The 56178-nt window shown below is 70.8% G+C and carries 52 protein-coding genes, 3 tRNA genes and 1 pseudogene (1 of these 56 only partly in view); 20 read left to right on the top strand and 36 right to left on the bottom strand.

Annotation, left to right across the window (positions count from 1 at the left end; all coding sequences use genetic code 11):
* The 3 genes from AB0K08_RS14130 to AB0K08_RS14120 form a co-directional block, all read right to left on the bottom strand.
* Window positions 1-102: the 5' portion of a hypothetical protein gene (locus AB0K08_RS14130; protein WP_363355512.1), read on the bottom strand. Its footprint begins 945 nt before the window's first position; the window shows 102 of its 1047 coding nt (coding positions 1-102); the start codon lies at window positions 100-102; its stop codon lies beyond the left edge, outside the window.
* Window positions 99-1643 carry a DUF222 domain-containing protein gene (locus AB0K08_RS14125; RefSeq protein ID WP_363355510.1) on the bottom strand — a complete coding sequence of 515 codons (1545 nt, stop codon included), beginning with the start codon at window positions 1641-1643 and terminating at the stop codon, window positions 99-101. Before AB0K08_RS14125 ends, AB0K08_RS14130 begins: the two co-directional genes overlap by 4 nt.
* Window positions 1644-1721: 78 nt before the next feature.
* A complete protein-coding gene (locus tag AB0K08_RS14120) occupies window positions 1722-2432 on the bottom strand; it encodes a response regulator transcription factor (RefSeq protein ID WP_363355508.1) in 711 nt (236 codons plus the stop codon).
* A gap of 124 nt (window positions 2433-2556) precedes the next feature.
* Between AB0K08_RS14120 and AB0K08_RS14115 the strand changes: the two genes are divergently transcribed.
* From AB0K08_RS14115 to AB0K08_RS14095, 5 genes are all read left to right on the top strand, one after another.
* The gene (locus AB0K08_RS14115; RefSeq protein ID WP_363355506.1) at window positions 2557-3276 is read left to right on the top strand and encodes a sensor domain-containing protein; all 720 of its coding nucleotides are present in this window, start codon (window positions 2557-2559) and stop codon (window positions 3274-3276) included.
* A 5-nt stretch (window positions 3277-3281) separates the two neighbouring features.
* Window positions 3282-4532 (top strand): histidine kinase, encoded by a 1251-nt coding sequence (locus AB0K08_RS14110; protein ID WP_363355622.1) that lies wholly within the window; start codon window positions 3282-3284, stop codon window positions 4530-4532.
* Window positions 4533-4626: 94 nt separating this feature from the next.
* Complete coding sequence (locus AB0K08_RS14105; protein ID WP_363355504.1) at window positions 4627-5571, top strand: alpha/beta hydrolase; 945 nt, start codon at window positions 4627-4629, stop codon at window positions 5569-5571.
* On the top strand, window positions 5568-6956 hold the full coding sequence (locus AB0K08_RS14100; protein WP_363355502.1) for an alcohol acetyltransferase: 1389 nt from the start codon (window positions 5568-5570) through the stop codon (window positions 6954-6956). Before AB0K08_RS14105 ends, AB0K08_RS14100 begins: the two co-directional genes overlap by 4 nt.
* On the top strand, window positions 6953-7642 hold the full coding sequence (locus tag AB0K08_RS14095; protein ID WP_363355500.1) for a DUF6320 domain-containing protein: 690 nt from the start codon (window positions 6953-6955) through the stop codon (window positions 7640-7642). Before AB0K08_RS14100 ends, AB0K08_RS14095 begins: the two co-directional genes overlap by 4 nt.
* Here AB0K08_RS14095 and AB0K08_RS14090 read toward each other — a convergent pair.
* Window positions 7560-8561 carry a bile acid:sodium symporter gene (locus AB0K08_RS14090; protein WP_363355620.1) on the bottom strand — a complete coding sequence of 334 codons (1002 nt, stop codon included), beginning with the start codon at window positions 8559-8561 and terminating at the stop codon, window positions 7560-7562. The genes AB0K08_RS14095 and AB0K08_RS14090 overlap by 83 nt on opposite strands.
* 109 nt (window positions 8562-8670) lie before the next feature.
* Between AB0K08_RS14090 and AB0K08_RS14085 the strand changes: the two genes are divergently transcribed.
* The 3 genes from AB0K08_RS14085 to AB0K08_RS14075 all read left to right on the top strand — a co-directional run bounded on the left by AB0K08_RS14085 (window position 8671) and on the right by AB0K08_RS14075 (window position 13207).
* Window positions 8671-9258 carry a hypothetical protein gene (locus AB0K08_RS14085; RefSeq protein WP_363355498.1) on the top strand — a complete coding sequence of 196 codons (588 nt, stop codon included), beginning with the start codon at window positions 8671-8673 and terminating at the stop codon, window positions 9256-9258.
* A gap of 114 nt (window positions 9259-9372) precedes the next feature.
* Window positions 9373-11640, top strand: coding sequence for an RNA polymerase recycling motor ATPase HelR (helR, locus tag AB0K08_RS14080; protein ID WP_363355496.1), 2268 nt, complete (start codon window positions 9373-9375; stop codon window positions 11638-11640).
* Between the two features lie 43 nt (window positions 11641-11683).
* The gene (locus AB0K08_RS14075) at window positions 11684-13207 is read left to right on the top strand and encodes an asparagine synthase-related protein (protein ID WP_363355494.1); all 1524 of its coding nucleotides are present in this window, start codon (window positions 11684-11686) and stop codon (window positions 13205-13207) included.
* A 46-nt stretch (window positions 13208-13253) separates the two neighbouring features.
* Here the strand turns inward: AB0K08_RS14075 and AB0K08_RS14070 are convergent, their stop codons facing one another.
* From AB0K08_RS14070 to glsA, 5 genes are all read right to left on the bottom strand, one after another.
* Window positions 13254-14207 (bottom strand): glycine betaine ABC transporter substrate-binding protein, encoded by a 954-nt coding sequence (locus AB0K08_RS14070; RefSeq protein WP_363355492.1) that lies wholly within the window; start codon window positions 14205-14207, stop codon window positions 13254-13256.
* 89 nt (window positions 14208-14296) lie between these two features.
* Window positions 14297-15106 (bottom strand): ABC transporter permease, encoded by an 810-nt coding sequence (locus tag AB0K08_RS14065; RefSeq protein WP_363355490.1) that lies wholly within the window; start codon window positions 15104-15106, stop codon window positions 14297-14299.
* A complete protein-coding gene (locus AB0K08_RS14060; protein ID WP_363355488.1) occupies window positions 15103-16302 on the bottom strand; it encodes an ABC transporter ATP-binding protein in 1200 nt (399 codons plus the stop codon). The genes AB0K08_RS14065 and AB0K08_RS14060 overlap by 4 nt, the downstream gene beginning before the upstream one ends.
* Window positions 16299-16943: an ABC transporter permease gene (locus AB0K08_RS14055; protein WP_363355487.1), complete on the bottom strand. Its 645-nt coding sequence runs from the start codon at window positions 16941-16943 to the stop codon at window positions 16299-16301. Before AB0K08_RS14055 ends, AB0K08_RS14060 begins: the two co-directional genes overlap by 4 nt.
* A gap of 57 nt (window positions 16944-17000) precedes the next feature.
* Window positions 17001-18872: a glutaminase A gene (glsA, locus tag AB0K08_RS14050; protein WP_363355485.1), complete on the bottom strand. Its 1872-nt coding sequence runs from the start codon at window positions 18870-18872 to the stop codon at window positions 17001-17003.
* Between the two features lie 118 nt (window positions 18873-18990).
* On the opposite strand from glsA, the gene AB0K08_RS14045 reads away from it, so the two are divergent.
* Entirely contained in the window at window positions 18991-20418 is a 1428-nt protein-coding gene (locus AB0K08_RS14045; RefSeq protein ID WP_363355634.1) for a hypothetical protein, read from the top strand.
* A 103-nt stretch (window positions 20419-20521) separates the two neighbouring features.
* Here the strand turns inward: AB0K08_RS14045 and AB0K08_RS14040 are convergent.
* From AB0K08_RS14040 to AB0K08_RS13985, 12 genes are all read right to left on the bottom strand, one after another.
* Window positions 20522-20597, bottom strand: a tRNA-Ala gene (locus AB0K08_RS14040).
* Window positions 20598-20706: 109 nt separating this feature from the next.
* On the bottom strand, window positions 20707-20901 hold the full coding sequence (locus AB0K08_RS14035; protein WP_363355483.1) for a hypothetical protein: 195 nt from the start codon (window positions 20899-20901) through the stop codon (window positions 20707-20709).
* 5 nt (window positions 20902-20906) lie between these two features.
* Window positions 20907-21353: a ribosome silencing factor gene (gene rsfS, locus AB0K08_RS14030; protein ID WP_363355481.1), complete on the bottom strand. Its 447-nt coding sequence runs from the start codon at window positions 21351-21353 to the stop codon at window positions 20907-20909.
* 46 nt (window positions 21354-21399) lie between these two features.
* Window positions 21400-22425: a hypothetical protein gene (locus tag AB0K08_RS14025; RefSeq protein WP_363355479.1), complete on the bottom strand. Its 1026-nt coding sequence runs from the start codon at window positions 22423-22425 to the stop codon at window positions 21400-21402.
* Window positions 22422-23054 carry a nicotinate-nucleotide adenylyltransferase gene (nadD, locus tag AB0K08_RS14020; protein WP_363355618.1) on the bottom strand — a complete coding sequence of 211 codons (633 nt, stop codon included), beginning with the start codon at window positions 23052-23054 and terminating at the stop codon, window positions 22422-22424. Before nadD ends, AB0K08_RS14025 begins: the two co-directional genes overlap by 4 nt.
* 53 nt (window positions 23055-23107) lie before the next feature.
* Complete coding sequence (locus tag AB0K08_RS14015; protein WP_363355477.1) at window positions 23108-23335, bottom strand: hypothetical protein; 228 nt, start codon at window positions 23333-23335, stop codon at window positions 23108-23110.
* 112 nt (window positions 23336-23447) lie between these two features.
* Entirely contained in the window at window positions 23448-24767 is a 1320-nt protein-coding gene (locus AB0K08_RS14010) for a glutamate-5-semialdehyde dehydrogenase (protein ID WP_363355475.1), read from the bottom strand.
* A 9-nt stretch (window positions 24768-24776) separates the two neighbouring features.
* Entirely contained in the window at window positions 24777-25943 is a 1167-nt protein-coding gene (gene proB / locus AB0K08_RS14005; protein ID WP_363355473.1) for a glutamate 5-kinase, read from the bottom strand.
* Window positions 25936-27540: a GTPase ObgE gene (obgE, locus tag AB0K08_RS14000; protein WP_363355471.1), complete on the bottom strand. Its 1605-nt coding sequence runs from the start codon at window positions 27538-27540 to the stop codon at window positions 25936-25938. The genes proB and obgE overlap by 8 nt, the downstream gene beginning before the upstream one ends.
* Window positions 27541-27693: 153 nt before the next feature.
* The gene (rpmA, locus tag AB0K08_RS13995; RefSeq protein ID WP_363355469.1) at window positions 27694-27954 is read right to left on the bottom strand and encodes a 50S ribosomal protein L27; all 261 of its coding nucleotides are present in this window, start codon (window positions 27952-27954) and stop codon (window positions 27694-27696) included.
* Between the two features lie 75 nt (window positions 27955-28029).
* Window positions 28030-28338, bottom strand: a complete 309-nt coding sequence (gene rplU / locus AB0K08_RS13990) for a 50S ribosomal protein L21 (RefSeq protein WP_363355467.1) — start codon at window positions 28336-28338, stop codon at window positions 28030-28032.
* A gap of 231 nt (window positions 28339-28569) precedes the next feature.
* Window positions 28570-31602 carry an Rne/Rng family ribonuclease gene (locus tag AB0K08_RS13985; RefSeq protein WP_363355465.1) on the bottom strand — a complete coding sequence of 1011 codons (3033 nt, stop codon included), beginning with the start codon at window positions 31600-31602 and terminating at the stop codon, window positions 28570-28572.
* Window positions 31603-32137: 535 nt separating this feature from the next.
* On the opposite strand from AB0K08_RS13985, the gene AB0K08_RS13980 reads away from it, so the two are divergent.
* Window positions 32138-32680 carry a vitamin K epoxide reductase family protein gene (locus AB0K08_RS13980; RefSeq protein WP_363355616.1) on the top strand — a complete coding sequence of 181 codons (543 nt, stop codon included), beginning with the start codon at window positions 32138-32140 and terminating at the stop codon, window positions 32678-32680.
* 10 nt (window positions 32681-32690) lie between these two features.
* On the opposite strand, the gene AB0K08_RS13975 is transcribed toward AB0K08_RS13980, so the two are convergent.
* Complete coding sequence (locus AB0K08_RS13975; protein WP_363355463.1) at window positions 32691-33209, bottom strand: GyrI-like domain-containing protein; 519 nt, start codon at window positions 33207-33209, stop codon at window positions 32691-32693.
* A 210-nt stretch (window positions 33210-33419) separates the two neighbouring features.
* Between AB0K08_RS13975 and AB0K08_RS13970 the strand changes: the two genes are divergently transcribed.
* The gene (locus AB0K08_RS13970) at window positions 33420-34505 is read left to right on the top strand and encodes a hypothetical protein (RefSeq protein ID WP_363355461.1); all 1086 of its coding nucleotides are present in this window, start codon (window positions 33420-33422) and stop codon (window positions 34503-34505) included.
* Window positions 34506-34721: 216 nt separating this feature from the next.
* On the opposite strand, the gene ndk is transcribed toward AB0K08_RS13970, so the two are convergent.
* The 8 genes from ndk to AB0K08_RS13930 form a co-directional block, all read right to left on the bottom strand.
* Window positions 34722-35144, bottom strand: a complete 423-nt coding sequence (gene ndk, locus AB0K08_RS13965; protein ID WP_363355459.1) for a nucleoside-diphosphate kinase — start codon at window positions 35142-35144, stop codon at window positions 34722-34724.
* A gap of 81 nt (window positions 35145-35225) precedes the next feature.
* Entirely contained in the window at window positions 35226-35705 is a 480-nt protein-coding gene (locus AB0K08_RS13960; protein WP_363355457.1) for a DUF4233 domain-containing protein, read from the bottom strand.
* Window positions 35695-37230, bottom strand: coding sequence for a folylpolyglutamate synthase/dihydrofolate synthase family protein (locus tag AB0K08_RS13955; protein WP_363355455.1), 1536 nt, complete (start codon window positions 37228-37230; stop codon window positions 35695-35697). The genes AB0K08_RS13960 and AB0K08_RS13955 overlap by 11 nt, the downstream gene beginning before the upstream one ends.
* On the bottom strand, window positions 37227-40697 hold the full coding sequence (gene ileS, locus AB0K08_RS13950) for an isoleucine--tRNA ligase (protein WP_363355453.1): 3471 nt from the start codon (window positions 40695-40697) through the stop codon (window positions 37227-37229). Before ileS ends, AB0K08_RS13955 begins: the two co-directional genes overlap by 4 nt.
* Before the next feature lie 287 nt (window positions 40698-40984).
* The gene (locus AB0K08_RS13945; RefSeq protein WP_363355451.1) at window positions 40985-41446 is read right to left on the bottom strand and encodes a hypothetical protein; all 462 of its coding nucleotides are present in this window, start codon (window positions 41444-41446) and stop codon (window positions 40985-40987) included.
* Between the two features lie 2 nt (window positions 41447-41448).
* Window positions 41449-42228 (bottom strand): SDR family oxidoreductase, encoded by a 780-nt coding sequence (locus AB0K08_RS13940; protein WP_363355449.1) that lies wholly within the window; start codon window positions 42226-42228, stop codon window positions 41449-41451.
* A gap of 22 nt (window positions 42229-42250) precedes the next feature.
* A complete protein-coding gene (locus tag AB0K08_RS13935) occupies window positions 42251-43684 on the bottom strand; it encodes an FAD-linked oxidase C-terminal domain-containing protein (protein WP_363355447.1) in 1434 nt (477 codons plus the stop codon).
* On the bottom strand, window positions 43681-44094 hold the full coding sequence (locus tag AB0K08_RS13930; protein WP_363355445.1) for a DUF488 family protein: 414 nt from the start codon (window positions 44092-44094) through the stop codon (window positions 43681-43683). The genes AB0K08_RS13935 and AB0K08_RS13930 overlap by 4 nt, the downstream gene beginning before the upstream one ends.
* A gap of 68 nt (window positions 44095-44162) precedes the next feature.
* On the opposite strand from AB0K08_RS13930, the gene valS reads away from it, so the two are divergent.
* The 6 genes from valS (at window position 44163) to AB0K08_RS13900 (ending at window position 49364) form a co-directional block, all read left to right on the top strand.
* A complete protein-coding gene (gene valS, locus AB0K08_RS13925; RefSeq protein WP_363355443.1) occupies window positions 44163-46853 on the top strand; it encodes a valine--tRNA ligase in 2691 nt (896 codons plus the stop codon).
* Window positions 46854-47069: 216 nt separating this feature from the next.
* On the top strand, window positions 47070-47543 hold the full coding sequence (locus tag AB0K08_RS13920) for a response regulator (protein ID WP_363355441.1): 474 nt from the start codon (window positions 47070-47072) through the stop codon (window positions 47541-47543).
* Window positions 47488-48177, top strand: a complete 690-nt coding sequence (locus tag AB0K08_RS13915) for a SpoIIE family protein phosphatase (protein WP_363355439.1) — start codon at window positions 47488-47490, stop codon at window positions 48175-48177. Before AB0K08_RS13920 ends, AB0K08_RS13915 begins: the two co-directional genes overlap by 56 nt.
* Window positions 48178-48225: 48 nt before the next feature.
* The gene (locus AB0K08_RS13910; protein WP_363355437.1) at window positions 48226-48558 is read left to right on the top strand and encodes an STAS domain-containing protein; all 333 of its coding nucleotides are present in this window, start codon (window positions 48226-48228) and stop codon (window positions 48556-48558) included.
* A gap of 5 nt (window positions 48559-48563) precedes the next feature.
* Window positions 48564-48998 (top strand): ATP-binding protein, encoded by a 435-nt coding sequence (locus AB0K08_RS13905; protein WP_363355435.1) that lies wholly within the window; start codon window positions 48564-48566, stop codon window positions 48996-48998.
* A gap of 9 nt (window positions 48999-49007) precedes the next feature.
* Window positions 49008-49364, top strand: a complete 357-nt coding sequence (locus tag AB0K08_RS13900; protein ID WP_363355433.1) for a hypothetical protein — start codon at window positions 49008-49010, stop codon at window positions 49362-49364.
* A 31-nt stretch (window positions 49365-49395) separates the two neighbouring features.
* Here AB0K08_RS13900 and AB0K08_RS13895 read toward each other — a convergent pair whose 3' ends face one another.
* The 6 genes from AB0K08_RS13895 to AB0K08_RS13870 all read right to left on the bottom strand — a co-directional run bounded on the left by AB0K08_RS13895 (window position 49396) and on the right by AB0K08_RS13870 (window position 55116).
* Window positions 49396-50034: a DsbA family protein gene (locus AB0K08_RS13895; RefSeq protein ID WP_363355431.1), complete on the bottom strand. Its 639-nt coding sequence runs from the start codon at window positions 50032-50034 to the stop codon at window positions 49396-49398.
* 45 nt (window positions 50035-50079) lie between these two features.
* A complete protein-coding gene (gene clpX, locus AB0K08_RS13890; RefSeq protein ID WP_363355429.1) occupies window positions 50080-51393 on the bottom strand; it encodes an ATP-dependent Clp protease ATP-binding subunit ClpX in 1314 nt (437 codons plus the stop codon).
* Window positions 51394-51579: 186 nt separating this feature from the next.
* Window positions 51580-52248, bottom strand: coding sequence for an ATP-dependent Clp protease proteolytic subunit (locus tag AB0K08_RS13885; RefSeq protein WP_363355427.1), 669 nt, complete (start codon window positions 52246-52248; stop codon window positions 51580-51582).
* 67 nt (window positions 52249-52315) lie between these two features.
* A complete protein-coding gene (locus tag AB0K08_RS13880; RefSeq protein ID WP_363355614.1) occupies window positions 52316-52912 on the bottom strand; it encodes an ATP-dependent Clp protease proteolytic subunit in 597 nt (198 codons plus the stop codon).
* 324 nt (window positions 52913-53236) lie between these two features.
* Window positions 53237-54931: a trigger factor gene (gene tig / locus AB0K08_RS13875; RefSeq protein ID WP_363355425.1), complete on the bottom strand. Its 1695-nt coding sequence runs from the start codon at window positions 54929-54931 to the stop codon at window positions 53237-53239.
* Window positions 54932-55042: 111 nt separating this feature from the next.
* Window positions 55043-55116 (bottom strand) — tRNA-Pro (locus tag AB0K08_RS13870).
* A gap of 216 nt (window positions 55117-55332) precedes the next feature.
* Here AB0K08_RS13870 and AB0K08_RS13865 point away from each other — a divergent pair.
* The 3 genes and pseudogenes from AB0K08_RS13865 to AB0K08_RS13855 all read left to right on the top strand — a co-directional run.
* Window positions 55333-55406 (top strand) — tRNA-Gly (locus AB0K08_RS13865).
* A 117-nt stretch (window positions 55407-55523) separates the two neighbouring features.
* On the top strand, window positions 55524-55802 hold the full coding sequence (locus tag AB0K08_RS13860) for a hypothetical protein (protein WP_363355423.1): 279 nt from the start codon (window positions 55524-55526) through the stop codon (window positions 55800-55802).
* Window positions 55803-55852: 50 nt separating this feature from the next.
* Window positions 55853-56178 (top strand): annotated as a pseudogene (locus AB0K08_RS13855) (site-specific integrase); the annotation flags it as partial.

The following is a 56178-nucleotide window of genomic DNA, read 5'->3' as shown; positions in this document are numbered from 1 at the left end:
CCACCGTGCACGGATGTCCGCGGCGAAGGCGGGCACACGGTCGGGAGGGAAGTCCCGCGGGGTGTGCTGTCCGCGGCCGTGGATGAGCAGCAGCGTGGTCATGGCCCTCCTCGTGACGGAACCGTCGGCGTCGGCCTGGACGTCTCCGGCCCGGTGCGTGAGTCGAGGATACGCCGTGCCCCGCCCAGCCAGACGGGTTCACGCCGGTCCACCACGCTGGCCATCGCCAGGCGGGCCAGGCGGAGTGCCGGGAGGTGCTCCCGCAGGCACCGTTGCAGGCGCGCCTCGGCCACCGCGGTATCCGGAAGGGAGCGCCACCTGCGTGACCGATCCGGGTAACCGGGCGGAGGGGGTGGCTCAGGTGGATCGGCCGCAGCGGGCGGACTCGTGGATCCAGCGGTGACCGGCAGCAGCGGCACCGCGTCCCGTGGGTAACGATGGCCGGTGGGTGTGGTGACCGTCAGCCCGCCCGGATCGGCCGCATGGCTCCAGCCGGGTCGCTCCTTGGTGAAATTGCAGGCGGCGCACAAGCCCGAACCATTGTCGAAGCTGGTCGGCCCGCCGACTCGGTGGGCCAGGACATGGTCCGCATGCCGGATGGGTGCCTTGCACCAGGGGGTGCGGCAGACATCGTCCCGCAGCAGGATCATCCGGCGCAACAGCGGTGGGAAGACCCGGTTCAACGAGTCCATCGACACGAGCTGCCCGTCCTCCGGTCGGGTGTAGAGCCGCCGGAGGAACACCTCCGCCTCGGGATCGCTGAGCAGTCGCCGCGCCGTCTCGGCGGGCAGCGGACCCTGCCCCGGGATCCAGGCCGGGTCAGGGTCGGAACCCATCAGGGCGCCGTCCGTCATCACCAGGTGGACCTCCACCGGAACGGCAGCCGCCGAGACCTGCCCGGTCACCCGTTCCACCAGGAGGTCGGCGGTGATCTGGTCATGTGTCCGGGACTGCTCGTCCCCCACCCCCACGGCCGTGGCGGCATCACGTTTCAGCGAGGCCAGCGCGGCCACGGCCTGGTGCAGGGGCAACAGCGCCGACAGGTAGGCCATCCCGCCCGGGGCCGGCCGGACGGAGACGCGGCGTTCGCGGACCGATCGTTCCAGGTAGCGCGCCGCCTCCTCCTGGTCGAGGCGCTGCGCGTGGGCCTTGGCCTCGGCAGCCAACCGCCGGGTGCCCACCCTCCCCAGGCGCGCGGACATCAGGGCATCGATCTCACGGCGCAACCCGGCTGACACCCACGCCGTCTCGCGGACCATCACCGTGGCCTGGTACTCCGAGATGGTGCCCGCGGACAGGGCGCGCATGGTGTGCGGCATCTCCTGGCACAGGGCCCGGGCCAGGCCGAGGTGGCGACCACCCTGGTGGGCCGGGTCTCGGCGGGCGAGGGCGATCTCGGCGCCCAGGCCCTGACACCTCTTCTCCGCCGGCAACGCCTCAGCGGTCTCCCGGTCACGGCGTAGGCGGTCCAGCGCCATCGACTCGCGGGCCTGAGCGGCGGCACAGGCACCCTTGATCTCCTCGAGCACACGGATCCGGTCGATCGCCGCGTCCTCCGCCACAGCCGGATCCAGGGCCCCCAGGGAGTCCCGAAGCGCCCGCAGCCCCTCGACGGCCGGGTGAAGGGTGGTTGCCTGATCCATGACCCCACACTAGGAACCCCCACGGACACGATAAGGATTCACCATAAGGATTCCCTGCCGGAACCCGTGGGGAGATCCTCAGGAGCCGGCGCTGACCAGCCCCGACTCGTAGGCGGTCACCACGATCTGCGTCCGGTCCCGCAGGCCGAGTTTGGCCAGGATCCGGGACACGTGGGTCTTGATGGTCTGCTCGGACAGGAACAGCTCGGCCGCGAGCTCCGCGTTGGACCGGCCGGTGGCCACGAGCCGCATCACGTCCAGCTCCCGCTCGGTCAGGGCCCCCAGCACGCGGGTGTCCGGCGTCCGCGCGGCGGGCCGGGACACATAGTCGGCGATGAGCTTCTGGGTGATGGACGGGGCCAGCAGCGCCTCTCCCCCGGCGACCACCCGTACGGCGCCGGCCAGGTCCTCGGCGGTCGCGTCCTTGAGCAGGAATCCACTGGCCCCGGCCTGCAGGGCCGCGAAGACGTATTCGTCGGCATCGAAGGTGGTCAGCATGATCACCCGCGGATGCTGGTCTCCGGGCATCGCGAAGACGGCCCGGGTGGCGTCCAGGCCGTTGACCCTGGGCATGCGGATGTCCATCAGCACCACGTCCGGGCGGGTCGTCCGCACGAGGTCCACCACCTCGGAGCCGTCGGCCGCGCTCCCGACCACGCTCATGTCCTCCTGCGCGTCCAGCAGCGCGCCGAACCCCTGGCGCACCATGGCCTGGTCGTCCACGATCAGGATGCGGATGGGGTGGGCGGCGGAGAAGCCGGCCGTGGATACCGTCGAGGGGTTGCTCACCCGGCCAGCCTATCGCCGTCCCCCGGCAAGCCCCCGCAGGTCCCCCGCAGGTATCCAACAGCCTCCACCACGTTCACCCGCCCGGGTGACGACCTCGCGAGGACACCACCGTAGCTTCGACATCATGAAACGCACCCTCACCCGCCTCGGCCGCGACTACGCCTATGTATTGCCCGGATTCTTCATCTCCCTCTTCGCCTTCATCCTGCTCGTCCCCCTCTTCACGCTCGGGCTGGGCACCGCCGTCATCTGGATCGGTGTCTGGCTCCTGCCAATCGTCCTGCTGGTCGCGGCCGGCTTCGCCGAGCTCTCCCGCAGCCGGGTCCGCCTCTGGGGCGGGCGCCTGGAACAACCCGTGTACCGCGAGCGCGGACCAGGAGTCAACGGTGCCCTGAGGTACCTCACCGATCCGCGCCGATGGCTGGACCTGCTGTTCGAGACGCTGATCGCCTTCCCGATGCGCACCGTCGCCTTCGTCCTCTCCGTCACCTGGACTGCCGTGGCCCTCGGCGGCCTCACCTACGTCCTCTGGGGCCACTACATCCCGCGGGATGAGAACGACTTCCCGCTGGTGGGCGGCATGCTGGAGGCCCTGACCGGCGGGGGCATCGCCGACTCCCTCGCCACCAGCTACCTCGTGGAGTCCCTCGTCTACCTCGCCCTCGGGGTCCTCTTCACCCTCACCCTCCCGCTGGTCATGCGCGGGCTCGCCCTGCTGGACGCCAGCACGACGGCGGCCGCGCTGGGTGCCGCTCCCGCGTCCGGTCCCACGGTGGCCGGCTGGGGACCCACGTCCTCCGCTTCCAGCCCCACGCCCACGCCCGAGACCACCCGGGTAGCGTGAGCGCCATGCACGCCACTCCGCGCGAGACCAGCTTCTCCTCCACCGGCTGGCTGTACCTGATCACGGGCTTCGGCGCCGTGGCCCAGCTGGCCATCGGCTGGCCGATCCTGGCCGCCGTCCACGGCGTGCACGTGGTGCTGGCCATGGTCATCGCGATGCTCCTCGCCGCCTCCTTGCCCGTCAGCATCTCCCGCCCACGGCTCGGCATCCTGTTGGGGGCGGCCGGTGCCCTGCTCTCCGCCGGGTCCGTGAGCCTCGGCGTCGACCTTCCCTGGCCCTGGCCCGTCACGACCCTGATCTGGTACGTGCTCCTCGTGCTGCTCATCGCCGCCACCTCCGGCTGGCGCCTCGGCTGCGCCGCCGTGCTGACCGGGGCCGTCATCTCCGTGGTGTCGATCGTCGCCGCCCTCGGTCAGGGGTACCTCCTGGCCTCCGAGCTGGGGCCGTCGCTGGGCAACGCTTTCCTCTGCCTCGCCCTCACGGGCGCCGCCCTGGCCATCGGCACGGCGCTGCGGCAGCTGGGCAGCAGCCGGCGGCAGCTCGTGCAGGAACGGCAGCTCACCGCCGAGGAGGAGACCAAGCGGCGCGAGCTGCAGCAGCGCAACCGGATCGCCCAGGAACTGCATGACGTGGTGGCCCACTCCCTGTCCGTCATCTCCGTCCAGGCCACCACGGCCCCGTACCGGCTGCCGGGGATGGACGAGTCCACCAGCGGCGAGTTCGCCTCGATCGCCGGATCCTCCCGGCGGGCCCTGACGGAGATGCGCGGGCTGCTGGCGGTGCTGCGCGGGGACGACGCCGCGGACACCGCACCCCAGCCGACCATCGCGGACATCCCGGACCTCGTGGCCAACACCCGGTCCTCCGGGGCCACCGTGGACCTCGAGATCGATCCCGAGCTGCTTCCCCTCGGCGGCATGACCCCCACTCCGGGTGGGCCGAGCGCGGCCGGTGACTGGTCCGCCGTCGTGCCCCCGGCCACCGGGCTCACCGCCTACCGGCTGGTCCAGGAGGCGGTGAGCAACGCCCTGCGACACGCCCCCGGCGCGCCGATCCGGGTGCAGGTCACGGTGGGCGACCTGATCGGGGTCCGGGTGGTGAACGGCCCGTCCACCCGCACGCTGGCGGTCCCCGCCCCGGGAGCCGGGCTCGGGCTGAAGGGGATCCGCGAGCGCGTCACCGCCCTCGGGGGCACCGTCACGGCAGGCCCGACGCCGGACGGGGGCTTCACCGTGAAGGCCCGGCTGCCGCTGTGAGCGGCTGCGCCGCGAGGAGTCGGGCGGTCCATGCATAGGCTGGACCCATGGAACCGACCGCCGCGCCCGCTGCTCACCCTTCCGGTCCGCTGCTGTGAACCGGTTGTCCCGGGCGGTGCTCGGCCTCTTCGCCGCACCGCGGCTCAACCTGCGTGAGGACTATCCGAAGGTCCGGCGGATGCAGCAGGCTTTCTCCTCCCTGGTGGGGCCGCGGTACCGCTCCGCGTACCGGGAGACCGTGGCCGCCACGGACCACGGGGACATCCCCGTGCGGGTCTTCCAGCCGAGGCAGAGGCGGCGGCAGGACGTCCTGCTGTTCTTCCACGGCGGCGGCTGGGTCACGGGGGACATCGAGAGCTACACGCCGGCGTGTGCCACGATGGCCGAGCTCACGGGCTGCGTGGTGGCGTCCGTGGACTACCGGCTGGCCCCTGAGTACCCCTTCCCGGCCGGCCTGCAGGACTGTTTCGATGTGACCCGGCGCCTGTTGCAGGATCCGCGCCGTGCGGGCGTCCAGGAGGCCGGGCAGATCGTCCTGGTGGGCGACTCGGCCGGCGGGAACCTGGCCGCCGCCGTCTCGCTGATGCTGCGGGAGCGCGGCCTGCCCGTGGCCGGCCGGCAGATCCTGCTGTATCCGGTGACGCATTGGGACCACGACCCGCACACCTCCCCCTTCGCCTCGGTCCGCCACCACGGTGAGGACTACCGGCTCACCAACTCCGAGGTCCAGGACTACTTCGAGCTGTACGTCCCCGAGGCCCGGGAGCGCCGGAACCCGCTGGTGGCCCCGCTGATGGCCCCGGACCTGACCGGCCAGCCGGCGAGCCTGGTGATCACCGCGGAGCTGGACCTGCTGTGTGACGAGGGCGAGGAGTACGGCCGTCTCCTGCGGGCGGCCGGCAACGAGGTGCGCATCCACCGGGTGGATTCGGCGCTGCACGGCTTCATCGCCCTGCCCCGGTTCTCCCGTTCTCTGCGTGAGGCCTACGAGGTCATCAACGCGTTCCTCGACGATTTCCCCGACGAGGTCCCGGCATGACCGGGCGGACCTGGGTGCGGCTGGACAACGCCTCCAACATCTTCCTGGCGGCCCGGACCGACGCGGACCCCAAGGTCTTCCGGCTCAGCGCCGAGACGGACCACGAGGTGGACCCCGTCCTGTTGCAGCGGGCCCTGGACGACACCTACGAGCAGTACCCGTTGTATCACGCGGTGCTGCGCCGTGGCGTGTTCTGGTACTACCTGCAGGACAGCGACCTGCGCCCCCACGTCACCGGCGAAGAACTGCACACCTGTGCGCCGATCTACCGGGCGGATCGGCGCAACCTGCTGTTCCGCGTGACGCACCACCTGAGGCGGATCAACCTGGAGGTGTTCCATGCCCTCTCCGACGGCACCGGCGCGCTGTGGTTCCTCGCGGACCTGGTGACCGCCTATCACCGTCTGCGGTATCCGGACCAGCCCCACGGGCCCGACCCCATGGCTGCTGCCGCCCCCGAGCCCGCCCGCGGGTTGACGGATGACAGCTTCGCACAGTACTTCCGCCGCGATGCCGCCCCGGCCGCCCTCAGCCTGCCGGGCGTGGAGACGGACACCGCGCCGGGGCCCGCAGCGCACGCCCGACGGCACCGGGCCGCCGGCGGCCGACGCCGTCCACCGGTGTACCGGATCCACGGCACCCGCACCCCGGACCACCGCACGCGGGACGTCGAACTCACCCTGTCCGCCCGGCAGGTGCTGGAGGTGGCCCGCGCCGAGCAGGTCTCGGTGACGATGTACCTGACGGCGTTGTTCTTCGAGTCCATCCGCCGGTCCTCGGGCGGCCTCGGCCGGCACCAGACGCTCGCGGTGTCCGTGCCGGTGAACCTGCGCCAGTTCTTCCCCTCCACGTCCGCACGCAATTTCTTCGCGACCGTGCGGGTGGAGCACACCTATGGCCAGGTGGGCGGGGACGGCCGGGGCGGGGACCCGGACAGCATCGGTGCCGTGGCCCGGGCGCTCCAGGCCCAGTTCCGCCCGAAGGCCACCCCCGAGGCCCTCGAGACGAAGCTGCGGCAGTTCATCCGGTTCGAGCGGATGCCCGTGCTGCGGGTGCTGCCCCGGCCCCTCAAGGACCTGATGCTGGGCCTGGTGAACCGCATCAACAATCGCGGCCTGACCGTCGCGATCTCCAATATGGGCCGCGTCTCCCTGCCCGCACCGGCCGAGGACCATGTCGGCAGGATGTTCCTGCACGTCTCGGCGGCCCGCCCCCAGTTCTGCGTGGTCTCCCACGCCGGGCTGCTCACCGTCAGCTTCTCCTCGCCGTTCACCGAGACCGGGCACATCCGGGAGTTCGCCCGGGAGCTCACCGGCCACGGGGTCCAGGTGAGCGTCGCCTCGGCGCGTGTCACCGAGGAGGAGCTCGCCGAGGTGTCCCCGTGAGACGGTGCGCCGAGTGTGACGTGACGATCGAGGGCGTGTGGGGACGCTGCCCCCTGTGCTCGTCCCCCGTCAGCGCCCCTCCACCGGATCATGGCGGGGACGAAGAGCCGCCCAGCCCCCTGGCCTCGATTCCCCTCGTGTTCTCCCGGCGGCGCGTGCTCAGGGCCCTGTTCCTCGTCTCGATCGTCCTGATCCTGGCCTCGTTCACGGCCCAGTTGCTGTTCGGGCAGGACGTGGACGGCTTGGGGGTGCTGCGCTCCGTGTGGCTGGGGGTGAGCGCCATGTGGCTGGTGGTGCTGATGGCGGTGCGCCAGCGGCGCAACATCGCCAAGAGCACGGCCTACCTCGTGGTGCTGGTGGGGCTGGTCTGCGTGTACTGGGACTACCTCGCCGGCTGGCCCGGCTGGTCCCTGACCTATGTGGTCCCCATCCTGTGTGCCTCCTCGATCGTGGGTCTGCTGATCACGGTCCGGGTGATGCGCATCGAGGAGGGCGAGCACGTGGTCTACAGCTGGTTGACGGTGCTGCTGGGCCTGACGCCGCTGGGTTTCCTGCTCCTCGGCTGGGTCACCCACCCGGTGCCCTCCGCGATCTGCGGCGGTCTCAGCCTCCTCGCCCTGGCCCTGCTCCAGATGGCCCGCGGCGCGGCCGTCCGCCACGAGCTCGCCAAGCGCCTGCACGTGTAGTCAGCCACCGCACCAGGGCCACCATCACCACCAGTTCCACCAGGGTCTGGGTCACCACCACGAGCGGGGCCAGCCCGAACCCGGCCGGCAGGGCGAGCACCAGGGGCAGCACCACGAGCGAGTTCCGGGTCACCCCGCTGAAGACCACCGCCCGCCGGTCCTGCGCCGTCAGCCCCGCCACGCGCCCGGCCGCCGCCCCGAGGACGACCATCACCGCGGCGAACCCCACGAGCACCGGCACCACGGTGACCAGGCCGCCCAGGTGCGCGCCGACGTCGTGCATCTGGGAGGCCACCACCACCGCGAGGGTGGCCATCATCAGGGGCACCATGCCCGCCGCACCGCCCTGCTGCAGCACCCGGCCCGCCCGCCACCGGGCGGCGGCCAGCTGTGTCAGCCAGGCGGCCAGCCCCGGCAGGGCGATGAGCACCACGAAAGCCCGCACGAAGGGGCCCAGCTCGACCACGCGGGCGAACTGCTCCCCCACCATCAGGCGCAGGTACACCGGCAGCAGCAGCAGCTGCAGGAGCATCAGCAGCGGGGTGGCCGCCAGCAGCCGGTCCGCCGCACCACCGGCCAGGCGGGTGAAGACGATCACGTAGTCCACGCAGGGGGTCAGCAGCACGAACAGCACCCCGACCTCGAGCACCCGGTCCTGTGCCACGAAGCGGGAGAGTCCGAACGCCACCACCGGAACCAGCACGAAGTTGACCAGCAGGACCGTGACCAGGAATCTCGGCTCCCGGAGCGCGCCGCCCAGCTGACGGAAGGGGACGGCCAGGAACGTGGCATAGAGCAGCAGCCCGAGCACGGGAGTGACGGCCAGGCCGGCGGGTGCGGCCACCGCGGGCACCCCAAGCCCGACGCCGGCCCCGGCCAGCAGCGCGGCCAGGTACAGCGGCACCTGGTGCCGTTCCATCCATTGCACGTCCCCCAGTCTGGCAGGGCTCCGGATGCCCCGAGGGGATGAGGCGAAGTCATCCCCTCGGGTGATGTGCGGGTGGCGACGGGTCCCTAGGGTGGGGCCCATGCAGCCCGCCACGGCCCTGCCCACCTCTCCGACCCTCACCGCCGACGCGTCCCTCAGCGTGCTGGCGCTCGGCGCCCTCAACGTGGGGTCGCTGCTGCTCGGCCCGCTGGCCTTGGTCCAGCCCTTCCCCGCCCAGGAGGTGGAGCTGGCCCGGCTGGCCGGGCTGCTGCTGATCCTGACATCCCTCAATGCGGTGCTCGCGTTCGCCCACGCCGGGACCGTGGCCCGGGTGACCGCCACGGGGCTGCTGTGGGGCACCGTCGCCACCGGTCTCCACGTGGCGAGCTACACGCTGCTGGGCACGGCGGGGCGGGCCTCGCCCGCCCACGGCGCACTGATCCTGGCGTTGGGGGTGGCGGCCGCAGCCGGCTTCTGGCTCCTGCGGTCCCTGGTGAAGAACGGGCGGAGGGCCGCCGTGCTGGGCGGGATCAGCGTGGTCAATCCGCTGGCCGCCGTGGCGATGGGCACCGTCTTCCTCGGCGCCTTCGGGCAGGTCGGCTGGGCGGGCCTGGCGGGGCTGGTGATGGTGGGACTGACGGTGGCCGCGGGGGCGGGTCTGCTGGCCTGGGTCCGCACCTCACGCTGAGCCGGTGGTCGCCGGATCCCCTCCGCATTTTCAGACTATGCCCCACCGGGGGCCTTGCCGCAAGACCCCGGTGGCCTGCCAGACTCAGCGGGTCGATTCGAAAGGACGCACCCCGTGAAGCCCGCAGCAGCATCCGCCCGCACGCCCCTCCGCACCCCGCCCCGCACCACCGTGTTCGCGCTCCCCGACCGCCTGGCCGCCAAGGCCGAACCGCACCTGATCGCCGACGACGAGGCCCACTTCGCCGCCCTCGCCGCCACCCTGCGCGAGCGTCTCGCCGAGGACTCACAGCGTCTGGCGGAGCTGCGGCGTCAACCGCGCGGCAGCGGCGAGTACGCGCTGGAACGCGACGCGGGAATCCGCCGCATGTCCTCCCGCCTGACACTCCTGGACCGCTTCGGTCCGGACCTGACCCTGGGACGGATGGTCACCGTTCCGCGGGGCGCAGGTGAGTCCGGGCAGATCGTCTACATCGGCCGCATGGGGCTGACGGACGGCGCTGGCCGGCGCCTGCTCATCGACTGGCGCTCCCCCGCCGCCCGTCCGTTCTTCGCCGCCACCCACGCCCGTCCGGAGGGTCTGGCCAGCCGCCGCCGGTACCGGTGGACGCGCGGCGCCGTCACCGACTACTGGGACGAGGTCTTCACCCTTCAGGGCCTGGCCGACGCCGGCCGGCAGGCCGCCCTGGACGACCAGTCCGCGTTCATCGCCAGCCTGGGAGCCCACCGGACCGGCCGCATGCGGGATGTGCTCGGCACCATCCAGGCCGACCAGGACGCCGTCATCCGCGCCGGCTCGCGCGGCGCCCTCGTGGTCGACGGCGGCCCCGGCACCGGCAAGACGGTGGTCGCCCTGCACCGCACCGCCCAGCTGCTCTACGCCGACGAGAGGCTGCGTCGGGACCGTGGCGGCATCCTGTTCGTGGGCCCCCACCAGCCCTACCTGGCCTATGTGGCCGACGTGCTGCCCTCCCTCGGCGAGGACGGGGTGCTGACCACGACGGTGCCGGGGCTCCTCCCGGAGGGCGGCACGGTGGACGCCGAGGCGGACCCGGCCGTGGCCGTGCTCAAAGGCCGCCGCGACCTGGTGGACGCCGTGGAGCCGGCCGTCCGGTTGTACGAGGAGCCGCCCACCCGGGGCCTGCTGCTGACGACCCCCTGGACCGAGGTCTGGCTCTCCGCCGACGACTGGGCGGAGGCCTTCTCCGCCCGGGACACCACCACGCCCCACAACGAGGCACGGGGCCAGGTCTGGGCCGCACTGCTGGAGATCCTGGTGGAGAAGCACGGGGCGGAGCGCGATCCCGACACGGTCGACGCTGCCGACCCGGTCGATGCGCCGACGGCGGCGGCGCTGGTGGCCGGCTTCGAGGCGGACCCAGGACTGCGGGAGGCCTTCGCCCGGTCCTGGCCGCTGCTGCGCGCGGAGGACATCGTGGGTGACCTGTTCACGGTGCCCGCCTACCTGAGGCGGTGCGCCCCCGCCCTGGACCGGGACCAGGTCCGGGCCTTGCAGCGAGCCGAACCCCAGGCGTGGACCACCGCCGACCTGCCGATCCTGGACGCGGCCCGCCGGCGGATCGGCGACCCCTCCGCCGCCCAGCGCCAGCGCTGGCGGGACCGGGCCCGCGCGGAGGAGGCTGCGGTGATGGACCGGGTGATCGACGACCTCGTGGCCGCCGACGACTCCGACCTGCTGGAGATGACGTCCCTGCGGACGGCGGACATGAGGGACCGGTTGGTGGACCAGGGCACGTCCGTCCCCGAGGTGCAGGACCCGCTGGCCGGGCCGTTCGGCCATATCGTGGTGGACGAGGCCCAGGAGCTCACCGACGCCGCATGGCAGATGCTCCTGGCTCGGTGTCCTTCCGGGAGCTTCACGATCGTGGGCGACCGTGCCCAGGCCCGCCATGGCTTCACCGAGTCCTGGGTTGAGCGGCTGGGACGGGTCGGGCACCGCCACGTGGAGATCGCCACCCTGACGGTGAACTACCGCACGCCCCGGGAGGTCATGGCCGAGGCCGCCCCGGTGATCCGGGCGGCCCTGCCGGATGCGAACGTGCCGACCTCCATCCGGGACTCCGGCGTCCCGGTCCGGTACGGCACGGTGCCCGAGCTGGACCCGGTGGTGCGCGCCTGGCTGGACGAGAACGCGGACGGTGAGGGGGCCGCCGTCGTGATCGGGGCCCCGGGGTATGCGCCCCCTCAGGACGCGGGTGACCGCGTCCGGTCCCTCTCCCCGTCCCTGGCCAAGGGCCTCGAGTTCGACCTGGTGGTGCTGGTCGACCCGGAGCGGTTCGGCACGGGGGTCACGGGCGCGGTGGACCGGTACGTCGCGATGACCCGGGCCACCCAGCGGCTGGTGGTGCTGGGACGGGGCTAAGCTGGAGAGGACTTCAGAGTTCTCGTCACAGGGGTGGTTGTCCATGTCAGGTGTCGTCGCAGCCCACGGTCCCTTCGATCCCGGCCGGGGCCAGCGGATGCTGGACCGGCTGGCCCACCGGGGCCCGGACGGCGCGGGCAGCCGGGAGCTCGGCCCCTCCTGGATCGGCAGCAGGTACCTGTCCATCGTGGACCCGGTCGCGGGTGACCAGCCACTGTCCGGAGGGCGCACGGGAGAGCTCTGGGTGGCCGGCGACGGCATGCTCCACAACCACCGGCGGATCCGGGAACGGTTCGGTGCCGAGCGGTTCCGGACCGATTCTGACCTGGAGGCCGCCCTGGTCCTCGTGGAGGAGTTCGGTGCCCAGGGTTTCGAGCACGTGTGGGGCCCCTTCGCCCTGGTGGTGGCCGCGGCGGACGGCCGGTTCGCCGTGGCCCGGGATGTGCTCGGCCTGGCGCCCCTGTACTGGGTGCACGACGGCGGCACCGTGGTCTTCGCCTCCGAGCTCAAGGCCTTCGACGAGGAGCAGCGGCCCGCCGTGCGGCCCTTCCCGCCGGGACACTGCTGGACCCCGGACGGCGGCCTCACCCCCATCCGCCGCTTCCCCGGGACCGCGCCGGTCCTGCTGCAGAGCCGCGCCCAGGACGACGAGCCGCCGGCGTGGGTCTTCGACGCCCTCCGGGAGACGCTGATCCGTGCCGTCGACCGCAGCATGGCCGGCCGCCTCACCCCGGGGGTGTTGCTCTCCGGCGGCGTGGACTCTTCCATCATCACGGCCATCGCCGCCCGGAACCAGCAGGGCGAGGGGCAGGGGCTCAAGACCTTCGCGGTGGGGCTGGAGGGCAGCGGGGACCTCGCCGCCGCGCGGCTCGTGGCGGAGCACTGCGGCACGGACCACCACGAGCTGGTCTACACGGCCGAGGACGCCATCGACGCCGTGCCGCGCGTGGTGGCCGGCCTGGAGTCCTTCGACCCGAAACTGGTGCATTCGGCCGTCCCGAACTACTTCGTCTCGAGGCTGGCCTCCCTGCACGCCAAGATCGTCCTGGTGGGCGAGGGGGCGGATGAGCTGTTCGCCGGGTACAGCCACTACGGCCGCCATGACGACGGGGCTGAGTTGCATGCCGAGCTGTTGGCGACCCTGCGGGGCATGCACATCGGTGGCCTGCAGCGGGTGGACCGCGTGGCCGGGGCCCTCGGCGTGGAGCCGCGGCTGCCGTTCCTGGACCTGGACATGGTGGAGCTGGCCATGGCGCTGCCCCCGGAGTGGAAGCTGGTCGGGCGGGACCGCCCGGCCAAGTGGCTGCTGCGCAAGGCGTTCGACGGCTGGCTGCCGGACGAGGTGCTCTGGCGCCGCAAGGAGCAGTTCGGCGAGGGCACCGGGATGAACGACGTGTTGACCGAGCACTTCGGCCAGACGGTCGGCGAGGACGACCTGGCCGCCGAGGCGGGGGCGTTGACCCCTCCGGTGCGCACCCGGGAGGAGCTGGCCTACCTGCGGATGTTCACCGCGACCCTGCCCGGGGTGAACGCCCAGGAGACCGTCGGCCGGTTCGCCGAGGCCTGAGCCTGCGGCGAACCGACCGACGGTCCGGTCCTGGTGACGCCCGGCCTCAGCCGATGAGGCCCTGGTCCTGGAGCCACTCCTCGGCCACGTCCCGCGGGTCCTCACCGTCCGTGTCCACCCGGCCGTTGAGCTCCATCATGGTCTCGTTGGTCAGCGCCTCCGAGATCGGCGCCATGATGTCGGCGATCTCCGGGAACTCGTCCAAGGTCTCCTGGCGCAAGGTCATGGCGCCCTGGTACTCGACGAAGAAGCCCTCGTCGTCCTCAAGGATCACCATGTCGTTCGAGGCGATCCGCGCGTCGGTGGAAAACACCTCGCCGAACTCGCAGGTCTCCCCGACCTGGGTGTAGATGAGGTTCAGGTCGAGTTCGACCACCTCGGAGAACTCGAAGCCGTAAGCCTCCTCCAGACCGGGCAGGCCATCGTCCCGATTGATGAACTCGCTCGCCGCACACACCCGGGCCTGGTCCGGGTTCTCATTGATGAAGGCGGCTGCGTCGGACTGGGTCTGCAGACCGTTCTCGTCCGCGAAATCCTGCTTGACGGCGATCCGGTAGGTGTTCTCGAACGGGGCAGGCGTCAGCCAGGCGATGCCGTTCTCCGCGTCGGCATCCGCCACCGCCTGGTACAGGTCCTCGGGGACGTCCTCGGTGGTGTTGCCCAGGATGTTGACCCAGCCGGTCCCGGTGTAGTCCCAGTAGAAGTCGATCTCCTCCGTCTCCAGCGCCTCGCGGACCGTGGCGCTGCCCGAGATGCCGGTCTGGTCGTTGATCGTGGCCCCGGCGTCCTCCAACGCCAGGGACGTGATCTGGCCCAGGATGACGGACTCGGTGAACTCCTTGGAGCCTGCCGTCAGCTGTGCCCCGTCCAGGGCGCCGCCCCCGGCGCCACCCTCGCCACCTCCGCCGTCGCCGCCGCCGCAGGCGGTCAGCAGCAGGGCCGCCGCGGCCGCCAGTCCGGCGCCGCCGAGCAGGGTTGACTTCCGTGTCGTCTTCTTCATGTCCTTGCCTCCATCAGATGTACTTCGTGGTGCGTGGTGCGTGGTGCGTGGGTGGCGCTTGGGTGAGGGTCGCGTGCCGGGGGTGCCGACTATCCCCTGGCCAGGCGCAGGCCCTTGGGCCGTAGCAGGTCCTCGACGATCCCCGCGAGATAGTCGATGGTCAGGGCCAACACGGCGGTCAGGGCCGCACCCACGATCTGGACGAGCACGCGGTTGGTGGACAGACCCGCCACGATGATGTCCCCCAGCCCGCCGGCGTTGATGTAGGTCACCAGGGCGGCCGTCCCGACGTTGATCACCAGGGCCGTGCGGACTCCGGCCAGGATCACCGGCACCGCCAGGGGCACCTCGATCCGGCGCAACACCTGGAACCGGGACAGCCCCATCCCGCGCCCGGCCTCCAGGACGGAGTCGTCGACCTGTTCGAGGCCCACCATGGTGTTGAGCAGCACCGGGATGATGGCGTACAGCACGAGCCCGACGATGGCGGCGCTGAAGCCCAGGAACAGGAAGGCCGCGGCCATCAGGAAGAGGATGGAGATGGTCGGCACCGCCTGGCCCAGGGTCAGGACGGTGATCAGGTAGGGCCGGATCCGGCGGGTGAACGGCCGCGTCAGCAGCACGCCCAGGGGCACCGCGATGACGAGCGTGATGGCCGTGGACACCGCAGCGAGGAGCACGTGTTCCCAGACGGCGGTCCCCAGCGAGGCAGCGTTGAGGGAGCGAGCCTCGATGCTGTCGAGCTCCTGACGGTCGACGTAGAGGTACAGGGCCAGCAGGACGGCCGCCAGGATCGCCGGCATGGTGAGGTAGGACAGCCAGTCACGGCGTCTGGCGGGCGGCGGAGTCTGTGCGATGACGCCGGAGTCCGGCTTCTCGACAGTGGCTTCGGCCGTCATGAGTGGGCCTCCGACTCCTTGAACTCGGTCCGGGCGTCCGCGACGGCGGAGCGGCGCATCGACCGGATGGCGTCGTTGATCTGTTCGATGTCCACGACCCCCAGAAAGCGGCCGTCCTCGTCCACCACGATCGAGACCGCGTTCCGGGCGCTGATGAGCTCGTTGAGGGCATCGTTCAGGGTCGCCCGGGGTTCGATGACCGCCTGTGGCCGGGTGCCGATCTGGTCGAGTGGCTGGCCGGTCCCACGCCGCAGGTCGTCGGCGCCGACCCAGCGGGCGGGCCGGCCCTCGGTGTCCAGGACGAGCACGGAGCTACGGTCGGATTCGCGCAGCACCCGGTGTGCCTGGTCCGTGGAATCCGCGGCGGACACGGTCGGCCAGGCGGCCAGCTCGATGTCCCGGACCCGGGAGAGGCTCAACCGTTTGAGGGAGGCGCCACCGCCGATGAAGTCCCGCACGAAGTCGTTGGCCGGGGCGGTGAGGATCTTCTCCGGGGTGTCGTACTGGGCGATCCTGGAGCCCTCCTGGAGGATGGCGATCCGGTCGCCCATCTTGATGGCCTCGTCGATGTCGTGGGTGACGAACACGATCGTCTTGCGGACCTCCGCCTGCAGGCGGAGGAACTCGTTCTGCAGACGGTCGCGGGTGATCGGGTCGATGGCCCCGAACGGCTCGTCCATGAGCATGACCTCGGGATCCCCACCGAGTGCGCGGGCGACGCCGACGCGTTGCTGCTGCCCGCCCGAGAGCTGCCGGGGGAACCGGTCCCGGTACTCCTCCGGATCCATGTTGACGGTCGCGAGCAGCTCGTCCACCCGTGCGCGCACCCGGGCGGCGTCCCAGCCCAGCAGTTTCGGCACGGTGGCCACGTTCTCGCCGATGGTGATGTGGGGGAACAGCCCGATCTGCTGGATGACGTATCCGATCCGGCGGCGCAGCCGGTCCGGATTGGTGGTGGTGACGTCCTCGCCGCCCAGCACGATCCGGCCGGAGCTCGGCTCGATGATCCGGTTGATCATCTTCATGGTGGTGGTCTTGCCGCAGCCCGAGGGACCGACGAGGACGACGATCTCCCCCTTGCGGATGTCCATGGACAGGCCGTCGACGGCATTGCGCTGGGCCCCGGGGAACCGCTTCGTCAGGCCCTCGAGGCGGATCATGGTCTCGGCCTGGGCTTCAGGGGGTGACTGAGTCATCGGATACCTCTCGACGTGGACAGACGTTGGACGGCGTAGAAGAGCAGGTCGAAGAGGATGGCGAGCACGATCACGCCGAGGGTGCCCGCCAGGATCATGTTCACCGCGACGGGCGTGCCCACGCGGGCCAGTCCGGTGACGATGATCTCGCCGTAGCCGGGTCCGTTCACGAAGGCGCCGATCGCGGCGATCCCGAGGAGGATGAGGGTCGATACGCGCACGCCGGTGATGACCACCGGCCAGGCCAGGGGCAGCTCGATCCGCAGCAGGCGTTGGCGCCGGTTGAGCCCCATCCCCTTGGCGGATTCGATGATGGCCGGGTCGACCTCGCGCAGTCCGGTGATGGTGTTGCGCACCACCGGCAGCAGGCCATACATCACCAGGGCCACCAGGACGGGCTTCCAGCCGAGGCCGAAAGGGCTGAGCATCAGGATGAACAGGGCGAAGGACGGGATGGTCAGGAAGGTGCCGGTGATGGCCAGGACCATCGCCCGGGGCCGCTCCGTACGGTAGGTGGCGACCCCCAGACCGATGCCGATGACGGTGGCGATCAGCACGGCCGCCCCGACGATCGCCGCGTGGGCCAGACCCATCTCGAGCAGGTCGTCTGCCCGGTTCCCCAGGAACTCGAGAAATTCCACTGCTGACCTCCTCCGCGACGAATGATGCCTGGCCTGACTATAGTCCAGAGGCCCTGTTCAATAGGTCAGCCGGACCGCGGCCTCCCGCAGGTAACGGTCCACCAGGGTGTAGGCGTCACGCGTCAACGCGCGCCACAGCGCCAGGGCCAGGGCGGGGTCCCGCTCCTCGAGTTCCTCGATCGCCTCCGGCGTGAGGACCATCAGTTCCACGTGGCCGACGGCCTTCTCCGTGGTCTCCTGCCGGTCCGCTGTGCCCAGCGCCAGCTCCCCGAACGTCATCCCGGCGCCCAGGGTGTTCAGCCGCACCCGCTCGCCGCGTGGATCGGTCGCGATGGTGTTGATCTGTCCCGAGATGATGAAGTGGACGCCGCCGAAGCGCTGGCCCACCCGGCGGATGACGTCCCCGTCCTCGTGGAACCGCTGCTCCATGAGTGCGGCGAGCTGTTCGCGTTGCGCCTCCTCGAGCAGGTCGAGGGCCGGGGATGCGGTGACCGGGACGCGGGCGGTGGTGACCGCGGGGGTGCCGTACCGTTCCAACAGCGAGTCTTCACAGAACTCCACGGCGTCGCCGAGGCCCCGGAAGAGGGTCACCTCGGGCCCTCCCCCGCCGTCGGCGGAGCGGGCGTCCCGGGAGGTCGGGGCGCCCGAGGGATCCGGCGAGATGTCTGCGGCGTGGACCGCGGCCTCCTCGCCGACGACCAGCACCAGGTCCCGCCCCGCTGAGCGCAGCAGGCGTTCGAGGTCGGACAGCATGTGCTGTGCCAGACGTCCGGCCTCGTTGACCAGCCGGAGGTCCAGGATCACGTACCCGACCGAGTCGTCCAGTTCGCTGACGGCCCGGACCAGGGACTCGGTGCCGGCGAAGAACAGGTCGCCCGTCACCTCGATGATGCGGGCCCGGTGACCGTACCGCTCCAGCACCTCGGCCTCCTCGAGGGTGCGCCGCACCCGGGAGGGGAACTGGGAGATCTCCATGGTGTCCTTCACCGCGGACCGACCGCTGCGGGCAGCCCGCACGAAGTGCATCTCCATGTCCCGTGACAGCCGCCGGCAGGTCTCCAGCCCGCGGACGCTGTTGCCGTGACCGTCCAGGGGTGGTGAGAAGACGGCCAGGCCGGCCTGGCCGGGCAGCACCGCGAGGGTGCCGCCGCCGACCCCCGATTTGGCCGGCATGCCCACGCTGCTGACCCAGGCGCCGGCGTCGTCATACATCCCCGAGGTCATCATGACGGACAGGACCCGCTCCACGACGTCCATCTCGAAGACCTGCTCACCGTTCAGCGGCTGGGTGCCGCCGTTGGCCAGGGTGGCCGCCATCATCGCCAGATCCCGGCAGGTCACCTGCACCGCGCACTGGCGCAGGTAGTTCTCCAAAGCCAGGGTCGGGTCATGTTCGATGACCCCCATGGAGCTGAGCAGGTAGGCCAGCGAATGGTTGCGGTCGCTGTTGCGGATTTCCACGTCGAAGACGGACCGGCTGCTGGTCAGGGTCCGGCCGGCGAAGCGCGAATACGTGTCCACGATCCGGCGCACGGCGGACTTGCCGCCCCCACCGCGGATCATCCCGGACACGGCCAGGGCACCGGCGTTGACCATGGCGTTCGGCGGCCGCCCGGTGTCCGGCGCCAGCGAGATCTGGTTGAACGGATCCCCGGAGGGCTCCACATCGACCTTCTCGTCCACGGCGTCGAAGCCGTAGTCGGCCAGGGCCAGGCCGTAGCTGAACGGCTTGGAGATCGACTGGATGGAGAACTCCTGGTCCGCGACCCCGACGGAATAGACGCGCCCGTCCACCGTGGCCAGGCAGATCCCGAAGTCCTCGGGACGGGGCTCCTTCCCGCCGGGGTGGACGGAGTAGGGCGCCCCGGCGCCGAGGTGCTGGACCTCGGCGAGCAGTCTCTCGAGGTAGTGCTGGATGGGTGATTCCATGGACCCCACGGTATCCCCGACACGGCGGGCGTCCGACCGCCGACAGATCCTGTCCCCCGCGCCGGGACCGCGGACATACTGTGTCCATGACCAGCCGCGACTCCCACGGCATGCGCACATGAGCGGCCCCGACCGTGCCGTCGTGCTGGGTGCCGGGATCGCGGGTCTGGCGGCCGCCGCCGCGGTGTCCGGGCGGTTCCGCGAGGTGATCGTGGTGGACCGGGACGTGATGGACCCGGACGAGCAGGACGAGCTCGAGCCGGGCTCCGGTGCAGTCGGGCGGCGCGGGACGCCGCAGGACCGCCACCTCCACGTCCTGCTGGCCGGCGGCCAGAACGCGCTCGAGGGGCTGTTCCCCGGTGTCGGCGATGAGCTGGTCCGCCGCGGCGCCCTACAGTCGGACGCCCTGGACCACACGGTCCTGCAGGTGGGCGGGCACCGCTTCCGGGCCGGGGCCTCGGGCCTCACCCTGTTGTCCGCCGGCCGGCCGCTGATCGAGTCCGTGCTGCGCCGGCGCGTGCACGCCCTGCCGAATGTGCACCTGGTCGGCGGCCGGGCCGCCGTCGGACTGTTGTTGGACGCCTCGGCACAGCGGACGGCCGGCGTGGTGGTGGAGCGCGACGATTCCGGCGGCGGCACGGAGTCGCTGCCCGCCGGTCTCGTGGTGGTGGCCACCGGCAGCGGAACCCGCCTGAACGACTGGCTCGAGGCCAACGGCTGGCCCCCGCTCGTGCTCGACACCGTGCCGATCGACCTGACCTACACCTCAAGGCCGTTCCGGCTGCGGGAGGGCGCCTTGGGCCCGGTGGTGTCCATGGGCTCCGGTTCGACACCGAACCGCCCCCGGGGTGCTGCCCTGGGACTGGTCGAAAACGGCCGGGCCATGGTCAGCCTGATGGGTGTGCTCGGCGACCAGCCGCCGATGGAGCTGCCCGGCTTTCTGGACTTCGCGGGGGACGTGGCCCTTCCGGAGGTGGCCGAGGCCCTGCGGGGCGCCGAGACGCTCGGGCCGGCCGCCCGCTTCCGGCACCCGGTCTCGGTGCGCCGGCACTTCGAGCGAGCGCAGCTGCCCGAGGGGCTGCTGATCCTCGGCGATGCGCTGTGCACCCTCAATCCTGCCTACGGCCAGGGGATGACCGTGGCTGCCCAGCAGGCCGGGCTCCTGGCATCGGCTGGGCCGGTCCCTTCGGGAGCGGGCCGCTGGCAGACACGGGCGCTGCAGCGGCGCCTGGCGCGGGTGGCCGACGCCGCCTGGAAGCTGTCCAGAGGCCCGGACGCGGCGTTTGCCGCAGGCGCGCCCCGCCCGAGCCCTCTCGAGGTGCTGTTCGGCCGCTATCTGGCCCGCCTACAGGCGCTGGCCGCCGTGGACCCGCGCGCCGGCACCGCCTGGCTACGCGTCTCCTCCCTGGTGGATCCGCCCCGGGCGCTGCTGGAGACCGGTCTGGTCCGGGCCGTCGTCGCCGGTCCCGCCACCTACGACAACGCCTTCAGCCGGGAAGACGGCAACGGCATCCAACAGGGCTGGGGCGGACGCAACCGACCCTGACACGCCGGACCCCATACACACATTCCTGCCTATAACCCCCGGGCGCGCTGCCTAAACATCAAGCATAAAAAAACCCCTCTTCCGAAGAAGAAGGGCTTTTCTCTGGTGGAGGTAAGGGGATTCGAACCCCTGACCTTCTCCATGCCATGGAGACGCGCTACCAACTGCGCCATACCCCCAGAGTGGTGGCCGTTCCGGCGTGATGGAAACCCTTGCGGTTTTCCCTTCCGGCCGAAGCAACTCCATCAATATACACAGCACCTCGCGCCCCTCGCAAATCGAGCGGGTTCAGGCGTTGTACTCCGCGATCCTGCACTGTCCGGCGGGTTCCACAGAACCCGTGAGGACGATGGCGGCGCCGTTGCGCAACCGCTCCAGCCGCCCCATCCTCGCGGCGTCCATCCCGGTCAGCAACGTGGCGCGGGCCCGCAGCAGGAGCGAGGAGGCGGCCGGGCCGAAGGGGTGGGCCGCGAGGCGGCGCACGGAGGTCAGTCCTGGGCGGTGTGGGGCGTCCAGTCCCGTGGGCCCGCGTCCGGGTCCACGGCGGAGCCGGCCTCCTGCGGGGCCACCCCGTCCGTCAGACCGAGGTCGATCAGCGGCGCGTCCTTCCACAGGCGGTCGAGGGCGTAGAACACCCGCTCCTCCTCATGCTGGACATGCACCACGAAATGCCCGTAGTCCAGCAGCACCCATCGTCCGCCGGCCTTGCCCTCGCGGCGTAGGACATCGAGGCTCAGCTGCTGGGTCAGTACGTCCTCGATCTCGTCCACCACCGAGACGACCTGGCGTTCGGAGCTGGCGGAGGCCAGCAGGAAGGCGTCCGTCAGGCCCATCTGCTGTGCCACGTCCACGGCCACGATGTCTGTGGCCTGCTTGTCCGCAGCGGCCTGGCCGGCCAGTTTCAGGGCGTTCAGGGTGGTCTCGGGAACGGTCATGTGCACCTCAGGGCTGATGGGTTGTGGATGGGATCGTCAGTGCTCGTCAGAGCACAAGGGCGAGAATGAGCGCGATCAGCAGGGCGGCGATCACGAGGCCTGCCGCGAGGATCAGGTTGCGCTCCCGGGACGACCAGGCAGAGGCCCCCAGGGAATCGAGGCCGTGGGCGGACCGGGCTTGGACCGGTTCCTGGGCTGCGGCTGGAACGGCCGGGGCAGCCGAGGCTGCTGGAGCGGCCGAGACGCCCGGAGCGGGCGTGGAGTCGCCGGCCGGCGCAGGCGCCGGTGCGGCCACGGGCACGCGGGCGATCAGTCCGGTGTTCAGTTGCCGGGCGCGTTCGGCCAGCAGCTCCTGCTCGCGCAGCAGCACCGGGTCCACGGCGGACGGGTCTGCTCCGCCGGACTCCTCGATCCTGGCGGCCAGGGCCGCGCCCTCGGCGGCCAGGGACTCCCGCGTCGGAACCTCGGCTGAAGTAGGCCCGCCTGCGGGGGCCGGTGCGGCCGCCACGGTGCCCGGCGAGCCGGCCGGGGCCTCCGCGCGCCGCGACGAGGACTGTGGGCCGGCCGCAGCCGGCGCGGCCGGCACGTCCGAAGGCTCGGGAGCGGCGCCCTCCGGGGCCTCCTCCTGGCGCCGCTGCCATGCGCGCAACTCCCGCCGGGTCAGCGGGTGTCCGTCCGGTCCCACGGGCACGCCGTCGTGGTCCACCCTCACGGCGGGGGACGGAGAGGTTCCGGACTGGATGGCCTCACCGCGGTCGGTGCCGCCTCGGGTCGAAAACATGCCCGTGGGCAGCTGGCCCGTCAGCGGTCCCACATCCGAGGGGCTGATGGTGGTGGCCGGTAGCTCGAGGATGGCGGCCCGGGAGGCCTTCCCCGCCGGCGTGCCCGCCTCGCTGTCGGCCCGGCGATGCTGGCGCAGCGAACGCCGCGTCGGCAGGGCCGCCTCCGCCGCCTCCGCCGGTTCGGCCAGCTCGGCCGACCGGTCCGGCTGGTTCGTGGGCCGGCGCCCGCCGGTCTTGATCTGCGGCGTGCCCAGCCGTGGCGAGGGGCTCTTCGGGTGGTTCTCGCTCATACCGTGGACTCCGCGGTGGCCTGGCCGAGGGCCGGCCCGCCACCCGGCGCGGTGCCCGGGAGGTGGGCCGAGGGCAGGTACAGGTTGTGCTTGGCGATGTACTGGACCACGCCGTCCGGCACGAGGTACCAGACCGGCTTGCCGTCCTGTACCCGGGCACGGCAGTCCGTGGAGGAGATCGCCATCGCGGGGATCTCCATCAGCTTGACGCCGGTCTCCGGGCCGACCTCCACGAGCTCATGGCCGGGCCGGGTCACGCCCACGAACTGGGCCATGTCCCACAACCGGTGCACGTCCTTCCAGGTCATGATCTGCTCCAGGGCGTCCGCCCCGGTGATGAAGAACAGGTCCGCCTCAGGCCGCAACGTCCGCAGGTCACGCAGGGTGTCCGCCGTGTACGTGGGGCCGGGCCGGTCGATGTCCACCCGGGACACCGTGAAGCGGGGGTTCGAGGCCGTGGCCACCACCGTCATGAGGTAGCGGTGCTCGGCCGGAGAGACCTTCTGGGCGTCCTTCTGCCACGGCTGACCGGTGGGCACGAAGACGACCTCGTCCAGGTCCAGTTCCGAGGCGACCTCGGAGGCGGCCACGAGGTGGCCGTGGTGGATCGGGTCGAAGGTGCCGCCCATGATGCCGAGGCGGAAGCGACGTGGGGTCACAGTGTGGTGCGGTCCTTCAGGGCTCAGTGGCCGGAGCGCTGGCCGCTGCGGCCTGCGGCGCCATGGACATCGACGTCCGTGGTCGGGGCGGGGTGGCGCTTCGCGACGGAGCGCAGGGAGGTGATCGCCGCCAGCATCAGCATCATGAGGGCGAAGGGCCCCACGCCGAACACCCAGGCCGGGGCGATCAGTTCATTGACCACGTGCGCCTCTTCGGCGGCAACGGTCAGGGCAGCGGTGACGTTCTGCATCTGGTGGTTCTCCCTTGTGGCGGCCGGCGCCCCGGCCTCGTATCACGGTGATGTCTGCGGTCCATCCTAGTACGTTCCCCGCACCGTGCCGGTCAGGGGCTGCCGGGACCGGTCAGGGCCGGATCTGCCCCTGGCCGCGCAGGACCCACTTGGTGGTGGTCAGTTCCTCCAGGCCCATCGGACCGCGTGCGTGCATCTTCTGCGTCGAGATGCCCACCTCCGCGCCCAGGCCCAGTTGCCCGCCGTCCGTGAAGCGGGTCGAGGCGTTGACGATCACGGCCGCAGAGTCGATCTCCGCCACGAAGCGGTCGGCGTTGGCCAGGTCGTTGGTCACGATCGCCTCGGTGTGCCCGGTGGACCAGCGGCGGATGTGCTCCATGGCCTCGTCCAGCGATCCCACCGTCTTCACGGCCATCTCCAGTGCCAGGTACTCGGTGCCCCAGTCCTCGTCGGTGGCCGTCTCGGCGGAGGATCCGGCGGCCGAGGGCAACCAGGCCCGGGCGCCGGCGTCCACGTGCAGGAAGACCCCGGCACGGGACAGGGCTCGCAGCACCTCGCGGCCGGCCTCCTCGGCCTCCGCGTGGATCAGCAGGGTCTCGGCCGAGTTGCACACGGAGACCCGCTGGGTCTTGGCGTTCAGCGCGATGTCCACGGCCATCTTCACCGGGGCCGAGGCGTCGATGAACAGGTGCACATTGCCCTCACCGGTCTCGATCACGGGGACCTTGGCGTTGCGGACGACGGTCTGGATGAGGTCCCGTCCGCCGCGGGGGATCAGCACGTCCACTGAACCGCGTTCGGACATCAGCGCGGTGGCGCCGTCCCGCCCGTACTCGTCGATCCCCTGGATGATGTCCGCCTCGAACCCGTGGGCCAGGGCCTGTTCGCGCAGGATCTGGATCAGGACGGTGTTGGTGTGGCGCGCCGCGGATCCACCGCGCAGGATCACGGCGTTGCCGGATTTCAGGGCCAGCCCGGCGATGTCCACGGTCACGTTCGGCCGGGCCTCGTAGATGGCGCCGACCACGCCGAGGGGCACCCGCAGCTGGGTCAGGTGCATCCCGTTGGGCAGGTCCCGGCCCCGCATCACGTTGCCCACCGGGTCGGGCAGGGCCACGAGTTCCTCCAGGGCCGCGGCCAGGGCGCCGATGCGCTGCTCGTCCAGGCTGAGGCGGTCGAGCATGGCCTCCGAGGTGCCCTTCGCCCGGCCGTCCTCCACGTCCTTGCGGTTGGCCGCCAGGATCGCCGGTGCACCGGCCAGCAGCGCGTCCGCCATCCCCTGGAGCGTCTCGTCCTTGCGGGCCCGGCGCGCGGTGGCCAGTTCCCCACGGGCCTTGCGGGCGCGCGCGGCCACCTTCAGGATGGCGTCCCGGACCTCGGTGGGCACCCCGGACACGTCGGTTGCGGCAGCGGAATCAGCAGTGGTGGACATGACGGCAGTCTATCCCGCGGCGGTCCGGCGGGGCCGGACGGGAAGCCGCACACAGTCATCTGTGTGCACCACCGGGCGTTGGTACTCGGGCCCGAACTCCTCCAGCAGCTGGGCGGTCCGCCGCCCGAGCATCGCCGGCAGCTCGGAGGAGGAGTAGTTCACGAAGCCCCGGGCCACCACCGTGCCGCCCGGGTCGGCCAGCTCGATCGGGTCGCCCGCGTCGAAGCGGCCCTGGACCCCGGTGATCCCGGCGGGCAGCAGGGAGCGCTTGTTGGTCACCACGGCGGTGACGGCGCCGTCGTCGATCACCACCCGGCCCTGCACCTCGGCGAGCAGGCCGAGCCAGATGCCGCGGGCGGACTGACGCTTGCCGGACGCCTGGAACCAGGTGCCCACGTCCGCCCCCGCCAGGGCCGCATCGGCGTTGGCGGCCGAGGTGACGAGGGCGTGGATGCCCGAGCCGGAGGCGATCCCCGCGGCCTCCACCTTGGTGACCATGCCCCCGGTCCCGACGCCGGCCGGCCCGGTGCGACCGATCAACACCTCGTCGAGGTCGGCCCGGGACGCCACGTGGGCGATGCGCCTGGCCTCGGGGCGTGAGGGGGGCGCCGTGTAGAGCGCGTCCACGTCGGTCAGCAGCAGCAAGGCGTCCGCCCGCAGCAGGTTGGCCACCAGCGCGGAGAGCCGGTCGTTGTCCCCGAAGCGGATCTCCGCAGTCGTCACGGTGTCGTTCTCGTTGACGATCGGAACCACGCCGAGGGCCAGCAGGCGGTTGAGCGCCCGGTGGGCGTTGGTGTATTGGATGCGGCGGATCAGGTCCTCGGCCGTCAGCAGCACCTGCGCCACCTCCAGGCCGTGCCGCGCGAAGGACGCCGTGTACTGGGCCAACAGCTTGCCCTGCCCGACGGCGGCCGCGGCCTGTTGGGTGGCCAGGTCCCGTGGGCGTTTGCCCAGCCCCAGGGGGTGGATGCCCGCGGCGATGGTGCCGGAGGAGACGAGGACGACCTCGGTGCCGCGGGCGCGCACGGCGGCCAGGGTGTCCACCAGGGAGTCGATGGCCTCACCGTCCACGCCGGTGGGCGTGGTCAACGAGGAGGAGCCGATCTTCACCACGAGGCGGCGGGCCCTCTCCAGGGTGTCCCGGCCCGTGACCGGGTTGGGGACCTGTTCAGCCATGGGACCCGGAATCGGTGTCTGAGTCGTCCTCGATCCCGGCCAGGCGGTTGATCTCCTGGTCCACGGCCCACACCCCGGTCCGGCGTTCGCTCTCCAGCTCCGCCTGGGTGGCGGCACGGGCGGCCTTGCGCTCCTCGTACTCGCGCCGCTTGTCCTGGCGGGTGGGACGGCTCTGGTCCTCCATGCGCAGGTCGGCCCCCCGCGGCCCGCCGAGCAGCTCGGCGCCGGCGGCCATGGTGGGCTCCCAGTCGAAGACCACGCCGTTGTCATCGGCGCCGATGACCACGGCGTCGCCCGGTTTGGCGCCCTGCTTGAACAGCTCGTCCTCCACCCCGAGCCGTGCGAGCCGGTCGGCCAGGTAGCCCACCGCCTCGTCGATGGTGAAGTCGGTCTGGGCCACCCAGCGCTCCGGCTTGGTGCCGCGGACCCGGAACAGCGGTTCCAGGTTGCGCTCCTCGCGGCGGATCTCGAACTCCCCGCGGCCGCCCTTGCGCGAACGGACCGGGCGCGGGCGGAGGACCTCGGGCTCTGCGAGCTGCTCGGGCTCCGGCAGGCGCTTCCGGGCCTGCAGGACCAGGTCGGCCATGGCGAACTTCAGCGGTTCGAGGCCCTTGTGGGACACCGCGGAGATCTCGAAGACCCGCAGTCCACGCTCCTCCAGGGACGCCCGGACCATGTCCGCCATGTCCTGGCCGTCCGGCAGGTCCGTCTTGTTCAGGGCCACCAGGCGGGGGCGCTCGTTCAACGGCACCACCCCCTGACCGGCCTGGGAGAAGGTGGGTTCCACGGCGTAGGCGGCCAGCTCTGCCTCGATCGCCGCGAAGTCGGACAGCGGGTCGCGGTCGGACTCCAGGGAGCCGCAGTCCAGCACGTGCACCAGGGCCGCGCAGCGTTCCACGTGCCGCAGGAACTCCAGGCCCAGGCCCTTGCCCTCGGAGGCCCCGGGAATCAGGCCGGGGACGTCCGCCACCGTGTAGCGGGTGTCCCCGGCCTGCACCACGCCGAGGTTGGGCACCAGGGTGGTGAAGGGGTAGTCGGCGATCTTCGGACGGGCCGCGGAGATCGAGGCGATGAGGGAGGACTTGCCGGCCGAGGGGAAGCCGACCAGGGCGATGTCCGCCACGGACTTCAGCTCCAGGACGATGTCCCGTTCCTCACCGGGGATGCCGAGCAGGGCGAAGCCCGGGGCCTTGCGCTTGGACGAGGCCAGCGCGGCGTTGCCGAGACCGCCCTGACCCCCGTGGGCCGCCACATAGCTGGCCCCGTGGCCCACCAGGTCGGCGAGGATGTTGCCCTCCTGGTCCTTGACCACCGTGCCGTCCGGCACGCTCAGGGTCAGGGACTCCCCCGTCCCCCCGTTGCGGAAGTCGCCCATCCCGGGTCCGCCGTTGCCGGCGTTCCGGTGGGGGGCGTGATGGTAGGAGAGCAGCGTGGTGGTCTGGCTGTCCACCACCAGGGTGACGTCGCCGCCGTCCCCGCCGTTGCCGCCGTCGGGGCCTCCGAGGGGTTTGAACTTCTCCCGCTTGACGGAGGCCACGCCGTGGCCTCCATGCCCGCCGGATACGTGCAGGACCACCCGGTCCACGAAAGCCGCCATGGCCGCCTCTCCTGAAGACTTCTGGGGTACCACCCGTGTGGTGGCACCAGTGTGGTGCATTAACGACTCCGGCGGGGGCGGGCCGCAGTGGCCCGCCCCCGCCGGAGCGATGAAATACCAGGGGATCTCTCCCCCGGCGCCGTCAGCTGGTGATCAACCGGCGATGGCAGGAACGATGTTCACGACCTTGCGGCCACGGCGGTTGCCGTACTCCACAGCGCCGGCGGACAGGGCGAACAGGGTGTGGTCCTTGCCGATGCCGACGTTGGAGCCCGGGTGGAACTTGGTGCCGCGCTGGCGGACCAGGATCTCACCGGCGTTGACGGCCTGGCCGCCGAAGCGCTTCACGCCGAGGAACTGCGGGTTGGAGTCACGGCCGTTCTTGGAGGAACTGCCGGCCTTCTTCGTTGCCATTGCTGAATCCTTTACTCAGGTGCGGCCGTGGGCTGTTCGCCGGGTAACCGCGGGGACGGGTGGGGGGAACCGGTCTCAGGCGATCGAGGTGACCTTGACGGTGGTCAGCTCGGAGCGGTGCCCCTGACGCCTGATGTAGCCGGTCTTGTTCTTGTACTTCTGGATGACAATCTTCTTGCCACGGGAATGGTCAAGGACCTCGGCGGTGACCTTGACCTTGGCCAGGTCATCGGCACCGGTGGTCACCTTGTCCCCGTCCACCAGCATGACGGCGGGCAGCTCCAGGGAGCTTCCGGCCTCAGCGGCGACGCGGTCAAGGGTAACGAGGTCTCCTACGGAAACCTTTTCCTGGCGGCCGCCAGCGCGGACAATCGCGTACACCACTTGGGACTCACTTCTCTCGACATTTACGAATCTGTATTTGCTGCTTTCCCGCACCAGCCCAAACCAGCGGTCCGGCCGGCAACAGCGGACGGTCCCGGACAGCGGGGGCTATGGCCCTAGGCGTACCGGCGGGCTTTCCAACACCCAGGACCGGGCAGACAGAAAACGACGGCGGCGCAGCACCGAGTGTTCATCTTACCCGCCGGTGCCCCTCTGGACCAAATGACACGCTCATTCGGGACGGGCGATGTCCTCGGCCTTGACCCCAACCCCGAGCATCATCGGCGAGGGGGCCCCGCTGGGCTCCGGGGCCGTGTCCTGAGCGGCGGCCGAGGCGCTGAACCGGTGGCCCTGGGCGGCGTCCGCGCCGGAGGAGGAGACATCCACCGTCTGGATGCCCCCTGAGGTTCCGTCCGAGGACGCGGCACGACGGCGGCGCGCCGGTCGCGCTGCCGGCGCGGCAGACGCTGCGGCCGGGGCTGAAGCCGGCGCTGCGGCCGGGGCCGGTGCTGGCTGCTGCTGTCGGTCCGGCTGAGGTTGCTGGTCGTGCGGGGCCTTCTGGTCCAGCGCGCTCTCCAGTGAGGACAGGTCCGGTGTGGACCGGGCGCGCCGGGACGCGCGGCGTCCCCGTGGCATCTGGACGGACTCGCCGCCGATCGTCAGGGTCGAAGCCGACTGCTCGGCGTCCTGCTCGGCGTCCTGACCGTCGCCACCCCGGGCCTCCTGCTGCTGCCTGGGCTGTTCCTCGCGCTTCTCCGCAGGCTTCCCGTCGTGCTTCGGCTCCTGCTTCTCCTCGTGTGCATGGGCCGCGGCGGCCGCCATGTTGGCGAAAGCCGTCCGGGCTGCCTCGGCGCGGGCCTTGCGCTCGGCCTCCTCCTCGGGACTGAGCTGCCGCTCGACCGGTGCCTCGGGCGGGTCCTGGCGATCCCGCTCGGCCTGACGTTCCCGGCTGCGGCGGCGACGCTCACTGCGGGAGGATTTCCGGCCGCCGTCGTGGGCGTTGTCTCCGGAACCGCCGCCCTGGCCGGAACCGGCCTGGCTGCGGGGCTCACCGTGCGCGGTGTGCGCGCGGCGGTGCTCCACTGGCATGTCGTGGACGATGATGCCGCGGCCGTTGCAGTGCTCGCAGGTCTCGGAGAAGATCTCCACCAGCCCGGTGCCCATGCGCTTGCGCGTCATCTGGACGAGGCCGAGGGACGTCACCTCCGCGACCTGGTGCTTGGTGCGGTCCCGGCCGAGGCACTCGACCATCCGGCGCAACACCAGGTCGCGGTTGGACTCGAGCACCATGTCGATGAAGTCGATGACGATGATGCCGCCGATGTCCCGCAGCCGCAGCTGACGGACGATCTCCTCGGCCGCCTCCAGGTTGTTCTTGGTGACGGTCTCCTCCAGGTTGCCGCCCGAGCCGGTGAACTTGCCCGTGTTGACGTCCACCACCGTCATGGCCTCGGTCCGGTCGATCACCAGGGAGCCGCCGGAGGGCAGGAACACCTTGCGGTCCAGCGCCTTCTGCAGCTGCTCGTCGATGCGGTTCGAGGCGAAGAGGTCCTCACCCTCGTGCTCCTCGGGCTTCCACTGCTGAAGTCGGGGCAGCAGGTCGGGGGCCACGTAGGTCACGTAGGCCTCGATGTTGTCCCAGACCTCCTCGCCCTGGACGACCATGCCGGAGAAGTCCTCGTTGAAGACGTCGCGGACCACCTTGATGGTCAGGTCCGGCTCGGAGTAGAGCAGTTCGGGAGCCAGCGTCTTGGTGGACGCGGCGGCCGCCTCGATCCCCTCCCACTGGGCCCGCAGCCGGTTGATGTCATGCATCAGCTCCTGCTCCGAGGTGCCCTCGGCCGCAGTCCGCACGATCACGCCGGCGTTCTCCGGAAGGTGGTCCTTCAGGATCTTCTTCAGGCGGGAGCGCTCCACGTCCGGGAGCTTGCGGGAGATGCCGGTCATCGAACCACCCGGCACGTAGACCAGGTAGCGGCCGGGCAGGGAGATCTGGCTGGTCAGGCGGGCGCCCTTGTGGCCCACCGGGTCCTTGGTGACCTGCACCAGCACGGAGTCACCCGACTTCAACGCGTTCTCGATCTTGCGGGACTTGCCCTCGAGGTTGGCGGCGTCCCAGTTGACCTCACCGGCGTACAGCACGGCGTTGCGGCCGCGGCCGATGTCCACGAAGGCGGCCTCCATGGACGGCAGCACGTTCTGAACCTTGCCCACGTAGACGTTGCCGATCAGCGAGTCCTGGGTGGTGTTGGACACGAAGTGCTCGGCGAGGACACCGTCCTCCATCACGGCGATCTGGATGCGGTGGTCCCGTTGGCGCACCAGCATCTTACGGTCCACCGATTCGCGCCGGGCCAGGAACTCGGCCTCGGTGATGACATGGCGGCGTTGGCGACCGCCGGAGCGGGAATCACGGCGGCGCTGACGCTTGGCCTCCAGTCGCGTGGACCCCTTGAGCGAGGTGACGGCCTCAGGGCCGGTGGAGCCGGACTGACGCGGTGCGCGGACGCGGGTCACCGTGTTCTCCGGGTCGTCCCCGTCCCGGCCCTCCAGGTCCATGTCCACGTCGCCACGGCGGCGCTTGCGGCGTCGACGCGTACTGCCACCCTCACCGTCGGTCTCGTCGTGGTCGGCGGCGCCGTCTGCGTCCCGAGGGCCGGAGCCGCGCTGGGACTGGTCGTCGCCGTCGTCGCTGCGGTCCTGTTCCGAGCCCTGGCCACCGGAGCGGCCACGGCTGCGGCGTCGCCGGCGGGAGGAACGGGAGCCCGACTGGTGGTCGTCGTCCTCACCCTGGCCGTGCTGCTGGTCGTCACCGTCGTCATCCGTGCGGTCGGCGCGATCGGAGTGGTCGGAGCGGTTGTTGCGGGACTGGCGCGGGGCCGGCGGCAGCGTCGACAGGTCCGGCGCCTGGAAGATCAGGGCCAGCGGATCGTGCGGCACCGCGAAGGGGTCCTCGGTCTCCGCCTCAGCCTCGGCTGATTCCGCCGGTTGGGCTGGTTCGGCTGGTTCCGCCGGTGCCTCGGCGGCGGGATCGTCCTGCTGCGGGGCGACGGGCTCCTCCGACGCGACGGCCTGACCTGCGGCGACTGCGTCATCGGGGGTGTCTGTGTCATCGGGTGCGTCTGTATCGACGGCCGGCCCTGCCGCCGGTGGGGCCACCGGGGCTGCCGTCTCCTCCGGGGGCGCCGCGGCGGCCGCCTGCGTGATGGAGTCCTCGCCCTGTTCGTTCTGTTCGCTCTGCTCGTTCTGATCGTTGGCTGTCATGAACAGCACCTCCTGCACCGCGATCACGCCACACTCGTGCCCGCGGAGCGGCTAGGTCCGTTCCCGGAGGCGTTTCCCCCGACCCGTCCAGCGGTCCTCGGGGTGCCGCCGTCGACGGACTCCAAAAGTCTGAGGTGAACCGTGGACGCGTTCCGCTGGATGCGGGGCACGAACCCGGAACCATCGGCGCCCACCCCGGTCTGACGCGTGGTCTCGCGTGCACATGGCGGCTGTCGCAAGGCCTTCGGACGCGCGGTCCGCATCCCTGAAGGCCGGGCAGTTTCCTAACACTGCCGCATTCCTGCCGCCGGCCCGGTGGCCGTCCGATGGACTCTGCCGATGGTGTGGCCACCGGCGAGTCGATGTTCATTGTCTCACACGCCTGTGGACAACACCGGGAGGTTCTGCAGCCGTGAGGTTCTACGATGGGACGGTGAACTCCCCCGCGAACGTCGGCGCCCGCGCCGAAGCCATTCCCGTTCCCGCGACCGAACGACACCTGAGTTGGTACGCGCGGCCCCTCGGCGCGGCGTGGATGCTCCTGGTGACCGGGCTGATCGGCCTGTACGGCACCCTCATGCTGGTCATGGAGCGGGTGATGCTGTGGAACGATCCGGACCACATCACCAGTTGCGACCTGAACCCCTGGGTGTCCTGCGGCGAGGTGATGAAGACCTGGCAGTCGCAGCTGTTCGGCTTTCCCAACCAATTCATCGGCATGGTGGCGTTCCCGATCGTCCTCACCATCGCGATGGCCCTGTTCGCCCGCGCGCGCTTCGCCCGCTGGTACTGGATCGGGATGAACGTGGGGGTGCTGGCCGGATTCGTCTTCATCGTGTGGCTGTGGAGTCAGGCCGTCTATGACATCAACATCCTGTGCCTGTACTGCATGGTGGTCTGGGCGGGGATGATCCCGATGTTCGTCCTGCTCACCTCCCGCAACCTCCAGCACGGCGTCATCCCGTCGACCGCCAGGGTGCGGAGGTTCGCCGCCGAGTGGAGCTGGCCGATCATCGTGCTGCTCTACGTGGGGGTCCTCGCCTCGATCATGCTGCGCTTCTCGAGCGCCTTCTTCTGATCCGGGGTGGTCAGCCGAGCAGGGTGACGAGGTCGGTGCGCAGGGTCGCCGGGTCCATGTCCGGGCGGGGCTCGGTCACGTAGATCTCCCAGAACGGCAGGGCCGGCTCGTGGCCCGCCGCCGAGACCTCGTGCATGAAGGAGCCCCAGGCCGCGCCCAGCCCGTCAAAGGAACCCAGGTGGGAGACGATCGCGATGCGGCCCGCCGGCAGCCGGGAGGGGCGCAGCGCCAACCCCGAGGCCGACGTCAGCTGGTCCGCCGGGGCGCGGTCCACCGGGAGGCCGACCTCCATGTCCACCGTGTCCGCCGGCATACGCGTGTGCAGCGCGAAGGCCGGGCCCACCGGCTGGATGCCCTGGGCTTCGAGAGCCGGGAACAGTGCGGTGAAGGTCGAGTCGAAGGCTGCCGCCATCTCCGCCATCGGGTGGTCGGTGAAGGTGCTCACGACCGTGGGCACCTCCGGCGCCTCGAGCACCGTCACCTCGGTGTAGGGCTCGGCCAGGAAGTACGGGGTCTCGTGGGTGCTCATGCGACGAGGCTAGGCCCGTTCACACCACAGGACCACTCCGAAACTGCGGCCCGGTGACCGGACGGACCGGGGGCTGACCGGACCGACCGGGGGGGCTGACCGGGAACACTGGTTCGGCCGACTCCTGCACAGCCGCCGGGGCATCCGGCTCTGTCCACGGCGGGGCGCCCGGCCCGACGAACCCGGCCCAGGTTCGGCCACGATGGCCGGGTGGGCGCCACCGAACCGAACCGTGTGAGGCAGGACCCCCTGCTGGTCTCCTGCCGCGAATCCGAGAACCGCCGTTCCGCCAGCACGTGGCGGCGGGCCGTGGAGCGGGGTGACGCCCTGCGCCTCGCCCCCGGGGTCTACTGCCGGACCGAATCCTGGTTCCGGCACGCCCCATGGGACCGCTATCTGATCGGCGCCGTGGCCCATGCGCTCTCCCGCCAGGAGCCTGCCGTCTTCGTGGGCCTCACCGCCCTGTTGCTCCGGGGGCTCCCGACCGCCGAGGTCCCTCCACACCTCGAGGTCCGGGCGGGTTCTGCCGGCCGGGCCGGGGTAGCCCGCCCGCCGAAGCTCTACCGGGACGGCAACGAGCGGATGCAGGTCTATCTCGGGCATCTCCAGAACGCAGGACGGGAGTTCAACGGCTCGTTCCCCGTCCTGCCGACAACCCGCCGGCGCTGGACGAGCCGCCCGATGTCCGCAGAGCCGGAGTCGGTCGAGGTCCGACTCTCCGAGGGGACCGTGGTGGGCACCGTCCTCTGCGCACCACTCCTCCATGCCCTGAGCGAGGTCCTCATCCATGAGCCGCTCATGGTCTCCACGGCGCCGGCGGATGCCGTCAAGCGACGCCACGGTGCGTGGGCGACGACCTTCTCTGAACGGGCCGAACCACTGATGACCACGACGACCGCCCACCGCCGATTCCAGGCAGCGTGGTCCTTCGCTGACGGCCGCGCGGAGTCTCCGGGTGAGTCCCTGAGCCGGGCGACCATCCATGAACTGGGGTTCGTGGTCCCCGAACCCCAACGTGATCTCCATGACCAGGCGGGTCGCTGGATCGCGCGGGTCGACAACTGGTGGGAGGGGATCACGCTGGCCGGAGAGTTCGACGGCGAGACCAAGTACTCGGAAGCCCTCCGGAAGCCCGGCGACTCCTGGCAGGACGTCCTGGTCCGCGAGAAGGAACGGGAGGATGCGATCCGACGTACCGGCGCGGGAGTGATGCGTTGGGTGTGGAAGGACGTCCGGAACCTGCCACGATTCGAGCGCCTGTTCGTGCACCACGGGGTGCCCCGGCGCGCAGACTGAGACTCGGGAGGGACCGAGAAGGGACCCGGGAGGCCCTCAGGAGGCAGCCGGAAACACAACGTCATCCGATTCCACGCATCGGGGCCGGGAAACGACCACCAGGATGCGTGGAATCGGATGACATCGCACCGGGCCCTCGCGCTGAGGCGCTCTGTGGCTCAGACGAACCCGGCGCTCAGTGGCTCAGGCGAATCGGCGAACCCGGCGCTCAGCAACTCACGCGAACCAGAGGCCCAGCTCACGGGTGGCGGACTCGGTCGAGTCGGAGCCGTGGACGAGGTTCTTCTGCACGGACTCGCCCCAGTCGCGGCCGAGGTCGCCGCGGATGGTCCCCGGGGCCGCGGTGGTGGGCTCGGTGGTACCGGCCAGGGAGCGGAACCCCTCGATCACGCGGTGTCCCTCGACGCGGGCGGCCACCACCGGGCCGGACCCCATGAACTCCACCAGGGGCTCGAAGAAGGGCTTGCCCTCGTGCTCGGCGTAGTGCTGCACGAGCAGCTCCCGGCCCGGCACCAGCATGGTCAGGTCGGTGACGGTGTATCCCTTGGCCTCGATCCGGGCCAGGATCTGGCCGGTCAGGTTGCGGGCCACGCCGTCGGGCTTGATCAGGACGAGGGTCTCTTCAACGGTGGTGCTCACGAATGCTCCTTGATGTGCGGGACGGTTGTGCGGGACGGTTTCTCCGGGTCCAACCCTAACGGGGCACGACCGGTCCTTCCGTCAGGCCCCGTCCGGATGCTCTTCGCGCCAGCGGGCCTCCGCCTCGGCGCGCTGGACGTTCTCGCGGTCGATCTGTCCGCCCTTGGTCACGGCGTACCACCAGGCGAGCCCGAAGCCGACCCCCACGATCGCCATCGTGTACTCGATGAACGCGGAGGCCACCAGCAGGATCTGGATGGCCCAACCGATCCAGAGGCCCACCGGCTTCCGGACGAGCGCACAGTCCAGGATGGCCACGACGGCCAGGACCAGGGAGATCGTCAGGATCCAGGGCGCCATCGTGGTGCCCCGGTTCGCGCCGAACATGGCCAGTCCGAAGAAGACCAGGACCAGGGCCTCCATCACGAGGACGGAGGATGTGAAGGTCGCCCGGATGGAGCGGGCCTTCTTGCGCTGCCCGGGGGTCCAGGCGCGCTGGGACCTGGACTCGCGCGCCGGCCGCCAGGTCTCGCGCTGGCCGTCCGTCTGGTCACCGCTCATGGTCCCCGCCCTCCTCGAAGATGTCCTCGAACTCCTCTTCGTCCTCATCCAGCCCGTCGCCCAGCTCCAGGCCGAAATCGTCAAACACGTCCACGGCGGTGGGCACGGCCACCACCTCGGGCGTCGTCGGTCCGGACGATCCGCCCGCAGGGGCACCCAGCAGCTCCCGGGCCTCCGCCACGAGGGTGATGGAGCCGGTGATCAGTACCCCGCCGCCCAGCCCGGACGCGTCGCCGCCCTCCACCGCCTCGGCGCGGCCCACGGCCCACTCGATGGCGTCCGGGAGGGACTCTGTGGCGAAGAGGTCGTCCTCCGGCCAGCCGGCGTCCAGGGCCAGCTGCGCCAGTTCGCCGGCCGGGATGGCCCGCGGCGAGTCGGACTGCGTCAGGCACAGGTCCTCCACCTCGTCGCCGAACCGACGGTAGAGCTCCGTCAGCATGGACAGGGCGTCCTTCTCCTGCAGGATCCCCACCACGAGGACCAGCTTCTCCAGGCCGAAGGCCTCCTGCAGCGCGCCGGCGGTGGCCTTGATCCCCGCGGGGTTGTGCGCGGCGTCCACCACGATGGTCGGTGCCTTCCGCAGCACCTCCAACCGGCCCGGGGCCGCCACCTGTGCCACGCCTTCGGCCAACAGGTCGAACGACAGCGGGGTCTCTGGCCCGAAGAACGCCTCGAGCGCGGCGATCGCCAGGGCCAGGTTCTCCGCCTGGTGCCCGCCGTGCAGCGGCAGGGTCAGGTCCGGGTAGCGCCCGGCGATGCCCTGCACGGAGACCTGCTGGCCGCCGACGGCGACGGAGCGGGACTCGACCCCGAAGTCCACGCCCTCGAACCGGAAGCCGGCTCCGGCGGCCCGGGCCGCATCCAGCAGCACCTGCGCGGCGTCCGGGTCCTGGGCCGCGGAGACGAGGAATCCGCCGGGCTTGATGATGCCGGCCTTCTCCTCGGCGATCTCCGCCTCGGAATCCCCGAGCAGGTCGCTGTGGTCCAGCGAGATCGGTGTCACCACGGACACCACGGCATCCGCCACGTTGGTGGCGTCCGTGATCCCGCCGAGGCCGACCTCGAGCACCACCACGTCCACGGGTTCGTCCGCGAAGACGGCGAAGCCCAGGACGGTCACGGCCTCGAAGTAGGTCAGCCGGACCTCCCCGGCCGCCTCGAGCTCGGCGTCCACCACCTGCACCATCGGCAGGATCTCGTTCCAGATCCGCACGAAGGTGTCGTCCTGGACGGGGGCGCCGTCGATGCTGATGCGCTCGGTCACCGAGCTCAGATGCGGCGAGGTGTACCGCCCCGTGCGCAGCCCGTAGGCGCGCAGCACCGACTCGATGATCCGCGCTGTGGAGGTCTTGCCGTTGGTCCCGGTCAGGTGGATGACCGGGGCGGCGCGCTGCGGTTCGCCGAGCAGTTCCATGGCCCGGAACATCGGGCCCATGCGCGGCTCCATCTTGTTCTCCGGGGCCCGCGCGAGCAGGTCACGGTAGACGTCCTCCACCGACTGGGGCGCCTGGGGCGTCTGGCTCATGCTTCCACCTTCTCCACAGTGACCTTCTCGACCGTGACCCGCACGGTCTTGGTCGCGTCGTCCGCCGGGTCCCGGCGCGGATCCTGCTCACCGGAGTCCTGAAGCACCAGTTCCAGGGTCAGGGTCTCGTTCGAGACGAGGTCCCGGTGCGCCTCGACAGCCTGCACGACGGCGGCCGGCCCGGTGATCTCGGTCCGCACCCGGTCCGACACCTGCAGCCCGGCGTCCTTGCGGGCCGCCTGCACGGCGCGGATCACGTCGCGCGCGGTGCCCTCAGCGGCCAGTTCAGCCGGCACGCCCGTGTCCAGGACCAGGAAGCCGCCGGGCACCACGGTGACGGCCTGCGCCTGGCCCGCGCCGCCGTCGTCGGTTCCGGCCCCGGCTGCCGCGCCGGAGGCACCCACAGTGGTCTCGAGGGAGTACTCCCCCTCCTGCAGCGCGATCCCGCCGGCCACCACCGAGCCGTCCTCGGCTTGCGACCAGTCGCCGGACTTGGCGCCCTTGAGGGCCACCTGCACCTGCTTGCCCAGCCGCGGCCCGGCCGCGCGGGCGTTGACGGACAGGGACTGGCTGATGCCGAAGTCCGCCGCGGAGACCTCGTCGGCGTCCAGCAGCCGCACCTCCTTGAGGTTCAGCTCGTCCTTGATGATCTCCGTGTAGGCCCCGGTCAGAGAGGCGGCATCCGGGACCACCACGGTGAGGGACTGCAGGGGCAGCCGGACGCGGCGCTTGGCGCCCTTGCGCAGGGAGGACCCGGCGGAGGCGATGCGGCGCACGGTCTCCATCCGCTCCACGCTGGCCTCGGCCGCCGCCTCGGCGCCGTCCTGGGAGCCGTCCTGGGAGTCGGCGCCGAAGCCGGAGAAGAACGGGGTGGGATCCGGGTAGTCGCTCAGGTGGACCGAGCGGCCCCCGGTCAGCCCGCGCCAGATCTCCTCGGCCACGAGCGGCATCAACGGCGCGGCCGCCCGGCAGAAGGCCTCCAGGCAGGTGAAGAGCACGTCCAGGGCCTGGGTGTCCTCGTCGAAGAACCGCTGGCGCGAGCGGCGCACGTACCAGTTGGTCAGGGTGTCCGTGTAGGCGCGCAGGGCGTCCGTGGCGTCGGAGACCTCGTAGGCGTCCATGCCGGTCTTGACCTCGCGCAGCATCCGCCCGGTGGCGGCCAGCAGGTACTGGTCCAGGGGGTCGGTGGACTCGTACCGCGGTTGGGCGCGGTAGCCGGCGGGCCGGGCACTGCCGTCTGCGGACCGGCCGCGGGCGGAGTTGGCGTAGAGGCTGAAGAAGTGCCACACGTTCCAGGCCGGCAGCAGCACCTGGCGGGTGCCCTCGCGGATCCCCTCCTCGGTGACCACGAGGTTGCCGCCGCGCAGGATCGGCGAGGCCATCAGGAACCAGCGCATGGCGTCCGAGCCGTCCCGGTCCAGCACCTCCGAGACGTCGGGGTAGTTCTTCAGCGACTTGGACATCTTCTGCCCGTCTGAGCCCAGCACGATCCCGTGGCTGATGACGTTGGAGAACGCCGGCCGGTCGAACAGGGCGGTGGAGAGCACGTGCATGGTGTAGAACCATCCGCGCGTCTGGCCGATGTACTCCACGATGAAGTCGGCCGGGTGGTGGCCGGAGTCGAACCAGTCGCGGTTCTCGAAGGGGTAGTGCACCTGGGCGTAGGGCATGGAACCGGAGTCGAACCAGACGTCCAGCACGTCCTCAACGCGCCGCATGGTCGCCCCGGCGGCGGCGGCCTCCGGGTCCGGGTGGGGGCGGGTCAGCTCGTCGATCCAGGGCCGGTGCAGGTCCACCTCGCCGGCCGCGTTGCGCGGCAGCCGGCCGAAGGCCTCCTGGATCTCGGCGAGTGAGCCGTGGACCTCCTGCAGCGGGTAGTCCGGGTGGTCGGACTCCCAGACGGGGATCGGGGACCCCCAGTAGCGGTTCCGGGAGATCGACCAGTCGCGGGCGTTCTCGAGCCACTTGCCGAACTGTCCGTGCTTCACGTTGGACGGGATCCAGTTGATGTCCTCGTTCAGCTCGACCATGCGGTCCTTGAACGCGCTGACGGACACGTACCAGGAGGTGATGGCGCGGTAGATCAGCGGGGTGCGGCACCGCCAGCAGTGCGGGTAGGAGTGCTCGTAGGAGGTCTCCCGGACCAGCTTGCCTTCCGCCCGCAGGGCCCGGATGATGCTGCGGTTGGCCTCGAAGACCTGGACCCCGGCGACGTCCTGCAGCACGCCGCCGCCGCGGTCCCCGTCCCCGAACAGGGGCAGGAATCTCGCCCCCTCGTCCACGGAGAGGATCACGGGGATCCCGTTCGCCTCGCAGACCCGCTGGTCGTCCTCGCCGTAGGCGGGGGCCTGGTGCACCACTCCGGTGCCGTCCTCGGTGGTCACGTAGTCGTCCACCAGCAGCTGCCACGCGTTCTGCGTCCCGTACGCCTCGTGATCAGTGAAGTAGCTGAACAGCGGCTCGTAGGTGAGGCCGGCCAGCCGGCCCCCCGCGTAGGTGGCCGTGACCGCCTCGGTGATGGCGCCGGCGTCGGGATAGCCCAGCTGGGCGGCGTGCGCGCCGAGCAGGTCCGCGGCCAGCAGGTACCGGTGGCCGGCCACGGACTCGTCCGCGTCCGGTCCGGCCGGGACCACGGCGTAGGTGAAGTCCGGCCCGACGACGAGGGCCTGGTTGGTCGGCAGGGTCCAGGGGGTGGTGGTCCAGGCGAGCACCCGCACGCCGGTGAGCTCGGCGGCCAGGCCCGGCTCAGCCGCATCAGGCCGGGCGCCCGTCACCGGGAAGGCCACCGTGACCGAGGGGTCCTGGCGGGACTTGTAGACGTCGTCGTCCATCCGCAGCTCGTGATTGGACAGCGGCGTCTCGTCCTTCCAGCAGTACGGCAGCACCCGGAAGCCGCGGTAGGTCAGGTCCTGGGAGTGCAGGGACTTGAAGGCCCACAGCACGGACTCCATGAACTCGGGGTTCAGGGTCTTGTAGTCGTTCTCGAAGTCGACCCAGCGGGCCTGCCGGTTGACGTAGTCCTTCCACTGGTCCGTGTACTTCAGCACGGAGGCGCGGCAGGCGTCATTGAACCGGTCGATGCCCATGGCCTCGATCTGGGCCTTGTCCGTCATGCCCAGCTGCTTCATGGCCTCGAGTTCGGCGGGCAGCCCATGGGTGTCCCAGCCGAAGCGGCGCTCCACGCGGCGGCCCTGCTGGGTCTGGTAGCGGGCCACCAGGTCCTTGACGTATCCGGTGAGCAGGTGTCCGTAGTGCGGCAGGCCGTTGGCGAAGGGCGGTCCGTCGTAGAACACGAACTCGTTGGGCGAGCCGTCCTCGTGCTCCGCGGGACGGGCGTCGATGGAGGCCTGGAAGGTGCCGTCCGCCTCCCAGTACCTCAGGATGCGCTCCTCGATCTGGGGGAAGCGCGGCGAAGCGGGGGTGCCGGCGCCGGTGGCGTCCGGATCAGAGCTGGCGAGGGGGTACACGGGGCGTTCCATCCTTGCGTGAGGTCGACTGTGGTGCTGGTCTGCTCTTGCTGCAAGGACGCCTGGGCCGGTCCGGCCTCAGGAAGAGGCCGGGGACGACGGCGGCGCGGTACCACCCTGCTTGCCGTCCCCTTCCCGGTGGTGCCGGGAGGCGGGGGCGGCCGCTCGTGACAGCTGTGACGGGCTGACCCGTCCGGTTCTACTGGGGCTGAGAGCCTGTTCTTCCGGAAGCTCGCCGGTGATGGCCGGGTCGACGCTGGTGGGTATTCGAGATGCTGGGCCCGATTCTACGCCTTTTCCCCGGCGGGAGGGGACGACGGTGCGGACGGCTTCTCCCGCGAGGAGTCGAAGTACTCGACCACCGCGGTGAGCACCCCGGCCAGGACGGCGTAGGTGGCCCGGGGGCGGCGAGCGCCCAGCCTGGCGACGAACGCCTCCGCCCAGCGGTCCGAGACCGCCGTGAACCAGATGGCCCCGGCGGCGGCACCGCCGGCCAGGGCCCCCACGGCCAGCGGCCGGCCCACGCGCCCCAGGGTGGAGGACTCCGGCACGGGCTCGCCCTGGACCTCGGCCTCGCGCTCGGCCCGGTCCCCGGCCAGCACCACGCCGCCGGCCGTCAGGGTGGCGACCACGCCGCCGGTCCACAGCACGAGCGGTGCCCTCGGGATCCGCCAGAGGGGGATCGCCGAGACGGCCCCCGTGGCCAATCCCATGCCGAGCGCCCGGCGCAGTCTCGGGGTGTTCTCCATGCTCAATCCTCCTGCGTCCTGATGACCTTGAACTGGGCGGCCTGGGCCACCGGGCGCAGCACGATCTGGTCCAGGTTGACGTGGTGCGGCACGGTGACGGCGTAGCTGCACACGTCCGCCACGTCCTCGGCCGTGAGCGGGGACTCCACGCCCGCGTAGACCTTGTCGGCCCCCTGCTGGTCGCCCCGCAGCCGGTTGCGGGTGAACTCCTCGGTGTGCACCATCCCCGGCAGCACCTCCACGACCCGCACGTTGTGCTCGGCCTCCTCGAGTCGCAACGCGCCGACCAGGCCGTGCTGGGCCATCTTGGCCGCGTTGTACCCGGCCCCGCCCTCGTAGCTGGCCAGGGCCGCCGTCGAGGTCAACACCAGCACGGTGCCGTGGCCGGTGGCCCGCAGCATCGGCAGGAAGGCCTGCGTGGTGTTCAGGGTGCCGGCCACGTTGACCCGGTACATCCAGTCCCAGTCCTCGGGCCGGCCCTCGGCCACGTGGTCCGTGCCGAGGGCGCCGCCGGCGATGCACAGCAGGGTGTCCGCTCCCCCACCGTCCCGGACCGCCTTCGCGGCCCGGTCCACCTGGTCCCGGTCGGCGACGTCCACGGCCAGGGGGACGACGGTGCCGGTCCCGGCGGGCACCTGGGCGGCCAGGGACTCGAGGCGCTCCGCCCGGCGGGCGAGGGCGAAGACGGTCCATCCCTCGGCGGCCAGCTGGGCGGCGGTGGCCCGGCCGATGCCGGATGAGGCCCCGGTCACGACGGCGGAGCGGTGCGGTTGAGCGTTCATGCCCCCACCCTAGTCAGGTGCGTCACAGCGCCGCGAACTGCTTGGTGGGGTTGAGGATGCCGAGGGGGTCCACGGCGTCCTTGATGACGCGGTGCAGGTGCCGGCTGCCCTCGTCCAACTCCCGGGCCAGCCAGCCGCTCTTGAGGGAGCCGACCCCGTGCTCGCCGGTGATGGTGCCGCCGAGCTCCAGACCGATCGCCATGATCTCGTCGAAGGCCTCGTGGGCCAGGCGCACGGACTCCTGGTCCGCGGCGTCGAAGAAGACGGCGGGATGCATGTTGCCGTCACCGGCGTGGGCGACCACCGCGATCATCAGCCCGGTCCGCTCGCGGACGACGTCCAGCCGGTCGTAGAACTCCGGGATCCTGGTGCGGGGCAGGCAGACGTCGTCCAGCAGCTGCCCTCCCCCGTGGTCGTGCGAGTACCGCTCGAAGGCCGGGTGGGCCATCCGGCGGGCCGCCACGAGGGCGTCGCTGTCCTCGGGGTCGTCGCTGAAGGCCACGTCCAGGGCCTGATTCCGTTCGGCGACGGCGGCGAACTCGGCGACCTCCCGGGCCGCCTCGGCCGCCACCCCGTCCCCGTCCGACTGCATCAGCAGCAGGGCGCCGGCCTGCTCGTCCAGCCCGAAGTCGCCGAAGCGGTTGAGCAGGTCCAGCGAGATCCGGTCCATGGACTCCATGAGGGAGGGGCGGGCGCCGGCCCCCATGAACTCGGCGACGGTGCTGGCCGCGGCCCGGGCGTTCGGGAAGGTGGCCACGGCGGTCAGCGGCGGCGGCAACAGCGGAACCAGCCGGAGGGTGGCCTCCACGATCACCCCGAGGGTGCCCTCGGAGCCGACGAACAGGCGGCACAGGTCCAGCCCGGCCACCCCCTTGGCGGTCTTGGTGCCCAGCCGGGTGAGGGTGCCGTCGGCCAGGACCACGGCGATCTCACGGACGTAGTCCCGGGTGACGCCGTACTTCACGCAGCACAGCCCGCCGGCGTTCGTGGCGAGGTTGCCGCCGATCGAGGAGATCGCCACGGACCCGGGGTCCGGCGGGTAGGACAGCCCGTGCGGGGCCAGTGCGTCCTTCAGGTCCTGGTTGATGATCCCGGGTTCCACGGTCACGGTCTGCTCGGCCGCGTTGACCTGCAGGATCCGGTCCATCCTCTCGACCGAGAGCAGCAGGCAGCCGTCCACCGCGTTCGCCCCGCCGGAGATCCCCGAGCGGGCGCCCTGCGGCACCACGGGGACCCGGTGCCTGGAGGCCCAGCGCAGGGTGGCCTGCACGTCCTGCACGGTGCGGGCCCGGACCAGGGCCAGGGCCGTGCCGACGGCCGCGAAGGGGGCCTCGTCCCGGGCGTGGGAGGAGACCACGTCCGGGTCCGTGCTCAGCGCGCCCTCGGTGAGTTCCGGCGTGAGCTTCGCGGCAAGATCCTCGAGCAGCTCCCGGATGCCGGCCGGCTCCGCGCTCATGAGGCCTTCTCCCGCAGGTGATCGCGCAGCACCACGGCCTGGTTGTTCTCGGTGTCCTTCGCGGCGTACAGCAGCACGAGGTCATTCTTGCGGGAGTCTCTCCAGCGCTCCAACAGGGCCTCCACGGCCGGTGCGCCGCCGCCGTCGGGCTCCTCCGGGTCTGCGGGGTCCTCCAGCTCGGCCGCGTACCGCCGGCGGAAGGAGGCGAAGCGGTCCGGATCGTGGTGGAAGTCCTTCCGGAGCTCGGCGGAGGGGGCCACCGCCTTGCACCACTCGTCGAGCTCGAGATCGGCCTTGGCGATGCCGCGGGGCCAGATCCGGTCGATCAGGACGCGGTACCCGCCGTCCGGGGAGTCGTAGACACGGCGGATGCGGATCTCCGCGGGACGCTGTCCGGATGCTGCTGCCATGTCCCTACCGTAGACCCTGGCCCGGCCCGGGTTCGGGGGTGCGCGGGGGTCATGGGAGAATCGAGACCATGGCTGAACAGACCCCGGGCACAGACACGCCCGCCACCTCTCCGTCCACTGCACCCGCCGTCGCACCCGCCGTGACCGTTCCGGACCGCCCCGGCCTGGAGGGGCTCGAGGACAAGCTCTCCGCCGTCTGGCGCCAGGAGGGCACCTATGCCTTCGAGGCGGACACCACGCGGGAGGCGGTCTACTCGATCGACACCCCGCCGCCGACCGCCTCCGGGTCCCTGCACGTGGGGCACATGTTCTCCTACACGCAGACCGACGTGCTGGCCCGGTACCAGCGGATGACGGGCAAGAACGTGTTCTACCCGATGGGCTGGGATGACAACGGCCTGCCCACCGAGCGCCGGGTGCAGAACTACTACGGGGTGCGCTGCGACCCGACCAGGCCGTACATCGAGGGCTACCGCCCGCCGGAGCAGCCCGCGAAGAACCAACGTGACTGGGACGTGGTGTCCCGCAAGAACTTCATCGAGCTGTGCGAGGAACTGGCCGTGGAGGACGAGAAGGTCTTCGAGGACCTCTTCACCCGGCTGGGACTGTCCGTGGACTGGTCCCTGACCTACCGGACCATCGACGACACGTCCCGCGCCGTCTCCCAACGGGCCTTCCTGCGCAATCTGGCCTCCGGCGACGCGTACATGGCCGAGGCGCCCACCCTGTGGGACGTCACCTTCCGCACCGCCGTGGCCCAGGCCGAGCTGGAGGACCGCGAGGTGCCCGGCGCCTACCACCGGATCCCCTTCTTCACGCCGGACGGGCAGCGGGTGGTCATCGAGACCACCCGGCCCGAGCTGCTGCCGGCCTGCTCGGCCCTGGTGGCCCATCCCGACGACGAGCGGTACCAGGGCCTGTTCGGGACCACCGTGACGTCCCCCCTGTTCGGGGTCGAGGTCGAGGTCCGGGCCCACGGGCTGGCCAAGCCGGACAAGGGCTCCGGCATCGCCATGGTCTGCACCTTCGGCGACCTGACGGACGTCACCTGGTGGCGCGAGCTCGACCTGCCCACGCGCACCGTGGTGGGCCGCGACGGCCGCTTCCATGCCGAGACCCCCGAGTGGATCACCACCGAGTCCGGCCGGGCCGAGTACGTCAAGCTCGCCGGCAAGACCGTGTTCTCGGCCAAGGAGGCCGTGGTGGCGTCCCTGACCGAGGCGGACCTGCTGGACGGCGAGCCGAAGAAGATCACCCACCCGGTGAACTTCTTCGAGAAGGGGGACAAGCCCCTCGAGGTGATCTCCTCCCGCCAGTGGTACATCCGCAACGGCGGGCGGGACGCGCAGCGGCGCGAGAAGCTCGTGGCCCGTGGCCGGCAGCTGTCCTGGCATCCCGAGTTCATGCGGTCCCGGTACGAGAACTGGGTCCAGGGCCTCAACGGTGACTGGCTCGTCTCCCGCCAGCGGTTCTTCGGCGTGCCGATCCCCGTCTGGTACCCGCTGGACGACTCCGGCGAACCGGACTACGACCACCCGATCCTGCCCGCCGAGGACCAGCTGCCGGTGGACCCGGTGGCCGAGGCCGCGCCGGGCTACGAGGACGCCCAGCGGGACGTGCCCGGCGGGTTCACCGGTGACCCGGACGTGCTGGACACCTGGGCCACGTCCTCGCTCACCCCGCAGATCGCCGGGCGGTGGAGCCGGGATGAGGACTTCTTCGCCTCGGTCTTCCCCTTCGACCTGCGCCCCCAGGGCCACGACATCATCCGGACCTGGCTCTTCTCCACCGTGGTACGCGCCGAGTCACTCCAGGACACGGTGCCGTGGAACCACACCGCCCTGTCCGGCTGGATCCTGGACCCGGACCGCAAGAAGATGTCCAAGTCCAAGGGCAACGTGGTGGTCCCCACCGACGTGCTGGACGAGTACGGCTCGGATGCGGTCCGCTACTGGGCCGCCTCGGCCAAGCTCGGTGCGGACACCGCCTACGAGGTCGCGCAGATGAAGATCGGCCGGCGCCTGGCCATCAAGCTGCTCAACGCCTCGAAGTTCGCGCTGAACCTGGGCGCCTCCGTGGCGCACGTGGTACGCACGGCGGAGGACGCCGGGGTCATCACCAACCCCCTGGACCGGGCGCTGATGGTCCGGCTCTTCGACACGATCCAGCAGTCCACCCGGGCCTTCGAGTCCTACGACTACGCGCGGGCCCTGCACCTGACGGAGTCCTTCTTCTGGCAGTTCACCGACGACTACGTGGAGCTGATCAAGGACCGCGCCTACGGCGGTCACGGGGAGGCCGAACAGGACTCCGTGCGGGCCACCCTCGCCACCACCCTGGACGCCCTGCTGCGCCTGCTGGCCCCGTTCCAGCCCTTCGCCACCGAGGAGGTCTGGAGCTGGTGGCAGGCCGGGTCCGTGCACCGCGCCGCCTGGCCGGGGCAGCCGGACCAGATCGTCGGCATCGAGGCGGCGTCCGCCGGAGCCACCGCCGACGTCCTGTCCGCCGTCGCCCTCGCCCTGGGTGGCATCCGCCGGGCCAAGTCCGAGGCCAAGGTGAAGCAGCGCACCGAGGTGCTCTCCGCCGTCGTCACCGCTCCGGAGAACCGCCTGGGGTCCCTGCGGGGCGGGCTGGCCGACCTGAAGGCGGCCGGCAACGTCCGCGAGCTCACCCTGGCGGCCGGAGCCCCCGCGGGCGAGACCGAGGTGCTGGTCTCCGAGGTGGTGCTGCCCGCACCCGAGACCGCGGAGCCCGCCTGACCCCAGACCCGGCCAGTGCACCGCTTGGGGGCCATCTCAGAACCACTCGGTTCTGAGGTGGCCCCCAGGTCTTTCCGGAGCCCGGTGCCGCCCGAGGGTGAAAAGTCGCACGCCGCGTACTGATAAGGCACATACCAGATGGCTGGCGCACCATCCCCCCGACGCCCGTCCTCTACCGCACAGTCTCCGCACCTCATCATGGGAGTTGGATTTCACATGGCGCCACCCACCACCCTTCGTCATGCCCTCGTGGTCGAGGATGACGACGACATCCGCAGTCTGCTCGTCCACACCCTGAACAAGGAGGGCTTCACCGTGACCGAGGCCCCCACGGGCAGCCTGGCCGTCGAGCTAGTCCAGAGCGTCCAACCGGAGCTGGTGACCCTGGACGTCCAGTTGCCGGGGGTGAACGGCTTGGAGGTGTGCCGCCAGCTGCGCGAGCACTCCAACGCCTACGTGGTGATGATCTCGGCCCGGTCCACCGAGACGGACAAGCTCGCCGGACTGGAGGCGGGCGCGGACGACTACCTGAGCAAGCCGTTCAGCACCCGCGAGCTCCGCGCGCGTCGCGGCCCTGTTCCGCCGCCCCCGCATCACGGACTCCGCCCCCGAGCAGTCCGAGCGCGAGCGGGCCGTGGAGGTCCAGCGTGGCCTGCTCCCGGACGCCCCGCCGGACCTGCCCGGCTATGACGTGGCGGCAGCCTTCCAGCCCTCCAGCCTGGTCGGCGGCGACCTCTACGACTGGTACGTCGAGTCGGGCCAGCTGCACCTCACCCTGGCCGATGCGATGGGCAAGGGCATGGGAGCCGCGATGATCGCGGCCTCCGTCCGGGCCACCTTCCGGTCCGTGGCCCTGATGCCGGGCCTGACCAATGCCTTCAACCATGCCGCCGCGGCCCTGTCCAGCGCCCTGGAGAGCTCCGGCTCCTACTCCACCGTCTTCACCATCCGGATGAACCCGGCCAGCGGCCGCCTGTCCTATGTGGACGCCGGCCACGGGATCGCGGCCGTCGTCTCCGCCGACGGGGGAATCCGCCGGCTCGAGGCCGACGGCCCGCCCGTCGGGCTGTGGTTCGAGGACCGGTGGGAGGCGCAGCGTGCCGATCTGTTCCCCGGCGAATCCCTGATCATGGTCTCCGACGGCGTCCTCGACGCGGTCGGAGACCTCGAGGGCACCCTGGCTGCCATGTCGGCGATCGTCCTCGCCAACGCCACCGCCCAGGGCGTGGCCGACGACCTCGCCCGCCTGGCCCAGGACGATCAGGAACACGACGACGTCACGGCCGTGGTGGTCCGACGTGATCCCGAGACCGGCTCCCATTGATCTCCCCACCCCACCGAAGAGAACCTCCGGACGAAAGGAAACACCCCGATGCAGTTCACCGTGGCAAGGCATGACACCTATACGGAGGTGACGGGCGAGGGCCGGCTCAACATGGTGGCCGCCCCGAAGCTCAAGGACGTGATCGCCAGTGAGATCGGAGCCGGATCCCGGCAGATCGTGGTGGAGCTCGGCAAGACGGAGTTCATGGACTCCTCCGGGCTGGGCGCCCTGATCAGCTGCCTGAAGCTGGCCCGCCAGGCCAGCGGAGACCTGCGCATCGCCAACGTCCCGCCACAGGTGCTGATGGTGCTCCAGCTGACCAGCATGGACCGTGTGCTCACCCCCTACCCCGATGCCGCCTCGGCATTCGGCGAAGGCTGAGCCCGATGTCCACGATGGCCCTCCGGCTGCCGGCCGAGCCGCAGACCGTCGACGCGGTCCTGGATCAGCTGGAGCGGCTCTGGCGATGCGCCGGGCACGTCCCCCTCCCCGACCGCATGGCCTTCGACCTGGCCGTGATCGAGACCGTCAGCAACGCCATCCAGCACGGCGTGGCCGATCCGGGCCCGCTGGAGGTCGGCGTGGAGCTCGATGCCCGCGACTCGACGCTGCAGGCCACGATCGTCGAGTACGGCGCGGCCACCCCCGAGCTCCTGGCCGACAGGTCGCGCGCCTGCGACGAGGCGGTCATGGACGCGGCCCAGCAGTTCCTGACCGAGTCGGGACGGGGCCTGGCCCTGATCCGCACGCTGGTCACCATGGGCTTCGAGCGGGTCGGTCCCACCAATGTCTGGCGGTTGTGCCGGCAGATGGGCGTGTAGGTTGGGCGCATGAGCAGACCCGTCCTGATGGCCACCATGCTCGCGGGGATGGGAGCGCTGCACTTCGTCTCCCCCCGCCCGTTCGACGGGCTGATCCCCCGCGCGCTGCCCGGCCCCGCGCGGGCCTGGACGTACGGTTCCGGGGTGGCCGAGCTGGCCGTGGCCGGCCTGCTCGCCGTCCCGGGGACCCGACGCGCGGGCGGCCGGGCCGCGCAGGTGCTCTTCCTGGCCGTGTGGCCCGGCAATTTCTACCACGCCTACCGGGCGCGGAACGCCTCACCGCGGACCAGGGCCATCACCTGGGCGCGATTGCCGCTCCAGGTCCCGATGATCGCCGCCGCCGGGCGCATCGCCGCCGGTCGCTGAGGGCGAGCGGCCCCCAGGGCTCAGCCAGGGCTCAGTCGAACTGCGGGCGCGTGGTCCGGGAACGCTTGATCTCGTAGAAGTAGGGGTAGCCGGCCAGGGTCACGGTCGCATCGAAGATCCGGCCCGCTTCCTCGCCGCGCGGGATGCGGGTCATGACCGGACCGAAGAACGCCGTGCCGTTGAGGGCCACCACGGGGGTTCCCACGTCGTGGCCGACCTGGTCGATGCCCTCCTGGTGCGAGGCGCGCAGCTTCGCGTCCAGGACATCGGTCCGGGCCGCGGCGAGGATGTCCTCGGTCTCGAACCCCAGCTCCTCGAGGGCGCCGCGGACGGCGACCTCGTAGTCCTTCTGGCCCTCGTTGTGGATGCGGGTGCCGACGGCGGTGTAGTACCGGCTCACCGCTCCGTTGCCGTGCCGTTCCCAGACCTGGGTGGCGGCGCGGGCCGGCAGCCAGGCACGGTCCATCATCTCCCGGTAGCCCTCGTCGATGTCCTGCTCCTCGTTCAGCACGGACAGGGACATCACGTGCCAGTTGACGGTGACGGGGCGGACCTTCTCCACCTCCAACATCCACCGGGAGGTGATCCAGGCGAAGGGGCACACGGAGTCGAACCAGAAGTCGACGGTCTCGGTCTCTGCGGACGTGGCGGTGCCAGCGGTTTCAGTCACGGTTGCCTCCAAAGATGGGGTGGTTGCGTTCAGGTGAGGAAGGGGTCAGGCGGACTTGTTGCGCCGCTTGCGCTGGACCTCGCGGGAGATCAGGGTGGCCTCCGCGCCCTCCCGGACCACATCCCCGGTGATGACCACGGTGGCGATGTCCTCGCGGGACGGCAGGTCGAACATGACCGGCTTGAGCACCGCCTCCATGATGGAGCGCAGGCCGCGGGCACCGGTCCCCCGCTCCTCCGCCTGCTCGACCATGGCGTCCAGGGCGGCGTCCTCGAACTGCAGCTCCACGCCGTCCATGAGGAACATCTTCTGGTACTGCTTCACGAGGGCGTTCTTCGGCTGCGTGAGGATGTTGACCAGCTGCTCGTGGTCCAGGTTGTCCACCGTGGTGATGACCGGCAGGCGGCCGATGAACTCCGGGATCAGGCCGAACTTCAGGAGGTCCTCCGGCCGGACGTCCGAGTAGGAGACGTCCCGCTTGCCGATGGTGTTCAGGGGGGCCCCGAAGCCGATGCCCTTGGAACCGGCCCGGGAGGAGATGATCTCATCCAGCCCCGCGAAGGCGCCCGCCACGATGAACAGCACGTTCGAGGTGTCGATCTGGAGGAACTCCTGATGCGGGTGCTTGCGGCCACCCTGCGGCGGGACAGCGGCGGTGGTACCCTCCAGGATCTTCAGCAGGGCCTGCTGGACGCCCTCACCGGAGACGTCCCGGGTGATCGAGGGGTTCTCGGACTTCCGCGAGATCTTGTCGATCTCATCGATGTAGATGATGCCCTGCTCGGCCTTCTTCACGTCATAGTCGGCCGACTGGATGAGCTTGAGCAGGATGTTCTCCACGTCCTCGCCCACGTACCCGGCCTCCGTCAGGGAGGTCGCATCCGCCACGGCGAACGGCACGTTGAGCTTGCGGGCCAGGGTCTGCGCCAGATAGGTCTTGCCGGAGCCGGTGGGGCCCACGAGCAGGATGTTGGACTTGCCGACCTCGACCTCCGCCAGCTCGTCCACCTCCTCGCCGGAACGGTCTGCGAACGACTCGCTCTTCGACTGGGCCGGCTGCTGCCCCGAGCGGATGCGCTTGTAGTGGTTGTAGACCGCCACGGCGAGGGACCGCTTGGCCTCCGACTGCCCGATCACGTACTCCTCCAGGAAGTCGTAGATCTCCTGCGGCTTGGGCAGCTCGATCTCGACGGACTCCGCGACCTCGGAGAGCTCCTCCTCGATGATCTCGTTGCACAGTTCGATGCACTCGTCGCAGATGTAGACGCCGGGACCGGCGATCAGTTTCCGGACCTGCTTCTGGCTCTTTCCACAGAACGAGCACTTCAGCAGGTCGGCGCTCTCACCGATGCGGGCCATGCGGGTATCTCCTCGATAGGGGTCGGGCGGCCAGACGTAACTGCCCGGGGTCGTGCCATTCCAGCTTAGGGGGTGGACACGATAAGGGACTGGACCGCAACGGCGGCACGCACCGGACATGACCTCTCATGCCGGGGTGCGCGCCGCCGTCGGGCTCTGAACGGGCCGGGTCCCAGGGGGACCGGTTCAGTTGGAGAGCTGGGGACGCGAGATCTTGCGGGAGTCCAGCACCTCGTCCACGAGACCGTACTCCTTCGCGCCGGCGGCCGAGAGGAACTTGTCACGGTCGATGTCCTGGCGGATCTGCTCGGCCGTCTTGTTGGTGTGCCCGGCGAGGGTCTCCTCCATCCAGGTGCGGATGCGCAGCAGCTCCTCCGCGTGGATCTGCAGGTCAGTGGCGGTGCCGCGGTCCCCACCCATGGACGGCTGGTGGATCAGCACGCGGGCGTTCGGCAGGGCCAGGCGCTTGCCCGGCGCACCGGCGGCCAGCAGGACCGCGGCGGCGGAGGCCGCCTGGCCGAGGCACACGGTCTGGATCTCCGGGCGGACGAACTGCATGGTGTCGTAGATCGCCGTCATGGCGGTGAACGAGCCACCCGGGGAGTTGATGTACAGGGTGATGTCCCGCTCCGAGTCCATCGACTCGAGCACGAGCAGCTGGGCCATGATGTCATCCGCGGAGACGTCGTCCACCTGTGAACCGAGGAACACGATGCGGTCCTCGAACAGCTTGGCGTACGGGTCGTTGCGCTTGAAGCCGTAGGGCGTGCGCTCCTCGAACTGGGGCAGGACGTAACGGTTGCCCGGCGCCGGCTGGCCGGCACCGGAGGGCATTCCGACGGGGAACTGGTTCATGTCTGGTTTCTCCTGGGCGAAGGGTCTGTGGGCTGGGGTGGACGGTCCTGGGACGGCGAGGGCCGGATCAGGAGTTGTCCACGCCTCCGCCGCCGGACACGGCGCCGGCCCGTTCGGCGATGTGGTCGAAGAACCCGTACTCCAGGCCCTCCGGAGCGGTGAACCACTTGTCCCGCTCGTTGTCCTTGAGGATGGTGTCCACCGTCTGTCCGGTCTGCTCGGCGGTGAGCTCGGCCATGACCTGCTTCATGTGCAGGATCAGCTGGGCCTGGATGCGGATGTCCGACTCGGTGCCGCCGATGCCGCCGGAGGGCTGGTGCATCAGGATGCGGGCGTGCGGGGTGGCGTAGCGCTTGCCCGGGGTGCCGGAGGACAGCAGGAACTGGCCCATGGACGCGGCCATGCCGGTGGCCACCGTCACCACGTCGTTCGGGATGTATTTCATGGTGTCGTAGATCGCCATGCCCGCGGTGATGGAACCACCCGGGGAGTTGATGTACAGGTAGATGTCCTTGTCCGGGTCCTCCGCGGAGAGCAGGAGCATCTGCGAGCAGATGGCGTTGGCGTTCTCATCCATGACCTCGGAACCCAGCCAGATGATGCGTTCCTTGAGCAGACGGTTGTAGATGTAGTCCTCGCGGGCCGCCGGATCTACCGACGCCATACGGGGAGCAGTGGACGATGCGGACATGACGCCCTGCCTTCCTTCAGATGGACTTCTCATGCACCGGTGGCACCTGCTGGTGCGCCGGGGGCATTGACCTTGGATCGAGACTACTGTCCCCGGACGGCCCTGTGTCCCTCCCGGCCCGGCTGTTCGCTGTTGGCGTGGATGGATGCGCTGCCAGCGGAGCGACCTGCCGCCGGCGGACACCGGGGCCGCCCGGACCACCGGGAGGTCCCCGCACAGCAGAACGCCCGGGCCGCACCACGGGAGATCCGTGGTGCGGCCCGGGCGGCCGACCCCCTCAACGGAGGCCGTGCGGGGTCACTCGGCCGAGTCGGACTGCTCCTCGGTGGCCTTCTTGGCCGGGGCCTTCTTCGCGGGAGCCTTCTTGGCGGGCGCCTTCTTGGCCGGAGCCTTCTCGGCGTCAGCCTCGGCCGCCTCGGTGGCCTTCTTGGCCGGAGCCTTCTTCGCCGGGGCCTTCTTGGCGGGCGCCTTCTTGGCCGGAGCCTTCTCGGCGTCAGCCTCGGCCGCCTCGGCCTCGGTGGCCTTCTTGGCCGGGGCCTTCTTCGCCGGAGCCTTCTTGGCGGGCGCCTTCTTGGCCGGAGCCTTCTCCGCGGCCTCCGCCGGGGAGTCCGCTGAATCGGCAGAGTCGGCAGAATCGGCCGAATCCGCGGAGTCTGCAGAATCCGCCGAGTCGGCGGACTCAGCCGAGTCCTCCCCGCCCGGGGTGACGAAGGAGCTCAGGTCCACGGCGTTGCCCGCGGTGTCCGCGACCACGGCGTACTCCAGGACCTTGGCCAGGGCCTTGCGGCGGCGCACCTCGCCCATGATCATCGGGACCTGCCCGGCCTGGTCCAGCATCTGTGCGAACTGGTTCGGATCCATGCCGTACTGCTGGGACGTGGAGATGATGTATTCGATCAGCTCCCCCTGGTCCACGCCGACCTCTTCGGCGTCGGCGACCTTGTCGAGGATGATCTCGTTCCGGAAGGCCTCGCGGGCGTTCTCCTCGACCTCGGCGCGGTGCTCCTCGGTGTCGTGCTCATCGCCCTCGGAGTGGCCCTGGCCGGTGAAGTGCTGCTCGATCTGCTCGGCGACGACCGAGTCCGGAACCGGGACCTCGACCAGCTTCACGAGCTCCTCGAGCACCTTGTCACGGGCCTCGATCCCCTGGCCGGTGACGGCACCCTCGGAGGCCTTCTCCTTGAGGTCGGCCTTCAGCTCCTCGATCGTGTCGAACTCGGAGGCCAGCTGGGCGAAGTCGTCATCCGCCTCCGGCAGCTCGCGCTCCTTGACGGCGCCGAGCACCACCTTGACGGTGGCCTTCTCGCCGGAGTGCTCGCCGCCGGCCAGCGTGGTCTCGAAGACGGCGTCCTCGCCCGCGGACAGCCCCTCCAGGGCCTCATCCATGCCGTCGAGCATGGTTCCGGCACCCACCTGGTAGGAGAGGTCCTCAGCGTGGTCGACCTGCTCGTCGCCGATGGTGGCGGTCAGGGTGAGGGTCACGAAGTCGTCCTTCGCGGCGGGGCGCTCGACGTTCTTGAGGGTGCCGAAGCGGGACCGCAGCTCGTCCAGGGCCTTCTGCTCATCCTCCTCGGAGGCGGCGGCGGGCTCTACCGTGACCTTGAGGCCCTTGTAGTCCGGCAGCTCGATCTCCGGGCGGATGTCCAGCTCAACACTGAACGTCAGCGGCCCTTCGGCCTGGCCGTCCACGCCCGGCATCGAGGTGACCTCGACCTCCGGACGGGACATCGGCGTGGTCTCGGTCTGCGTCAGGGCTTCCTGGTAGAAGTCGTTCAGGCCCTCGTTGACGGCGGTCTCCACCACGTAGCCGCGGCCGATGCGCTGGTCGATGATGCGCGCAGGAACCTTGCCCTTGCGGAAGCCGGGGACCTGGATCTGGTTGGCCACGGTCTTGTAGGCCTGGTCCAGACGCGGCTTGAGGTCCTCGAAGGGGACCTCGACGTCCAGCTTGACCCGGGTCGGGCTGAGGTTTTCTGCGGTGCTCTTGACCACGTGGGACTCCTGTGTGGATTGATCGTCTCGTCTATATGGGCGCGGATGGGCCCGGCCGTCGGGCATCCGGTGAATCAGGCCTCCCCCCGGCAAGAGGGGGAGACCATGACGTCGGGGTGACAGGATTTGAACCTGCGGCCTCACGCTCCCAAAGCGCGCGCTCTACCAAGCTGAGCTACACCCCGCAGACGGCCCGGCCATTTCTGGCCAGAGACCAGTGTACGCATTGGACGCGCCATACTCCGCATTCCTTCGACATTCAACCCTCGCCGCTGTCACCGGCAGGTCCGCGGATGAGCGCTCCACGACCTCTCCGAGGGGTCGAGCCCGCCGCGGCGCCGCGCCGGACCAGCCCGCTTTTGCAGCCCGGTCGAACGGCTTGATAGGATCGTCCTCGCTGTGGGGATGTAGCTCAATGGTAGAGCCCCAGTCTTCCAAACTGGCTACGCGGGTTCGATTCCCGTCATCCCCTCCACTAGGAAACTCGCAGGTCAGGCCGCACTTAGCGGCCTGACCGCGACACCCGGCAACCACCCTTTCCGTTCCCCACGTGGCCTAAAATGGCCTAACCGGGCCGGAAAGGCTGCCTGCCGTGGACGCAGACACCACCCTCACCACCTCCCCGAACACCTCCGCGCCGAGCGACCGCCGCCCGCTGGGACGGCCCGCACGCGACACCCTGGCGATGTACGACGTGACCGCCGCCGAATGGTCCCGCCACCACTTCGGCACCGATCACTGGTCCGGCGACTGGTGCGGCTGTCCTGACGATCGGTGCCGCGGCCACCATCACGACCCGGACGCCCGGTGCGGCTGCCTGACCGCCCTGCTGGACGACGGCGCGGCCTGGCTGACCGGCGGTGCCCGGTGAGCCGCCGGACGCGTCCCGGGGATCGTCGGCGGTCCTTCGGTCAGGTGGCCGTGTTGCCCTCTGGCCGGTTCCGGGCCCGGTACACCGGACCGGACGGCAAGCGACGCACCGGCCCTGCCACGTTCGCCACCCGGGCCGAGGCGGACGCCTACCTGGTGCAGGTGCACGCCGAGATGCTGCGCGGCAACACCCTGGCCGTGGCCCCCACCATGACGACCCTGGCGGACTACGCGGCCGCCTGGCTGCGCACCGCCGCCACCGGGCTGCGCCCCCGCACCCTCGAGCTCTACCAGCGCACCGCCGCCCGCTGGATCATCCCGCAGGTGGGCCGCATCGAGCTGGGCACCCTGCCCCTGTCCGCCCTGACCGTGAGCCT

It is taken from the genome of Citricoccus sp. NPDC055426 (genome assembly GCF_040677445.1).
Classification (GTDB): Bacteria; Actinomycetota; Actinomycetes; order Actinomycetales; family Micrococcaceae; genus Citricoccus.
The sequence above is the reverse complement of the archived record's forward strand: the minus strand, read 5'-3'. Positions and strand labels throughout refer to the sequence as shown.

What these genes read in the sequence shown, in the direction of transcription:
- AB0K08_RS14125 (WP_363355510.1), bottom strand. Translation starts at nt 1,643, where the DNA reads ATGGATCAGGCAACCACCCTTCACCCGGCCGTCGAGGGGCTGCGGGCG.
- AB0K08_RS14115 (WP_363355506.1), top strand. Translation starts at nt 2,557, where the DNA reads ATGAAACGCACCCTCACCCGCCTCGGCCGCGACTACGCCTATGTATTG.
- AB0K08_RS14110 (WP_363355622.1), top strand. Translation starts at nt 3,282, where the DNA reads ATGCACGCCACTCCGCGCGAGACCAGCTTCTCCTCCACCGGCTGGCTG.
- AB0K08_RS14100 (WP_363355502.1), top strand. Translation starts at nt 5,568, where the DNA reads ATGACCGGGCGGACCTGGGTGCGGCTGGACAACGCCTCCAACATCTTC.
- AB0K08_RS14090 (WP_363355620.1), bottom strand. Translation starts at nt 8,561, where the DNA reads ATGGAACGGCACCAGGTGCCGCTGTACCTGGCCGCGCTGCTGGCCGGG.
- AB0K08_RS14085 (WP_363355498.1), top strand. Translation starts at nt 8,671, where the DNA reads ATGCAGCCCGCCACGGCCCTGCCCACCTCTCCGACCCTCACCGCCGAC.
- AB0K08_RS14075 (WP_363355494.1), top strand. Translation starts at nt 11,684, where the DNA reads ATGTCAGGTGTCGTCGCAGCCCACGGTCCCTTCGATCCCGGCCGGGGC.
- AB0K08_RS14070 (WP_363355492.1), bottom strand. Translation starts at nt 14,207, where the DNA reads ATGAAGAAGACGACACGGAAGTCAACCCTGCTCGGCGGCGCCGGACTG.
- AB0K08_RS14065 (WP_363355490.1), bottom strand. Translation starts at nt 15,106, where the DNA reads ATGACGGCCGAAGCCACTGTCGAGAAGCCGGACTCCGGCGTCATCGCA.
- AB0K08_RS14060 (WP_363355488.1), bottom strand. Translation starts at nt 16,302, where the DNA reads ATGACTCAGTCACCCCCTGAAGCCCAGGCCGAGACCATGATCCGCCTC.
- glsA (WP_363355485.1), bottom strand. Translation starts at nt 18,872, where the DNA reads ATGGAATCACCCATCCAGCACTACCTCGAGAGACTGCTCGCCGAGGTC.
- AB0K08_RS14045 (WP_363355634.1), top strand. Translation starts at nt 18,991, where the DNA reads ATGAGCGGCCCCGACCGTGCCGTCGTGCTGGGTGCCGGGATCGCGGGT.
- rsfS (WP_363355481.1), bottom strand. Translation starts at nt 21,353, where the DNA reads ATGACCGTTCCCGAGACCACCCTGAACGCCCTGAAACTGGCCGGCCAG.
- AB0K08_RS14025 (WP_363355479.1), bottom strand. Translation starts at nt 22,425, where the DNA reads ATGAGCGAGAACCACCCGAAGAGCCCCTCGCCACGGCTGGGCACGCCG.
- nadD (WP_363355618.1), bottom strand. Translation starts at nt 23,054, where the DNA reads ATGGGCGGCACCTTCGACCCGATCCACCACGGCCACCTCGTGGCCGCC.
- AB0K08_RS14015 (WP_363355477.1), bottom strand. Translation starts at nt 23,335, where the DNA reads ATGCAGAACGTCACCGCTGCCCTGACCGTTGCCGCCGAAGAGGCGCAC.
- AB0K08_RS14010 (WP_363355475.1), bottom strand. Translation starts at nt 24,767, where the DNA reads ATGTCCACCACTGCTGATTCCGCTGCCGCAACCGACGTGTCCGGGGTG.
- proB (WP_363355473.1), bottom strand. Translation starts at nt 25,943, where the DNA reads ATGGCTGAACAGGTCCCCAACCCGGTCACGGGCCGGGACACCCTGGAG.
- obgE (WP_363355471.1), bottom strand. Translation starts at nt 27,540, where the DNA reads ATGGCGGCTTTCGTGGACCGGGTGGTCCTGCACGTATCCGGCGGGCAT.
- rpmA (WP_363355469.1), bottom strand. Translation starts at nt 27,954, where the DNA reads ATGGCAACGAAGAAGGCCGGCAGTTCCTCCAAGAACGGCCGTGACTCC.
- AB0K08_RS13985 (WP_363355465.1), bottom strand. Translation starts at nt 31,602, where the DNA reads ATGACAGCCAACGATCAGAACGAGCAGAGCGAACAGAACGAACAGGGC.
- AB0K08_RS13980 (WP_363355616.1), top strand. Translation starts at nt 32,138, where the DNA reads ATGCTCCTGGTGACCGGGCTGATCGGCCTGTACGGCACCCTCATGCTG.
- AB0K08_RS13975 (WP_363355463.1), bottom strand. Translation starts at nt 33,209, where the DNA reads ATGAGCACCCACGAGACCCCGTACTTCCTGGCCGAGCCCTACACCGAG.
- AB0K08_RS13960 (WP_363355457.1), bottom strand. Translation starts at nt 35,705, where the DNA reads ATGAGCGGTGACCAGACGGACGGCCAGCGCGAGACCTGGCGGCCGGCG.
- AB0K08_RS13955 (WP_363355455.1), bottom strand. Translation starts at nt 37,230, where the DNA reads ATGAGCCAGACGCCCCAGGCGCCCCAGTCGGTGGAGGACGTCTACCGT.
- AB0K08_RS13945 (WP_363355451.1), bottom strand. Translation starts at nt 41,446, where the DNA reads ATGGAGAACACCCCGAGACTGCGCCGGGCGCTCGGCATGGGATTGGCC.
- AB0K08_RS13940 (WP_363355449.1), bottom strand. Translation starts at nt 42,228, where the DNA reads ATGAACGCTCAACCGCACCGCTCCGCCGTCGTGACCGGGGCCTCATCC.
- AB0K08_RS13935 (WP_363355447.1), bottom strand. Translation starts at nt 43,684, where the DNA reads ATGAGCGCGGAGCCGGCCGGCATCCGGGAGCTGCTCGAGGATCTTGCC.
- AB0K08_RS13930 (WP_363355445.1), bottom strand. Translation starts at nt 44,094, where the DNA reads ATGGCAGCAGCATCCGGACAGCGTCCCGCGGAGATCCGCATCCGCCGT.
- valS (WP_363355443.1), top strand. Translation starts at nt 44,163, where the DNA reads ATGGCTGAACAGACCCCGGGCACAGACACGCCCGCCACCTCTCCGTCC.
- AB0K08_RS13920 (WP_363355441.1), top strand. Translation starts at nt 47,070, where the DNA reads ATGGCGCCACCCACCACCCTTCGTCATGCCCTCGTGGTCGAGGATGAC.
- AB0K08_RS13910 (WP_363355437.1), top strand. Translation starts at nt 48,226, where the DNA reads ATGCAGTTCACCGTGGCAAGGCATGACACCTATACGGAGGTGACGGGC.
- AB0K08_RS13905 (WP_363355435.1), top strand. Translation starts at nt 48,564, where the DNA reads ATGTCCACGATGGCCCTCCGGCTGCCGGCCGAGCCGCAGACCGTCGAC.
- AB0K08_RS13900 (WP_363355433.1), top strand. Translation starts at nt 49,008, where the DNA reads ATGAGCAGACCCGTCCTGATGGCCACCATGCTCGCGGGGATGGGAGCG.
- clpX (WP_363355429.1), bottom strand. Translation starts at nt 51,393, where the DNA reads ATGGCCCGCATCGGTGAGAGCGCCGACCTGCTGAAGTGCTCGTTCTGT.
- AB0K08_RS13885 (WP_363355427.1), bottom strand. Translation starts at nt 52,248, where the DNA reads ATGAACCAGTTCCCCGTCGGAATGCCCTCCGGTGCCGGCCAGCCGGCG.
- AB0K08_RS13880 (WP_363355614.1), bottom strand. Translation starts at nt 52,912, where the DNA reads ATGGCGTCGGTAGATCCGGCGGCCCGCGAGGACTACATCTACAACCGT.